54 protein-coding genes and 1 other RNA gene (2 of these 55 running past the window's edge) are annotated in these 56,772 nt (G+C 71.4%); 39 read left to right on the top strand and 16 right to left on the bottom strand.

Annotated features, from left to right (window positions below; all coding sequences use genetic code 11):
* The 5 genes from H5965_RS10220 to ffs all read left to right on the top strand — a co-directional run.
* Nucleotides 1–632: the 3' end of a nitrate- and nitrite sensing domain-containing protein gene (locus tag H5965_RS10220; protein ID WP_310969309.1), read on the top strand. 2,191 nt of this gene lie to the left of the window's left edge; 632 of the gene's 2,823 nt are visible here — the last part of the coding sequence; the start codon falls outside the window, past its left edge; the stop codon is at nt 630–632.
* On the top strand, nt 629–1,063 hold the full coding sequence (locus H5965_RS10215; RefSeq protein WP_003061341.1) for a roadblock/LC7 domain-containing protein: 435 nt from the start codon (nt 629–631) through the stop codon (nt 1,061–1,063). Before H5965_RS10220 ends, H5965_RS10215 begins: the two co-directional genes overlap by 4 nt.
* Nucleotides 1,063–1,416: a DUF742 domain-containing protein gene (locus tag H5965_RS10210; RefSeq protein WP_043776019.1), complete on the top strand. Its 354-nt coding sequence runs from the start codon at nt 1,063–1,065 to the stop codon at nt 1,414–1,416. Before H5965_RS10215 ends, H5965_RS10210 begins: the two co-directional genes overlap by 1 nt.
* Nucleotides 1,394–1,987, top strand: coding sequence for an ATP/GTP-binding protein (locus H5965_RS10205; RefSeq protein WP_310969307.1), 594 nt, complete (start codon nt 1,394–1,396; stop codon nt 1,985–1,987). The genes H5965_RS10210 and H5965_RS10205 overlap by 23 nt, the downstream gene beginning before the upstream one ends.
* Nucleotides 1,988–2,008: 21 nt before the next feature.
* An RNA gene (gene ffs / locus H5965_RS10200) (signal recognition particle sRNA small type) lies at nt 2,009–2,103 on the top strand.
* 6 nt (nt 2,104–2,109) lie between these two features.
* Here the strand turns inward: ffs and H5965_RS10195 are convergent.
* Nucleotides 2,110–2,985, bottom strand: coding sequence for a fused MFS/spermidine synthase (locus H5965_RS10195; protein ID WP_310969305.1), 876 nt, complete (start codon nt 2,983–2,985; stop codon nt 2,110–2,112).
* A gap of 54 nt (nt 2,986–3,039) precedes the next feature.
* Here H5965_RS10195 and H5965_RS10190 point away from each other — a divergent pair, with 54 nt between their 5' ends.
* Nucleotides 3,040–4,602 carry an ALF repeat-containing protein gene (locus H5965_RS10190; RefSeq protein WP_310969303.1) on the top strand — a complete coding sequence of 521 codons (1,563 nt, stop codon included), beginning with the start codon at nt 3,040–3,042 and terminating at the stop codon, nt 4,600–4,602.
* Between the two features lie 43 nt (nt 4,603–4,645).
* Nucleotides 4,646–6,733, top strand: coding sequence for a DNA polymerase III subunit gamma and tau (locus H5965_RS10185; RefSeq protein ID WP_310969302.1), 2,088 nt, complete (start codon nt 4,646–4,648; stop codon nt 6,731–6,733).
* Nucleotides 6,734–6,944: 211 nt separating this feature from the next.
* Here the strand turns inward: H5965_RS10185 and H5965_RS10180 are convergent, their stop codons facing one another.
* Nucleotides 6,945–7,799 (bottom strand): N-acetylmuramoyl-L-alanine amidase, encoded by an 855-nt coding sequence (locus H5965_RS10180; protein WP_310969301.1) that lies wholly within the window; start codon nt 7,797–7,799, stop codon nt 6,945–6,947.
* Between the two features lie 78 nt (nt 7,800–7,877).
* Here H5965_RS10180 and H5965_RS10175 point away from each other — a divergent pair, with 78 nt between their 5' ends.
* Together H5965_RS10175 and recR are read left to right on the top strand one after the other, a co-directional pair.
* Nucleotides 7,878–8,237 (top strand): YbaB/EbfC family nucleoid-associated protein, encoded by a 360-nt coding sequence (locus tag H5965_RS10175; RefSeq protein ID WP_013230627.1) that lies wholly within the window; start codon nt 7,878–7,880, stop codon nt 8,235–8,237.
* Between the two features lie 5 nt (nt 8,238–8,242).
* Nucleotides 8,243–8,839 (top strand): recombination mediator RecR, encoded by a 597-nt coding sequence (recR, locus tag H5965_RS10170; protein WP_310969294.1) that lies wholly within the window; start codon nt 8,243–8,245, stop codon nt 8,837–8,839.
* 49 nt (nt 8,840–8,888) lie between these two features.
* Here recR and H5965_RS10165 read toward each other — a convergent pair whose 3' ends face one another.
* The gene (locus H5965_RS10165) at nt 8,889–10,493 is read right to left on the bottom strand and encodes a glucosaminidase domain-containing protein (RefSeq protein WP_310969292.1); all 1,605 of its coding nucleotides are present in this window, start codon (nt 10,491–10,493) and stop codon (nt 8,889–8,891) included.
* 171 nt (nt 10,494–10,664) lie between these two features.
* On the opposite strand from H5965_RS10165, the gene H5965_RS10160 reads away from it, so the two are divergent.
* Together H5965_RS10160 and H5965_RS10155 are read left to right on the top strand one after the other, a co-directional pair.
* A complete protein-coding gene (locus H5965_RS10160; protein WP_310969290.1) occupies nt 10,665–12,188 on the top strand; it encodes a hypothetical protein in 1,524 nt (507 codons plus the stop codon).
* A 2-nt stretch (nt 12,189–12,190) separates the two neighbouring features.
* Nucleotides 12,191–13,093, top strand: a complete 903-nt coding sequence (locus H5965_RS10155) for a PIG-L family deacetylase (protein ID WP_310969288.1) — start codon at nt 12,191–12,193, stop codon at nt 13,091–13,093.
* Between the two features lie 19 nt (nt 13,094–13,112).
* Here the strand turns inward: H5965_RS10155 and H5965_RS10150 are convergent, their stop codons facing one another.
* Together H5965_RS10150 and H5965_RS10145 are read right to left on the bottom strand one after the other, a co-directional pair.
* On the bottom strand, nt 13,113–16,136 hold the full coding sequence (locus H5965_RS10150) for a BTAD domain-containing putative transcriptional regulator (protein WP_310969287.1): 3,024 nt from the start codon (nt 16,134–16,136) through the stop codon (nt 13,113–13,115).
* A gap of 108 nt (nt 16,137–16,244) precedes the next feature.
* Nucleotides 16,245–17,342, bottom strand: a complete 1,098-nt coding sequence (locus H5965_RS10145) for a UDP-N-acetylglucosamine 2-epimerase (RefSeq protein ID WP_310969285.1) — start codon at nt 17,340–17,342, stop codon at nt 16,245–16,247.
* An 84-nt stretch (nt 17,343–17,426) separates the two neighbouring features.
* On the opposite strand from H5965_RS10145, the gene H5965_RS10140 reads away from it, so the two are divergent.
* The gene (locus tag H5965_RS10140) at nt 17,427–18,446 is read left to right on the top strand and encodes a glycosyltransferase family A protein (protein WP_310969284.1); all 1,020 of its coding nucleotides are present in this window, start codon (nt 17,427–17,429) and stop codon (nt 18,444–18,446) included.
* A complete protein-coding gene (locus H5965_RS10135) occupies nt 18,443–19,726 on the top strand; it encodes a hypothetical protein (protein ID WP_310969282.1) in 1,284 nt (427 codons plus the stop codon). Before H5965_RS10140 ends, H5965_RS10135 begins: the two co-directional genes overlap by 4 nt.
* 558 nt (nt 19,727–20,284) lie before the next feature.
* On the opposite strand, the gene H5965_RS10130 is transcribed toward H5965_RS10135, so the two are convergent.
* The gene (locus H5965_RS10130; RefSeq protein WP_310969280.1) at nt 20,285–22,345 is read right to left on the bottom strand and encodes a DUF6541 family protein; all 2,061 of its coding nucleotides are present in this window, start codon (nt 22,343–22,345) and stop codon (nt 20,285–20,287) included.
* Between the two features lie 170 nt (nt 22,346–22,515).
* Between H5965_RS10130 and H5965_RS10125 the strand changes: the two genes are divergently transcribed.
* From H5965_RS10125 to H5965_RS10085, 9 genes are all read left to right on the top strand, one after another.
* Entirely contained in the window at nt 22,516–24,480 is a 1,965-nt protein-coding gene (locus tag H5965_RS10125; RefSeq protein WP_310969278.1) for a DUF6541 family protein, read from the top strand.
* Between the two features lie 68 nt (nt 24,481–24,548).
* On the top strand, nt 24,549–25,250 hold the full coding sequence (locus tag H5965_RS10120) for a glycosyltransferase family 2 protein (protein WP_396136891.1): 702 nt from the start codon (nt 24,549–24,551) through the stop codon (nt 25,248–25,250).
* A gap of 11 nt (nt 25,251–25,261) precedes the next feature.
* Complete coding sequence (locus H5965_RS10115; RefSeq protein WP_310969276.1) at nt 25,262–25,696, top strand: DUF2304 domain-containing protein; 435 nt, start codon at nt 25,262–25,264, stop codon at nt 25,694–25,696.
* A 52-nt stretch (nt 25,697–25,748) separates the two neighbouring features.
* On the top strand, nt 25,749–26,237 hold the full coding sequence (locus H5965_RS10110; RefSeq protein ID WP_396136890.1) for a uridine kinase: 489 nt from the start codon (nt 25,749–25,751) through the stop codon (nt 26,235–26,237).
* A gap of 327 nt (nt 26,238–26,564) precedes the next feature.
* The gene (locus H5965_RS10105; RefSeq protein ID WP_310969274.1) at nt 26,565–28,244 is read left to right on the top strand and encodes an ABC transporter substrate-binding protein; all 1,680 of its coding nucleotides are present in this window, start codon (nt 26,565–26,567) and stop codon (nt 28,242–28,244) included.
* Between the two features lie 86 nt (nt 28,245–28,330).
* Nucleotides 28,331–29,332, top strand: coding sequence for an ABC transporter permease (locus tag H5965_RS10100; RefSeq protein WP_310969273.1), 1,002 nt, complete (start codon nt 28,331–28,333; stop codon nt 29,330–29,332).
* Entirely contained in the window at nt 29,329–30,258 is a 930-nt protein-coding gene (locus tag H5965_RS10095; protein ID WP_004559728.1) for an ABC transporter permease, read from the top strand. Before H5965_RS10100 ends, H5965_RS10095 begins: the two co-directional genes overlap by 4 nt.
* Before the next feature lie 6 nt (nt 30,259–30,264).
* Nucleotides 30,265–31,260, top strand: a complete 996-nt coding sequence (locus H5965_RS10090) for an ABC transporter ATP-binding protein (protein WP_310969272.1) — start codon at nt 30,265–30,267, stop codon at nt 31,258–31,260.
* Nucleotides 31,257–32,369 carry an oligopeptide/dipeptide ABC transporter ATP-binding protein gene (locus H5965_RS10085; protein ID WP_310969270.1) on the top strand — a complete coding sequence of 371 codons (1,113 nt, stop codon included), beginning with the start codon at nt 31,257–31,259 and terminating at the stop codon, nt 32,367–32,369. Before H5965_RS10090 ends, H5965_RS10085 begins: the two co-directional genes overlap by 4 nt.
* Nucleotides 32,370–32,411: 42 nt before the next feature.
* On the opposite strand, the gene H5965_RS10080 is transcribed toward H5965_RS10085, so the two are convergent.
* Nucleotides 32,412–33,602 (bottom strand): DUF6596 domain-containing protein, encoded by a 1,191-nt coding sequence (locus H5965_RS10080; RefSeq protein ID WP_310969269.1) that lies wholly within the window; start codon nt 33,600–33,602, stop codon nt 32,412–32,414.
* A complete protein-coding gene (locus H5965_RS10075) occupies nt 33,599–33,949 on the bottom strand; it encodes a YciI family protein (RefSeq protein WP_310969267.1) in 351 nt (116 codons plus the stop codon). Before H5965_RS10075 ends, H5965_RS10080 begins: the two co-directional genes overlap by 4 nt.
* 556 nt (nt 33,950–34,505) lie before the next feature.
* Between H5965_RS10075 and H5965_RS10070 the strand changes: the two genes are divergently transcribed.
* Nucleotides 34,506–35,144 carry a DedA family protein gene (locus tag H5965_RS10070; protein WP_310969266.1) on the top strand — a complete coding sequence of 213 codons (639 nt, stop codon included), beginning with the start codon at nt 34,506–34,508 and terminating at the stop codon, nt 35,142–35,144.
* Here H5965_RS10070 and H5965_RS10065 read toward each other — a convergent pair.
* Nucleotides 35,141–36,031, bottom strand: a complete 891-nt coding sequence (locus H5965_RS10065; RefSeq protein WP_310969264.1) for an EamA family transporter — start codon at nt 36,029–36,031, stop codon at nt 35,141–35,143. The genes H5965_RS10070 and H5965_RS10065 overlap by 4 nt on opposite strands.
* A gap of 86 nt (nt 36,032–36,117) precedes the next feature.
* Between H5965_RS10065 and H5965_RS10060 the strand changes: the two genes are divergently transcribed.
* Complete coding sequence (locus H5965_RS10060; protein ID WP_310969263.1) at nt 36,118–37,023, top strand: LysR family transcriptional regulator; 906 nt, start codon at nt 36,118–36,120, stop codon at nt 37,021–37,023.
* Here H5965_RS10060 and H5965_RS10055 read toward each other — a convergent pair.
* Nucleotides 37,013–37,615, bottom strand: a complete 603-nt coding sequence (locus H5965_RS10055; RefSeq protein ID WP_310969261.1) for a TetR/AcrR family transcriptional regulator — start codon at nt 37,613–37,615, stop codon at nt 37,013–37,015. The genes H5965_RS10060 and H5965_RS10055 overlap by 11 nt on opposite strands.
* 59 nt (nt 37,616–37,674) lie before the next feature.
* Here H5965_RS10055 and H5965_RS10050 point away from each other — a divergent pair, with 59 nt between their 5' ends.
* The gene (locus tag H5965_RS10050; protein WP_310969259.1) at nt 37,675–38,277 is read left to right on the top strand and encodes a peroxiredoxin-like family protein; all 603 of its coding nucleotides are present in this window, start codon (nt 37,675–37,677) and stop codon (nt 38,275–38,277) included.
* Here H5965_RS10050 and H5965_RS10045 read toward each other — a convergent pair.
* Nucleotides 38,264–38,815, bottom strand: a complete 552-nt coding sequence (locus tag H5965_RS10045) for a DedA family protein (RefSeq protein WP_310969257.1) — start codon at nt 38,813–38,815, stop codon at nt 38,264–38,266. The two genes, H5965_RS10050 and H5965_RS10045, sit on opposite strands and share 14 nt — an antisense overlap.
* Before the next feature lie 130 nt (nt 38,816–38,945).
* On the opposite strand from H5965_RS10045, the gene H5965_RS10040 reads away from it, so the two are divergent.
* Complete coding sequence (locus H5965_RS10040) at nt 38,946–39,848, top strand: SDR family oxidoreductase (protein ID WP_310969255.1); 903 nt, start codon at nt 38,946–38,948, stop codon at nt 39,846–39,848.
* On the opposite strand, the gene H5965_RS10035 is transcribed toward H5965_RS10040, so the two are convergent.
* A complete protein-coding gene (locus H5965_RS10035) occupies nt 39,839–40,816 on the bottom strand; it encodes a WYL domain-containing protein (RefSeq protein WP_310969254.1) in 978 nt (325 codons plus the stop codon). The two genes, H5965_RS10040 and H5965_RS10035, sit on opposite strands and share 10 nt — an antisense overlap.
* A complete protein-coding gene (leuA, locus tag H5965_RS10030; protein WP_310969252.1) occupies nt 40,813–42,573 on the bottom strand; it encodes a 2-isopropylmalate synthase in 1,761 nt (586 codons plus the stop codon). Before leuA ends, H5965_RS10035 begins: the two co-directional genes overlap by 4 nt.
* A gap of 228 nt (nt 42,574–42,801) precedes the next feature.
* Here leuA and H5965_RS10025 point away from each other — a divergent pair, with 228 nt between their 5' ends.
* Nucleotides 42,802–43,170 (top strand): hypothetical protein, encoded by a 369-nt coding sequence (locus tag H5965_RS10025; RefSeq protein WP_310969250.1) that lies wholly within the window; start codon nt 42,802–42,804, stop codon nt 43,168–43,170.
* Here the strand turns inward: H5965_RS10025 and H5965_RS10020 are convergent.
* Complete coding sequence (locus tag H5965_RS10020) at nt 43,165–43,755, bottom strand: nitroreductase family protein (protein ID WP_310969249.1); 591 nt, start codon at nt 43,753–43,755, stop codon at nt 43,165–43,167. The genes H5965_RS10025 and H5965_RS10020 overlap by 6 nt on opposite strands.
* 228 nt (nt 43,756–43,983) lie before the next feature.
* On the opposite strand from H5965_RS10020, the gene H5965_RS10015 reads away from it, so the two are divergent.
* The 4 genes from H5965_RS10015 (at nt 43,984) to H5965_RS10000 (ending at nt 47,953) form a co-directional block, all read left to right on the top strand.
* Nucleotides 43,984–45,249 (top strand): aspartate kinase, encoded by a 1,266-nt coding sequence (locus H5965_RS10015; protein ID WP_310969248.1) that lies wholly within the window; start codon nt 43,984–43,986, stop codon nt 45,247–45,249.
* On the top strand, nt 45,249–46,289 hold the full coding sequence (locus tag H5965_RS10010; protein ID WP_310969247.1) for an aspartate-semialdehyde dehydrogenase: 1,041 nt from the start codon (nt 45,249–45,251) through the stop codon (nt 46,287–46,289). Before H5965_RS10015 ends, H5965_RS10010 begins: the two co-directional genes overlap by 1 nt.
* 89 nt (nt 46,290–46,378) lie before the next feature.
* The gene (locus tag H5965_RS10005) at nt 46,379–47,557 is read left to right on the top strand and encodes an RtcB family protein (protein ID WP_310969245.1); all 1,179 of its coding nucleotides are present in this window, start codon (nt 46,379–46,381) and stop codon (nt 47,555–47,557) included.
* Nucleotides 47,558–47,572: 15 nt separating this feature from the next.
* Nucleotides 47,573–47,953, top strand: a complete 381-nt coding sequence (locus H5965_RS10000) for a hypothetical protein (RefSeq protein ID WP_310969243.1) — start codon at nt 47,573–47,575, stop codon at nt 47,951–47,953.
* A 14-nt stretch (nt 47,954–47,967) separates the two neighbouring features.
* Here the strand turns inward: H5965_RS10000 and H5965_RS09995 are convergent, their stop codons facing one another.
* Nucleotides 47,968–49,107, bottom strand: coding sequence for an MFS transporter (locus tag H5965_RS09995; protein ID WP_310969681.1), 1,140 nt, complete (start codon nt 49,105–49,107; stop codon nt 47,968–47,970).
* A gap of 184 nt (nt 49,108–49,291) precedes the next feature.
* Here H5965_RS09995 and H5965_RS09990 point away from each other — a divergent pair, with 184 nt between their 5' ends.
* The 4 genes from H5965_RS09990 (at nt 49,292) to H5965_RS09975 (ending at nt 52,317) form a co-directional block, all read left to right on the top strand.
* Nucleotides 49,292–50,818 (top strand): DHA2 family efflux MFS transporter permease subunit, encoded by a 1,527-nt coding sequence (locus H5965_RS09990; RefSeq protein WP_310969241.1) that lies wholly within the window; start codon nt 49,292–49,294, stop codon nt 50,816–50,818.
* Nucleotides 50,799–51,398 carry a TetR family transcriptional regulator gene (locus H5965_RS09985; RefSeq protein ID WP_310969239.1) on the top strand — a complete coding sequence of 200 codons (600 nt, stop codon included), beginning with the start codon at nt 50,799–50,801 and terminating at the stop codon, nt 51,396–51,398. The genes H5965_RS09990 and H5965_RS09985 overlap by 20 nt, the downstream gene beginning before the upstream one ends.
* Nucleotides 51,399–51,589: 191 nt before the next feature.
* Complete coding sequence (locus H5965_RS09980) at nt 51,590–51,790, top strand: hypothetical protein (RefSeq protein WP_310969237.1); 201 nt, start codon at nt 51,590–51,592, stop codon at nt 51,788–51,790.
* A complete protein-coding gene (locus H5965_RS09975; protein WP_310969235.1) occupies nt 51,787–52,317 on the top strand; it encodes a hypothetical protein in 531 nt (176 codons plus the stop codon). The genes H5965_RS09980 and H5965_RS09975 overlap by 4 nt, the downstream gene beginning before the upstream one ends.
* A 736-nt stretch (nt 52,318–53,053) precedes the next feature.
* Here H5965_RS09975 and H5965_RS09970 read toward each other — a convergent pair.
* Nucleotides 53,054–54,160 carry an alpha/beta hydrolase gene (locus tag H5965_RS09970; RefSeq protein ID WP_310969233.1) on the bottom strand — a complete coding sequence of 369 codons (1,107 nt, stop codon included), beginning with the start codon at nt 54,158–54,160 and terminating at the stop codon, nt 53,054–53,056.
* A gap of 151 nt (nt 54,161–54,311) precedes the next feature.
* Here H5965_RS09970 and H5965_RS09965 point away from each other — a divergent pair, with 151 nt between their 5' ends.
* The 4 genes from H5965_RS09965 to H5965_RS09950 all read left to right on the top strand — a co-directional run.
* Nucleotides 54,312–54,860, top strand: coding sequence for an NADPH-dependent FMN reductase (locus H5965_RS09965; protein ID WP_396136889.1), 549 nt, complete (start codon nt 54,312–54,314; stop codon nt 54,858–54,860).
* 134 nt (nt 54,861–54,994) lie between these two features.
* Entirely contained in the window at nt 54,995–55,417 is a 423-nt protein-coding gene (locus tag H5965_RS09960) for an organic hydroperoxide resistance protein (protein WP_310969230.1), read from the top strand.
* 41 nt (nt 55,418–55,458) lie between these two features.
* Entirely contained in the window at nt 55,459–55,935 is a 477-nt protein-coding gene (locus tag H5965_RS09955) for a Dps family protein (protein WP_176174268.1), read from the top strand.
* Nucleotides 55,936–56,008: 73 nt separating this feature from the next.
* Nucleotides 56,009–56,772 carry the 5' portion of a glutamate decarboxylase gene (locus tag H5965_RS09950; RefSeq protein ID WP_310969227.1) on the top strand. Its footprint extends 625 nt past the window's final position, so only the first 764 of its 1,389 coding nucleotides appear in the window; the start codon lies at nt 56,009–56,011; the stop codon falls past the right edge of the window.

Below are 56,772 nucleotides of genomic sequence, written 5' to 3'. Positions count from 1 at the left end.
CCGAGGTGGCGGTCGCGGCGTCGGTGTCTTCTGCGTCGTCGGTGTCTTCTTCGGAGTCGCGGGGCGGTCTGCGCCGCCGGGTCCGCGGCGCCCAGCTGCCCAGCCCGGGCACGTCCGCCCCGGCGGCCGACACGAAGCCGCGGCACGACCCGGAAGCGACCAAGGCCGCGATGGACGGCTTCGCGAGTGCCTTCGCGAAGGCCGCCGAAGCCGCTCCGCCGCCCACCGCCGCCTTCACGAAGGCGGCCGAGGTCAGCGCGCTGACGACCGACCCGCCGGCCGCGCCGCCCACCGTCGTGACCGCGCCCGTGTCACCCCTCCCGGTCCGCGCCCCCGTGGACGCACCACTGGTGGCCACCGCCCCGTTCACGGCCGCCGAGCGGTCGCGCGACGGCCTGATCCGCCGGGTCCCCGGTGCCCAGCTCGCCCCCGGGCTGCGTCAGCAGCCCGCGGGGCGGCCGCTCGCCCGCGCCGTCGTCAACCGCAGCAAGCGGGACCCGGCGGCCGAACGAGCGGCGTTCGACGCGTTCGCCGCCGGCCTCGCCAAGGCGGAGGACGTTACGGCAGACAGCCCGCCCCAAGGCGTGGTCGCCGGTCGTGTGATGGAACGAGGAGAAGAGAGCAGGAAATGAGCATCCCCGCACCTGGCGTCAGTGTCGAAGCCCAGAACTTCAACTGGCTGGTGAGCCGCTTCGCGCAGCACACCGCGGGCGCGATAGCCGCCATCGCGGTCTCGGCCGACGGCCTGCTGATCGCGATGTCGACGGAGCTCGAGCGCTCCAACGCCGACCGCCTCGCCGCGATCTCCTCCGCCATGCTCGGCCTCGCCCACGGCGTCTCCGAAAGCCACCCGCTCGGCTCGCCGGACAAGGTGATCATCGAACTCGAGCACGGGTACCTGCTCGTCTGCACGATCAGCATCGGCTGCTCGCTGGGCGTGCTGGCCAACAAGCAGGCCAGCCTCGGCACGATCGCCTACGAGATGGCGATGTTCGCCAACCGCGCCACCGAGGTGCTGACACCCGGCTTGATCGAGGAGCTCAAGAACACCGTGGGGTCGTGATGTCCGAAGAGCCGGACATCTCGCTGCTGCGGCCGTACCTGATGACCTCGGGACGGGCCCAGCCGGTCGACCAGAGCCTCGAGATCGAGGCGCAGGTCATGACGTCCCGCCTGGGCGCGGCGTCGCACCCGAAGCTCACGTTCGAACGCCAGGAAATCGTTTCCCTCTGCCGGAACACGATGTCGGTCGCCGAGGTGGCCGCCATGCTCGGCCTGCACATCGGCGTGGCCAGGGTGCTGGTGGCCGACCTCGCCGAGCTGGGCTACGTCGTCGTCCGGCGGCCGGGCAACCACAACTCGCACGACCTCGGCATGATCGAAAGGGTCATTCGTGGACTCGAAGCCATTCACTGAGCCGGGCACCCGGCCGCCGGCCCCGGTCAAGATCGTCATCGCGGGCGGCTTCGGCGTCGGCAAGACGACGGCGGTGTCGTCCATCTCGGAGATCAAGCCGCTGACCACCGAGGCGGCGATCACCTCGATGTCCGTGGACAACACCGGTCACGTCCCCTCCAAGACCACGACGACGGTGGCCCTGGACTTCGGCTGCATCACGATCGACGAAGAGGTCAAGCTGTACCTGTTCGGCACCCCGGGCCAGGACCGCTTCGGCTTCATGTGGCAGGACCTGGTCCACGGCGCGCTCGGCGCCCTGGTGATCGTCGACACCCGCCGCATGGACGACTGCTACCCGGCGGTCGACTACTTCGAGAACGCGGGCCTCCCGTTCGTGGTGGCGGTCAACATGTTCGACGGCTCCCTCGGCCACAACCTCGAGGACGTGCGCTGGGCGCTCGCGGTGAGCGACGACGTCCCGCTGATCACGTTCGACGCCCGGCAGAAGCTGTCGGTCCGGGACGCCCTGCTGGCGGTGCTGCACAACACGTTCAAGCGAGCCCGAGCCCAGGCGGGCGCGGGGGCCTGAGCGGACTTCGCTACACTGATCCACGGACCCCGCGCGGCGTCCACCCTGTGAACCTCCCCAGGGCCGGAAGGCAGCAAGGATAAGCAGGCTCTGGCGGGTGCGCGGGGTCCCCTTTTTTTTGCTTAAAACAGGCCCAGGACGTCGTCCGGGGGGCTTGGGGGCGGTGGGGCGTCCGCGTCCGTGATCGGGGCCGCCCTCCCCGCCAGCTTTCGCAGTTCCGCGCCGTGCACGCACCTCGCCGGGAACGCCGCCGACGCCGTCCGCTGTGCTATCTCCGCCGTCGGGAGCTCGGTCGCCGAGGCCGCCAGCACCAGATTGCCGAACCGGCGGCCGCGCAGGACGGCCGGGTCCGCCAGGAGCAGGACCTCCGAGAACACCTCCAGCAGCGTCGCCAGGAAGCGGCGGGCGAACGGCAGGCCCGAGCCGTCCGTGATGTTCGCCAGGTAGATGCCCGGCGATCGCAAGAGGCCCGCGATCGCCGCCGTCGCCTCCAGCGTGGCCAGGCCGCCCGCCAGCGTCGCCCGTTGGAACGCGTCGACCACCACCAGGTCCGCCGAGTCCTCCCGGCGCGTCGCCAAGCCCTCCCGGCCGTCCGTCACCCGGACGCGCAAGCCCGGCACCCGCAGCCCCAGCTGGGTGCGGACCACCTCCACCAGCTCGCCGTCGGCGTCGAACACCAGCTGCCGGGAGCCCGGCCGCGCCGTCGCGACGTACCGGGGCAGCGTGCACGCCGCCCCACCGATGTGGAGCGCGTCCAGGGGGCCGGGCGGCAGGCGGTCCAGCACGTCCGCGAACCGGCGGACGTAGTCGAACTCCAGGTGGGCGGGGTCGTCGAGGTCGACGTACGACTGCGCGACGCCGTCCACCGACACCAGCCAGGCGTTGCCGCGGTCGGCGTCGCGGACGAGCTCCGCCGTGCCGAACCGCACCGGGTAGCGCCCGGGCACCGGCTCGGGTTTCCGCGTGCGGCTCACGGGATCCGAGGTTATCGGAAACATTCCGACCGCCCCCGCGATAAGCCACCGGACGATCATCGATCGAGGGGGTTTCACTTGCGGGCAAACGCAGTAATCGTCGCCGCCGCGCTGGCGGCCGGGGTGTTCGCGACGCCGGCGGCCGCGGACGTGCTGCCCGACCGGGCGCAGGCCGTCGCGTACCTGGAAACCGGCGGGACCGGCGTGGCGCGGGCCGCCGAAGCGGCGTTGCTCGGCTCGCCCGCCGACCTGCAGGCCTTCCTGGCCACCGGCCGCCAGCAGGCGCAGAACGACGACGAGCGGGTCCTCGTCACCCAGGCGCTCACCAATGGCGGCCCGGTCACCAAGCGCACCGCTCAGAAGGCGCTCAGCGGCACCCAGGACGACGTCCGGGAGTACCTGGCGCACGGCCTGGCGCAGGCCCGGATCGCCGACGACCGGATCGCCGTCGGCCAGGCCATGAGCGCCGGCGGCCCGACCGTCAACGCCCGGGCCCAGCAGGCGCTCGACGGCACACCCGCCGACGTGCGGGCCTTCCTGGAGACCGGCCTGCAGCGGGCGAAGGACGTCGACGACCGCCTCACGGTCGACCAGGCCATGGCCGAAGGCGGCCCGGAGGTCAAGGCCGCCGGGCAGGCGGCGCTCGACGGCACGCCGGAGGACGTCCGGTACTTCCTGTCGCTGTGGTGGCAGGTCAGCGTGAACTACGACGCCGAAGCCACCTCGGTCCGGCAGCGGCTCGACGAGGCCAAGGCGGCCAAGGCCGCCCACCGCACCCTGGAAGTGAAGATCGCCGCGGGCACCGCCCGCCGGATCGCCGCGGACGCGCGGACGGCGAACGCCGACCGGCTCAAGGCCCAGCAGGCCGAGAACCAGCGCAACGGCCAGGCCGCCGCACAGGCCGACGCGGCCGCGCAGCACCAGGCCAGCGAAGCCGCGGCGCGCGCGGCGAAGGCCAAGACCGACAACGACAAGCTGCTCGCCGACGCGGCCGACCCGGCGCTGACCGTGCCGAACGGCCGCAAGGCGTCGGTCTACCTGCTGCGCAACGGCGGTGCCGCCGTCAAGAACGCCGCCCGGGCCGCGCTGAGCGGCTCGGACGACGACGTCGTCACGTTCGTGCGCAGCGGTCTCGCCGTCGCGCAGGAGGCCGACGACCGCGCCGCCGTCTCGGCGATCGCGGCGGACCCGAACGCCGGCCCGGGCCTGCGCCAGGCGGCTCGTGACGCCCTCGCCGGCCCGTACGCCGGTGTCGCCGCGCTGCTGCGCACCGGTGACTACCCGGGCCGGGACACCGACGACCGCATCGAGGTCAACCAGCTCCTGGCGGCCGGCGGCCCGTCGACGAAGTCGGCGGCGCAGAAGGCGCTCGACGGCACCGTCGCGGACGTCCGCGAGTTCCTGGCGCACGGCCGGTACGTCGCGCACCTGATCGACCTGGACGTCTACGCCACCCGGACGCTGGGGGAAGGCCCCGAGGTCGTCGCGGTCGCCCAGGGCGTTCTCGACGGGCCGGACTCGGGCCTGCAGCACTACCTCGACGTCGAGCTGCCGAAGGCGCGGGCGCGTGACGCGTTCACGGCGGCGCACGTCACCAAGGTGAACGCCATGGTCGCCGAAGCGACGGCCCTGGTCTCCTGACCGCACGGCGAAGGTTGTCGGACCCTGGCGGTAGTCTCGCGGCGTGGCTCTCGCGCTGTACCGCAAGTACCGTCCGGCGACCTTCGCCGAGGTCGTCGGTCAGGAGCATGTGACCGAACCCCTCCGCACGGCGCTGTCCGCCGGGCGGATCAACCACGCCTACCTCTTCTCCGGCCCGCGCGGCTGCGGCAAGACGTCGAGCGCGCGCATCATGGCGCGCTCGCTGAACTGCGCCAAGGGCCCGACGCCGGACCCGTGCGGCGAGTGCAACTCGTGTCGCGCGCTGGCGCCCGAGGGGCCGGGCAGCGTCGACGTCACGGAGCTCGACGCGGCGAGCCACGGTGGTGTCGACGACGCCCGCGAGCTGCGGGACAAGGCGTTCTACGCGCCGGCCGAGTCGCGCTACCGGGTGTTCATCATCGACGAGGCGCACATGGTCACGACGCAGGGCTTCAACGCCTTGCTGAAGATCGTGGAAGAGCCGCCGGAACACGTCATCTTCATCTTCGCGACCACCGAGCCGGACAAGGTGCTGACCACCATCCGCTCGCGCACGCACCACTACCCGTTCCGGCTGATCCCGCCGAGCTCGATGCGGAACCTGCTGGAGCGCAACATCGCGGCCGAGGGCGTCGAGGTCGAGCCGGCGGTGTACCCGCTGGTCATCCGCGCGGGCGGCGGCTCGGCGCGTGACACGCAATCGGTGCTCGACCAGCTGCTGGCGGGTGCCGGGCCGGAGGGTGTTTCGTACTCGCGGGCGGTCGCGCTGCTGGGCGTCACGGACGTCGCGCTGATCGACGACATGGTCGACGCGCTGTCGACCGAGGACGCGGCCACGGTGTTCGGCACGGTCGAGAAGCTGACCGAGGCGGGCCACGACCCGCGCCGGTTCGCGACCGACCTGCTCGACCGGCTGCGCGACCTGGTGCTGCTGCGCGCGGTGCCGGAGTCCGCGGGCGGGCTGGTGTCCGCGCCGGAGGAGGAGCTGACGCGGATGGTCGCGCAGGCCGAGCGGATCGGCCTGGCCACGCTGTCGCGCTACGCCGACATCGTCCACAATGGACTTCTGGAGATGCGGGGTGCGACGTCGCCCCGGCTCGTGCTCGAGCTGTTGTGCGCGCGGATGTTGCTGCCGTCGGTGACCGAGGCGGAGAAGGCGCTGCTGGCGCGGATCGAGCGGTTGGAGCGCCGGGCGACGCTGGCGGGCGGCGGAGGCGCGCCGGCGGAGGGTGGCGTGGAGCCGCCGGTGCGCGCGGCGCCCGAGCGTGAGTTTTCGAGGCCTTCGCAGCGTGCGGCGTCGGCGGGACCGGCGCCGGTGCCGGAGCCGGTCAAACGGCCGGTGGAAGCGCCGGCCGCGCCTGCTGCGGCCCCTGCTCCGGCGGCCGTCCCTGCGCCGGTGGCCCCGCCGGCCGTCGCTGCGGCGACCCAAGCCCCGGCTCCGCCGGGCGATGGTGGCTGGGGTGCGGTGCGCACGCCCGGTGGCGGCACCCCCGCCCCGGTGAGTGCCCCGGAGCCGGAAGCCGCGCCCGCGGCGGCGTCGGCGTCGGGCGGGATGGACGCCGCCGGGATCCGGAACGTCTGGCCGCAGCTGATGACCGCCCTGCGCAAGTTCACCGGCGGCCGCAGTCTCGAAGCCATGCTGACGCAGGCGACGGTCGCGAGCGTCGAGGGCAACTCCGTGACCCTGACCCACAAGTCCGAGCCCCTGGCCCGCCGCCTTTCCGACCAGGACAACGCCCGCAAGATCGCCGGCGCCCTGACCGACGTCCTGGGCGGCGACTGGCAGGTCCGCTGCGTCCACGGCAACGCCCCGGCCGCGCCCGTCGCGCGTCCGCAGCAGGCGGCCCCGGCGCCGGAGCGGTCGTTCACGCGCCAGTCGGCGGCCGCGGCCCCCGCCGCCGAACCGGCGGCCCGCCCCGCGGCCCCGCCACCCCCGGCGCGCCCCAAGGTCACGACGACCGAGCCGGACATCCCGCTCCCCCCGGAACCCTCCGACGAGGACGACGAGGACCTCTACAACGAGGACGCCAGCCCAGCGCCCCCACCACCCCCGCCCCCGCCGGACAAGGACCCGGACGAGGTGGCCCGCAAACTCCTCTCCGAGCACCTCGGCGCCCGCCCCCTCGACTGACCCGGGATCGTGTCGTCCCCCCAGTCACGCGTGTCGTCCCCCCAGTCACGCGTGTCGACCCTTCAGTCACGCGTGTCGACCCTTCAGTCACGCGTGTCGACGCCCGGATCACAGGTGTCGATTCTCCGCGCACGCAGGCGCCGTGCGGGAAAGGTCGACACGCGTGATCAGAAGGTCGACACGCGTGATTAGGAGGTCGACACGGTGGGGGTCAGGAGGCCAGGTAGGTCTCGATCGCTGTCGCGATGGCTGTGGCGTATCGCTGGCGACCGTCCGCGCTCGTCATGCGGGCCGCTTCCGTGGCGTTTCGCATGTTGCCGCACTCCACCAGCGCCGCCGGGCGGGTCGAGAGGTTGAGGCCGGCCAGGTCGGCCCGGGCCGAGAGGCCGTTCGAGCCGATGTAGTTCGCCGCGGTGAAGCCGCTTGTCCGGAGCGTGTCGCGCAGCGTCTGGGCCAGGCGCGTCGACGGCGCTCCCTGTGCCGCGTTCAGCGCGGGTGACGAGTACGCCACGTGGAAGCCGTTCGCGCCGGCCGCTTCGGAACCGTCGGCGTGGATGGAGACGACCGCGTCCGCGTCCGCGTCGTTGCCGATCGCCGCGCGGCGGTCGACGCAGGGGCCGACCCCGGTGTCGTCCTGTCGCGTGTAGACGACCCGGATTCCCTTGTCCGCCAACGCTTTCCCGACCCGCTGGGCGACGTCGAAGGTGAACGCGTGCTCCGGGTAACCCGCGTTGGTCGCGGTGCCGGTCGTGTTGCACGGCTTGGTCTGCCCACGCCCCGCCGGCACCTGGCGGTTGATCTCCGCCGGGTGGGCGGCGTTCCCGCCGTTGTGCCCCGGATCCAGCACGACGACCTTCCCGGCCGCCACCGGCGACGGCGAAGGCGAAGGCGAAGACGAAGCCGATGACGGCGGCGCAACCGACGAAGACGACGAAGGAGGCGAAGCAGTGGTCACCACCGGAGCAGGCGCGGGCGAACCGGCCGCCGGAGCGTCGTCGGAGCAGCCGGTGAGCAGGAGGGCACCGGCCAGCAGCAGGGGAGCAGTCGCGCGTCGCACGGCGACCACGGTGCCACAGCCCGGCACCTCGCGTGGCGCGACTACCCTGGTGGGGACACAGGCGTGCAGAGAGGACCGAGTGCGATCATGGCCCAACCCGGCGGCGGCTTCGACCTTTCCCAGCTGATGCAGCAGGCGCAGCAGATGCAGCAGAAGCTCGTCGAAGCCCAGGAAGAGCTGGCCAACACCGAGGTCACCGGCACCGCCGGCGGCGGACTGGTCACCGCGACCGTCTCCGGTGACAGCCAGCTGAAGAGCTTGCAGATCGACCCGAAGGTGGTCGACCCGGACGACGTCGAGACGCTGTCCGACCTGATCGTCGCGGCGGTCCGCGACGCGTCGGCGAGCGCGCAGAAGCTCACCGAGCAGAAGCTCGGCCCGCTGGCCGGCGGGCTCGGCGGCGGTGGCGGCATGCCGGACCTCGGCAGCCTCGGCTTCGGCGGCTGACGAACTTGTACGAAGGTGTCGTCCAGGACCTGATCGACGAGCTCGGGCGCCTGCCCGGGGTCGGGCCGAAGAGTGCCCAGCGGATCGCGTTCCACCTGCTGGCCACCGACCCGGCCGACATCGCGCGGCTGCAGGACGTGCTCGGCAAGGTCAAGGAGGGCGTGCAGTTCTGCGAGATCTGCGGCAACGTCTCCGAGCACCCGACCTGCCGCATCTGCCGCGACGAGCGCCGCGACCTCACGGTCATCTGCGTGGTCGAGGAGCCGAAGGACGTCCTGGCGGTCGAGCGCACGCGCGAGTTCAAGGGCCGCTACCACGTCCTGGGCGGCGCGCTCGACCCGCTGTCGGGCATCGGCCCGGAGCAGCTGCGGATGCGCGAGCTGCTCAAGCGCATCGGCGAGGCGGACATCAAGGAGATCATCATCGCCACCGACCCCAACACCGAGGGGGAGGCGACGGCGACGTACCTGGTGCGCATGCTGCGCGACTTCCCGGGCCTGAGCGTGACGCGGCTGGCGTCGGGCCTCCCGATGGGCGGTGACCTGGAGTTCGCGGACGAGCTGACGCTGGGCCGCGCGCTGTCGGGCCGCCGGGTGCTCTGACGGCACCGGCGGGCTGGAGAGGGCGGCCCTCTCCAGCCCACCCGAGGCGTTACTGCCCCCAGGTTTCGACGTCGGGGGCGGCCATTTCGGTGTTCCAGTACCAGTGCGTCAGCGTGCCGTCGCCGGAGCGGCCGTAGACGTTCTCCTGGGTCGGGGTGGCGAAGCCGGCCGGGTCGGAGCCGAGGTTCCCGCCCCAGTCGTCGTGGCGCGGCTCGTTGTCGACCGGCGTCCAGTACCAGTGGCCCAGCGTGTTCTCCGGCGTGCGGGCGAAGACGTGCTGCTGGTCGTTCCAGACGTAGGCGACAGGGTCGCCCTGCAGCGGCGCGCCGAGCGGTTCCTCGACGACCCCGCTGTCGAACGTCCAGTAGAAGTGCTTCAGCGTCCCGTCGGTGCCGCGGGCGAAGACGTGCTGCTGGTCTTCGAAGGCGTAGCCGGCCGGGTCGCCGGCGAGGGTCGTGCCGCCCCACACGGTGTAGTTCGGCTCGTTGTCGGTGGTCTGCCACCACCAGTGCCCGAGGCGCCCGTCCGGGGTGCGGCCGAAGACGTGCTGCTGGTCGCCCCACACGTAGGCCACCGGGTCACCCGCCACGGACTGGGCCAGGTTCTCCTCGATGAGGTCGGGTTCCCCGGGCGCCCAGTAGAGGTGCTTCAGCTTGCCGTCGGTTCCTCGCGCGAAGGCGTGCAGCTGGCCGCCGAAGGCGTACCCGGTCGGGTTGCCGGCGATGTCGGACGCGGCCACCTCGAACGTCGGGTCGGCGTCGGTCGGGTTCCAGAACCAGTGCCCCAGCCGGTTCCCGGTCAGCAGGGCGAAGACGTGCTGCTGGTCCCCGGCCACGTACGCGACCGGCTCACCCGCGAGCTCTGCCGGGTAGGACTCGGACTCGATGGCTTCGCCGGTGTTGTACGAGTGCAGCAGCGCCCCGTCCGCTCCCTTCGAGAACATGTGCTCCTGGTTGCCGTAGCGGTAGGACGCCGAAGCCGCGATGCCCTCGTCACCGGGCATCGCGCCCGGCTGGGTGCCCGAGTCGAACCGGTACAGGTCGTAGCTGTCCATCAGGCCGATGACCTTGGCGGCGTAGTCCGGGTCGGTCGCGTAGGGGTGGGCCACCGCGGTGATGAACGCCCGCGGGTCGTGGCGGTAGGGCAGGGCGTGGTCGTACAGCCCGCTCGTGGTGAGCAGCCGCGCGTAGTCGCGGAACGAGTCCTCCATCGACGCGTACACCCGGAACCAGGCGGTCACGGTGTGGCAGCCCGGCGTGCACTCGGTGGTGTCGTAGGCGTGGCAGCCGACGGCGATCGGGCCGGGGCTGCCCGCGTCCACGCACTTGAAGCCGAAGTAGTTCCGGTCGTTCGCGGACAACCCGCTGCGGCCCCAGTTCGACTCCAGGATCGCCTGCCCGACCGTGGTCGAGGCGGGGATGTCGTAGTCGTCGCGGACGCGCTGGGCGGCGGGACCGGCTACGGCGACGAAGTCCTCCTGGTAGCTGCCCGGTGCCGCGGACTCGGCCGCGGATCTCTGCTGCTCCTGCAGGGGCGCGCTGGCACCGGGCTCGGGCTTGGGCGGTGGTGCGGCGAGCGCGGGCGAGATCGTCGTCAGCGTGCCCAGCAGCACGCCGACGCCGACGGTGGTGAGCCGCAGTTTGCCGGTCTTCATCAGTCCTCCCGAGGTCGGTGCTGGTCACAGCCTCGGGGTCGCGCCTGTAGATCGGCACCAAACGATCTGTAAACCCGCCGATCGGGTTCTGGAGGCGATTTGGGGCGGACTTGGAGGGCGGCGCCGCAAGCTGTCCTCGGCTCCACCGCGGAGCCCTTCGAGGGAGGGCAGATGAACATCAAGAGGACCGGAGCCCTGGTGGCGCTTCTGGTCGCGCTCACCAGTGCCGGGACCACCCCGGCCGGCGCGTCCGGTGCGGTCGTCACCGGCGGTGCCGACGCACCCCAGGGAGCGCCGGAGAAGTCCCTGCGGGCGGCTTCCAACGAGGCGATCACGCGGTCGGAGGTGCTGACCAGAGCCCAGTCCTGGCTGCGCGACCGGGTGCCCTACAACCAGGGCCGGAGCTGGACGAACGAGTACGGCACGTACCGCCAGGACTGCTCCGGCTACGTGTCGATGGCCTGGCACCTCGACAGCAGCTACGTCACCTGGACGCTGCCGCCGCTGATGGACGTCATCGGCTGGGGCGACCTCAAGCCGGGTGACGCGCTGTGGAAGGACACCAACCACGTCGACGGGCACATCGCCCTGTTCATCCGCTGGGCGGACGACGCGCACACGATGCCGGTCGTGTGGGAGGAGTACAGCGAGCCCTTCACCGCCGAGGAACGGACCTGGTCGTCGAGCTGGGCCCGGAACTTCACGCCCATGCGGTACCGCAACATCGTCGACGACGCCGGCCCCGCGCTCGGCGACGAGGGCATCGCGGCCTCCGCGTCCTACCGCTACGGCCACCAGGAGCACATGTTCTCCAAGGGAGCCGACGGGGCGTTGCTGCACTCGTACAACACCGGCGAGGCCATCGAGTCCGAGTCGTTCCCCGCGGAGCTGGCCGGCGAGCCGGTGGCGTACGTGGCCGGGGACCAGCAGCACGTGTTCGGCAGGCTGGCCGACAACACGATCGGGCACTGGTACTGGTACCCGACCGACGACCAGCCGCACTTCGAGCAGTGGGGCGCCGACGACATCGCGGGCAACCCGACCGGGTACGCCTTCGGCGACCAGCAGCACGTCTACGCCCGGGGCACCGACGGCAAGCTGAAGCACCTCTACTGGACGCCGGACACCGGCGTGGTCGAGGAGACGCAGAGCCAGGACGTCGTGGGTGACCCGGTGGCCTACGTGTGGGGCGACCAGCAGCACGTGTTCGGCCGCACCCCGGCGGGCGAGCTCGGGCACTGGTACTGGACGCCGTCGGACAACGACCCCAACTACGTCTCGTGGGGCGGCCGGCTGGCCGGTGACCCAGCCGGGTACGCCTTCGGCGACCAGCAGCACGTCTTCGCGCGCGACACCGGCGGCAAGCTCGTGCACTTCTACTGGGCGGTCGGCGAGGACGTGACCGTGGAACCGCTCGGTGCCGACATCGCGGGCGACCCGATCGCCTACGTCTGGAACGACCAGCAGCACGTCTTCGCCCGCACACCGGGCAACGAGCTCGGCCACTGGTGGTGGACCCCGGCGGACAACGCGCCGCAGTACGTGAGCTGGGGCGGCGACCTGGCCACCGATCCGACCGGGTTCGCCACGGCGACGCAGCAGAACGTCTACGGCCGGGCCGCCGACGGCACCCTCGCACACTGGTACTGGAACACCGAGATGGCCGCGCCCGACCACGAAACCTGGGGGCAGTGATGATGGAGAAGTTGCGCCGCGCGGTCGTTCTGCCTGCCGTCGCACTCGTCCTCGGCGCGACAGTCCTGAGTGGACAGGCGGCCGCCGAACCCGGCACCACCACCCTGAGCTTCGTCGCGCACCAGGACGACGACCTGCTGTTCATGAACCCGGACATCGCTTCGGACATCCAGGCCGGCTACGCCGTGTGGGTCGCCTACCTGACCGCCGGTGAACTGCCCTGCCGGGGCGATGGCCCGTGCGGCATCGACTACGCCGAGCAGCGGGTCCAGGGGGAGCACGCCGCCTACGCGCGGGCGGCCGGGGTCGCGAACTCCTGGACCTACGAGGAGATGTGGTTCGACGGGCACCCCCTCGCCGTCGACCACCTCGACGGTACCGACGTGCACCTCGTGTTCACCTACATCCACGAAGCCGCCGGTCCCGAGGACGACTGCGGTGACCTCTACCGGATGCTGCACGACGACGCGTACGAGGCCGAACCGATCGACGGGCGCCCGGCGTACACGAAGGACTCCTTCGTCGGCATGCTCAGCGCGGTGATCGGCCAGGTCCGGCCCGACTACATCCGGACGGAGAGCACCATCGGCCACCGCGAGGGCGACCACATCGACCACACGTCGGCGGCGATCCTCGCGGCGGACGCGGACGTCGACGGCGCCGGGAACACCTGGATCCGCCGCGACGAGTACACCGGGTACGCCATCTCCGGCATGCCCGACAACGTCTTCGGGTACTGGCGGGACGAAAAGCAGGCGATCTGGAACGCGTACAAGCCGTTCGACTACAAGATCGAGCCATGGACGTGGGACGACGTCATGGGCAAGCAGTACCGGCCCGACGGCCGGATCTTCTGGCCCGGCACCGCCTGGGTGCCGCCGGGCGACTTCGAAGACCGCTGCTGAGGACGTCGCCGGCCGAGGCTCACGAGCCGGGTAGGTCCTCGGCCGGCTGGCGGCGTGGTGCCGGGAGGCGCGGTTCCCGCGCTTCCCGGCTGCCGCACGTCACGAACAGCGCCTGCGCCTCCGCGTGCGTGCGGCCGGCTTCCTCGGGCAGGCCCAAGCAATCCAGGACGACCGCGAGGTCCCGCAGCGTGCGGGCGCGCCACAACGGGACAGCCAGCGCGTCGCACCAGGTCAGTGCGTGTTCCAGCCGCCGCCGCGCCGCGTCGGGCCGGTGGCGGGCGAGCTCCAGTTCGCCGAGCGTGCGCAGCATCAGCGCCTGGCCGAACCCGTCCTGCATGCCGTGGCACGTCTCCAGCGCCTCGGTCAGCACCGCGTGCACCTGGTCCCACGGCCGGTTCCCGCGTCTGATGTGGACCTTCGCCAGCGACTGCGCCGCATACGCGGACATCAGCCGGTCGCCCTTGTCCCGCAACATCTCCAGTGCCTCCGCGCACCGCCGTTCCGCAGCGGCCAGCCGCCCGGCCGCGCGGTGGGTGATCCCGATCGACCGCACCACCAGCGCGACCCCGTGCTCGTCCGGCAGCGAGCGGTAGCCCGCGAGCGCGGCGTCGTAGTCGACGAGCGACTCGTCCAGCCTGCCGAGCTCGGTGAGCACCATGCCCCGCCAGTGCCGGGCCTGCGCCGAGGTCGTCACGTCGTCCGCCGCGGCGAGCGCGGGAAGGACGCCGTCGAGCAGGTCGAGGGCTTCGGCGAGCTTCCCCTGCTCCCGGTGGACCCCGGACAACAGCACGCGCACGGTCGACTCGCCCACCGGGTCGGCGATTCCGGCGTAGGCGTCCAGCGCTTCCCGGTAGTAGTCGGCGGCTTCGTCGTAGCGGTCCTGCTCCGCGCGCAGCAGGCCGAGCCCGGACAGCAGGAGCCCCTGTCCGCAGAGGTCGTTCGCCCGCCGGGCGGCGGCCAGCGCCGCGGTGTGCGTGCGCCACCAGTGGTGGAAGTGGTTCTCCACGGCGAACGACGACGCGCACAGCGTGGTCGCCAGCCGGACCGCGGCGTCGGCGAGGCCGAGCTCGCCCGCCCGCTCGACCACGTGCACCAGCGCCGTCTGCTCGGCGTCGAACCAGGCCCGCGGGTCGCCCAGCGCGGCCGTGGGCACCCGGCCGGGCACCCGGCCGGCGGCGCGCTTGTGGAGCGCGCGCATGGGCGACCCGCCGGACGCCCACTCGACCAGCCGCTGCCACTCCGCGGTGGCCCGTTCCACCGCGGCCCGGAGGACGTCGTGGTCCTCCTCGGCTTCCGCGCGCTCCCACGCGAAGACCCGGGTGAGGTCGTGCAGCCGGTACCGGGTGGGTGCGGTGTCCTCCGTGCTCACGACGTCCAGCAGCTGGGCCCGCACCAGCGCCTCGACGACGTCCTCGGCGTCGTCCGGCGAGACCTCCAGCAGCGGGGACACCAGCCAGGCCGCGAAGTCGGGCACGCCGAGCCAGCCGAGCCGGCGCAGCGCGGTGCGCTGGGGCTCGTCGAGGCTGTGGTAGCTCAGCGCCAGGCTGCCGCGGACCTCGAGGTCGCCGATCGCCAGCTCGTTGAGCGACTTCCGCTGCTCCTGCAGCCGGGACACCAGGCGGGACGGCGGCCAGTCCGGGCGCGCGGCCAGCCGGGCACCGGCGATCCGCACGGCGAGGGGCAGGTTCCCGCACAGGTGCACCAGCAGCCGGGCCTGCTCGGGTTCGCGCGCCAGCCGTTCGGGGCCCACGATCCGGGCCAGCAGCGCGAGGCAGTCGTCGTCGCCTAGCACGCCGAGGCCGAGGTGCTCCGCGGCTTCGAGGGCGGCGGGCCGGACGCGGCTGGTGATGACGCACAGGCAGTCCGGCCCGCTCGGCAGCAGCGGCCGCACCTGGCGCTCGCCCGCCGCGTCGTCGAGCACGACCAGCAGCCGGCGCCGGGCGGTCACCATCCGGTACAGCTCGACCCGCTCGTCCAGCTCCGGCGGGAGTTCGGCGTCCGGGACGCCGAGCGCGCGCAGGAACCGGCCGAGCACCGCGACCGGCTCGACCGGCGTCTCCCGCGCGCCACGCAGGTCGACGTACAGCTGGCCGTCCGGGAACCGGGGCCGCAGCCGGTGGGCCGCGTGCACGGCCAGTGAGCTCTTGCCCGACCCGGGTTTCCCCGAGACGGCGACGATCCGGGCTGCCGTCCCGGTGAGCTTCCCCGCCTCGGTGCCGCGGCCGGTGAAGTCGGTGATGTCGGGCGGGAGCAGGCACGGGCCGGCGACGGGTTCGGGCTCCGGTTCCGCCGCGGCGACGGCCGCCGGGTTCCCGTCCCCGCGCAGCATCCGCTCGTGCCGGGCCCGCAGCTCCGGGCCCGGTTCGACGCCGAGCTCCTCGACCAGCAGCCGGCGTCCGTCCCGGTAGACGCCGAGGGCGTCGGCCTGCCGGCCGGCCGACCACAGTGCGGTCATCAGCTGGCCGCGCAGCCGCTCGCGCAACGGGTGCTCGGCCACCAGGGTGCGCAGATCGTCGACCAGGGCTGCCCCGAGGCCCAACGCGATCTCCGCCTCGAAGACGTCTTCGGTGACCGCGAGCCGGAGGTCCGTCAGCCGCGCCGACTCGGCGTCGGCGAAGGCCGTCTTCAGGCCGCTCAAGGCCGGTCCCTGCCAGTGGGCGAGCGCGGCCCGGCCCGTGCGTGCGGCGGTTTCGTGGTCACCGGCCGCCGCCGCGGCCGCGGACTGCTTCGCCAGCCGGGTGAACTCCTGGTAGTCGAGCGTGCAGCCGGTCAGGTCGATCCGGTACCCCGGCGGCTCGGTGACGATCGAGCCGGCGCCGGGCCCACAGGCCCGCCGGAGCGCGGAGACGTAGGTGTGCAGCAGGGCCGGCGCGCTCTCCGGCGGGTGGTCGTCCCAGATGACGGCGATCAGCCGGGACACCGGGAGCACCCGGCCCTCGGCGAGCAGGAGCGCGGCCAGCAGCGCGCGCGGCTTCGGACCGCCCAGCGCGACGGCGTCCGCACCGCGCTGAGCCCCGACAGCACCAAGTACCCGAAACAGCACAAGCCCCCCATACCGCCGTGCCGACCTCGTCGAGAGGCTAACCAGCGGTCCGGTGGGCGCGCAAGAATCCGGCTGCTCGCAACCGAGCAGCCGGGCCCGGGTGGTGCGTCAGCAGTAGCCGAGCTGCGCCAGCGTGTCGACGACGATCTCGGACGGGTGGTACTTGTCCATCCAGGACTCGCCGCGCCGGTTCTGGTACGTGTCGAGGAAGTTCTGCAGCTTGTCGCCGCGCATCTCGGTCAGCACGACCGTCTCGCCGAGGTGCTGCGGCGTCTCGGTGCGCTCGCGGTGCACCGCGCACGGCAGGCCGAGGTAGTAGCACTCCGCCGAAAGACCACCCGAATCGGTGACCACGTACTCGGCGCGCGCCACCAGCGGCAGGAACTTCAGGTACCGCATCTTCGGCTGGACGATGAACTGGTCGTCGAAGATGTTCCCGATGCCCAGCGCGCGGATCTTCTCGCGCTCCGGCGCGCCTGCCATGTACAGGATCGGCATCTTGCGGCTCTGCTCGCGCAGGATTTCGAGGGCCTCGCGGTACTTGTCCGGGCGCGAAACCAGCTCGAAGCGGTGCAGCGTGGCCAGGCCGAACTTCTCCGGCAGGTCCGGCACGTCCAGCGGGCCGTTGATGGCGAGGCGCATCGCGTCGATCGCGGTGTTCGCCTCGGTGTCGACGACCACCCCGCGGGCGTGGCGCAGGTTGTTGACCTCGCGGATGCTCGGCGCGAAGTGGATGTCGACGATCTTCGCCGCGATCTTGCGGTTCAGCTCCTCCGGCAGCGGCGAGAGGATGCTGCCCGACCGCGCGCCGGCCTCGACGTGCCCGACGCGGGACTTGAGGATCCGCTTGCCGATCAGCGAGCCGTACGGCGTGGTGAACGTGTCGCCGTGCACCAGCACCAGCGGGGGACGGCCGTCCTCGGTCAGCGCGGCGCGCAGCTCGTGGCGGCGGCTCCACGCCGTCCGCAGCACCTGCGCGGCCCAGCCGGGCACCTGCGCCGGCGACTCGAGGTTGTGCGCCTTGTCCTCCGGCACCAGCCAGACGTCCGGCGCCGGCATGTTCAGGTCCGCCAGGACGTCCGCGACCTCGTCGACGTGCTGGGCGGTGAACCAGATCTTCGGCCGCATCCCGCGCTCGCGGATCCCGTGGTAGACGGGCGCGATCTTGATCAGTTCCGCGGTGGTGCCGAGAATGAAGGAAATCACCAGAGGAGCCCATTTCAGGTCGGGTGCGGTGGCGTAAGGATACTGGCCGACCCGGCGCGCGGGCCGCCGGGTAGCCTCGGCACGGTGAGTGCGAACCCGCTCCTCCCCTCGCTCAGCGTCGTGATCCCGGTCTACAACGAGCAGGACTGGATCGAACGCAGTGTCGGCGCGCTGCTCGCTTCCGCGTCGGCCGCGAGCTGGCCGATCGAGGTCGTCGTGGTCGACGACGGCAGCACCGACGCCACGCCGTCCCGGCTCGACGACCTGCGCGAACGCCACGGCATCACCGTCCTGAGCCAGGCCAACTCCGGCCGGTTCGAGGCGCGCCGGGCCGGCATCGCCAAGTCGTCCGGCGAGTGGGTCGCGCTGCTCGACAGCCGCGTCATCGTCGACGAGCACACCCTGACGTTCCTGCGCGACCAGCTCGTGGAGCACCCCGAGCGCGCGGTCTGGAACGGCCACATCAACGTCGCGTCCGAGCACAACCCGTACGCCGGCTTCATGGCCGGCCTGGTCAAGGTGCCCTGGCGCAAGTACTGCGCGAACCCGCGGCTGATGTCGTACGGCATCGAGGAGTTCGACGTCTACCCGAAGGGCACGACGTTCTTCTGCGCCCGCCGCGGCCTGCTCGAGGGCTCGGTGACGGCGTTCGCGTCGCTGTTCGACGACCTCCGCTTCGCCAGCGACGACACCCGCATGCTGCGCTGGATCGCCGAGCGCGAGCGGATCTGGCTGGCCCCGGAGCTGTCGGCGACCTACAACGGGCGTGATTCGTTCAAGAAGTTCACGCAGCAGGCCTACTTCCGCGGCACGACCTACGTGGACTCCTACATCGCCTCGCCGGGCCCGGCGCGCAACGCCCTGTTCGGCGCGCTCGCGGCCGGCGTCATCGGCCTGGTCTTCGCGGCGAAGAAGCCGAAGACGACGCTGGCCGCGGGGGTGCTCGGCGCGGTCGCGGCGGGCGAGGTCGTCAAGAAGTGCGGGGCGACCGGCCCCGAGGCCCGCGCGGTCACGAAGCTGCTGCCGGTGTTCGCCGGTGGCTTCGGCGCCGGTGTCCTGCGTGGACTGGCGATGGCCGTGCGCGCCCGGCTCCGCCGCCGATGAGCACCGAAGTGGACACGCCGGCCGCCGCGCGCAGCGGGCGCACGACCGCGGGCAGCCTCGGCGGTTCGCTGATCGTGTCCATCGGCCTCGGCTACCTGCTGACGGTCGCCTGCCAGCGGCTGCTGCCGCCGCAGGAGTACGCGGTCTTCGTGACGTTCTGGGGCCTGGTGATGGGCCTCGGCAGCACGCTGTCGCCGCTGGAGCAGGAGCTCTCGCGCCAGTCGGCGGTCGCCGCGCTGGCGGGGGGCAAGGCGGGGCGTCCGGCGCTGCGGGCGGTCGCGGTCGGAGTGGTCGTCGCGGCCGCGTTCTCGCTCGCGCTGCTGATCCCGCCGATCAACGACAAGCTGTTCCACGGCGAGTGGTCCCTGGCGGTGATCGTGCTGGCCGGAGGGGTCGCGTTCGCCTGCCAGTTCGGTACGCGCGGGTTGCTCATCGGGCAGCACAAGGTGAAGGCGTTTTCCCTGCTGGTGGTCGCCGAACCGGCCGTGCGGGCGCTGATCCTGGGTGTTCTGTTCGTCTCGGTGGCGTACAACGTCGTCTCGCTGGCGATCGCGGTGGCGGCGGGCTCGTTCGCCTGGCTGCTCTTCGCGCGTCCGGCCCGCCGGTTGCTGGACTTCCAGGTCGAGGGCGACGGCTGGGGCGTGACCTCCCGCCGGATGGGCATGCTCCTGGTCGGAGCGGCCCTGACGGCGGCGGTGATCACGGGCTACCCGGCCTTGGTCGGCCTCCTGGCCCCGGGCGGCGACGGCGACCGGGTGGGTTCGCTGTTCGCGGCCCTGGTCATCGCCCGGTTGCCGCTGACGCTGATCGGGCCGGTCCAGTCCCTGGCGGTCCCGTTCGTGGTCCGATTGTCGGTGACGCCGGAGGGCCGCCACCGCTTGCGCCGGGTACTGGCCCTCGGCGCGGCGGCCTCCCTGGTCTTGGCGGCACTGGGTGCCCTGGTGGGGCTGTGGCTGGGCCCCTGGGCGGTCCGGTTCGTGAGCGGCCCGGAGTACGACATCGACGGCTGGTCGGTGGCGGGGCTGGTGTGGTCATCGGTGCTGCTGGTGCCGATGCAGCTGCTCACGGCGGTGCTGGTGGCGCGCACGCAGGCGAAGCTGGTGCTGGCGACGTGGGCGGTGGTGACCGGCACGGCCTCGCTGGTGCTGCTGTTCCTGCCGGGTGACACGGTGTTCCGCGCGGTGGTGGCGCTGGCGGTGGCCCCGACGCTGGGGCTGGCGGTGGTCCTGGCGTTCGTGCTGCGGCGGGCACCGGAGCCGGTCGAGTCCGACGCCGGCTGAGGTTTCTTCGGCCTGATCACCTCGGACCTTGGCGAGTCGTTCGGCGAACGGCTCGGTGCCCACCACCCCGAAGCCGGGATTGTCACTACGGCCGGTGGTGCCGCGTCAAGGCGGGAAAGCGTGCCTTGACCCGGCACCACCGGCCGTGTTCTGGCTTCGGATCGGGGTGGCGGGGGAGGTCTGGGTGGGGGTGCCGGTTGGGTGTCCGCGTGCCGTTCGAGCCGGTGAGGCAGCTGCGTAAGTCGCTCCGGCTCTGCCGCAGGACGCCGCCGCAGGGCCCCGCCGTAGGACGCCGCCGCCGCAGGGCCCCGCCGCCGCAGGACGCCGCCGCAGGACGCCGCCGCCGCAGGGCCCGCCCTCCCTGGGGGACCATCCCCGCTTCAGCCTATCGGCCGCACCCGACTGAAACCTGCGGCGAAAAGCTGCCCGAGCCGCCTTGTCCACACCCCGGCCTTGTTGTGGAAAGGCGCCTTGCGCCCGGCGGCCGCCCAGGGCGAGCTGCGGCCGGAGCTCAGCCGCGCGGCGGCCGCGGCACGGGTGTGAAAGCCGTCCGGGGCCTCAGCCGCGCGGCGGGGTCTGGGGCAGATCCAGCCGGTACACGCTCACGGTCCCCGAGCTGAACTCCTTCGTCAGCCCCGGCAACCCGGCCAGCCGGCTCAGCCCCGGCGCCAGGCTGTACGTCAGCTTGCCCGTCCAGTGGTGCCCATCCGTCCCGACCGTGGGCGCCGACGTATCCACATACACCCAGCGGACGTTCTTCGCCCGCAGGATGCTCTGGACCTCCGGGTCCTCCGGGTAGTAGTTGAACATCGCCAGCAGGGTGATGTTGTCCTGGATCGGGCTGTGGCCGTCCGGGACGATGTTGAGGATCGGCAGGTCGTAGTCCACGTACAACAGCGTCGAGCCGTCGTTCGCGTTGTTGAGGATCGTCTCTCCCGGGGCCGCGTGCTCGTGCAGCCACTTCGCCGCCGCGTCGTCCGCCGCGTCGTAGCGGACGAACTGCGGGGCCGCGTAGCGCTGGCTCAGCGACAGCGCGCCCGTGTTCATGTAGCCGCGGAACGACGTCACCGTCAGCGCACCCAGCAGGACCACGATCAGCCCGTACGCCACCGCCGGGCGGAAGCGCGGCGGGATCGGGTTGCGCTTCTGCACCGCGACGACGAACAGCCCCAGCGCCACGAACAGGACGCCCGCCAACACCGGGATCAGCAGGTAGACGTGCGTGTCCAGGCGGTTGGCCACCCGGTAGTAGTAGCGGCCGATCATCGCGCCGAAGCCCGAATTGGGCGAGTAGTGGAAGCTCACCATGACCGCCGCCCAGAACAGCCAGGCCGTCAGCAGGGGCCACGCGCGCCGGGACAGCACCGCCGCGGCGACGCCGGCCAGGCCCAGCAGGCCGAGCACCAGCTGGCCCATCGTGCCGCTCGGGTCGAAGTACCCGCCGTACGGCAGCCGGGCGACCAGCTCGAACGACGCGCCCAGCTGCGTTCCGCGGATGTTGGCCGGGGCGTCGACCACCGAGCCGTTGCCGAGCCGCAGCAGCGCCAGGACGTCCGGGATGATCAGGACCACCGCGACCACGCCCGCCAGCACCAGCGGCAGCAGCGCGCGGACGAAGGCGAGCCGGGCCGCCTTGGTGAACAGCAGGCCGATCATGGCCGCCACCGTCGTCAGCGCGATCGAGGTCAGCGCGCTCGGGTGCAGGTTGAACGCCCCGGCGGCGGCGACCCCCACCAGCACCGCGCGGCCCCAGTTGCGCTTGCCGATCACCAGCATCACGGCGACGAGCCCGGGCATCAGCGTCATCGCGGCCGCGTTCGGCAGGACGCCGCCGTCGTGGGCGAAGGCGATGCCGGGGCGGTACAGCTGCACGGACACCAGCGCGGCGACGCCCGCCGCGAGCTCGACCCAGCCGCGGCCGAGCCGGCCGTGCCGGAGCACCGCCGCGGTCAGCGCCGCCACCGACAGCGGCAGCACGACCACCGAGAACACGACCGTCGCCAGGTTCAGGGACAGCATCGTGTCCCCGAAGACGTCGGTGAGCAGCGCGCTGATGTCGGTGAAGCCGGGCGGGTAGAACTGGACGTTCGTGTCGTGCACCACGTCGATCGGCAGGATCTGCCACGGCGCCGCCTTGCCGGTGAAGTGCGTGAAGGCGGTCAGCACGGCGTGCGTGACGGTGTCGTGCTCCTGGGTCGGCGTCTGCCACGACCCCAGGCCCTTGTGCCACATCCGGACGCCGAGGCCGACCCCGGCGACGGCGATGAGCGCGCCCAGCACCTGGGCCACCAGCCCGGCCCGGCCGGTCAGCGTGCGCAGCCGCGGGTCTTCGGCGGGCTCGACCGGCTCGGCGGCCGCGCGACGGCGGCGGACCAGCCAGCGCACCCCGCCGAGCACGAGCAGGACGGCCACGAGCGCGACGACGGTCGTCAGCAGGCCGAAGCGCAGCCCGGTGACGCCCGTGAAGAGCGACACGAGCAGCACGAACCCGGTGGTCAACGGAGCCGAAAGGCCCGCGAGCCACAACCGTTCGCGTACGCCGGTGACCAGGAGGATCGAAAATCCCGGGAGCAACACCACCAGGATTCCCGCAGCCAGCCGGACAGCTTCGGACAGCATGCTTTCTCCGATCAACAAAGCCGCCAACGCCCGGAGTCTATGGGTGGCCGCGGTCCGCCCAGGATGCGGGTGACCAGCCAGCTGACGTGCACGGTAGCGTGGCCGCGCCGTCGGAGAACGGCGTTCACCGCGGGTGCGGCCCGGATCACGGCGGAAAATGGGGTGCGAGAATGGGTTTTCTGCTCGTTCTGGCCGCATTCTGGCTTCCGGGTGCCGTATTCGGGGCCGCGATCGGCCTGCGCGGCTGGACGCTGGGCGCCGCCGCGCCGGTCCTCACGTTCGGGGTCGTGGCCCTCGGCATCCCGCTGCTGGGCGGCGCCGGCATCCGGTGGACCGCGCTCTCCGTGACACTGTGGACGCTCCTGGTGTCGGCCGCCGGCTTCGCGATCACCTGGGCCGTGGCCCGGTTCACCCGGCGCCGCCGCCCGGACGCCGAGCCGCCCGAGCGCCCGCGGTGGTCGTGGCGCGGGCACGCCTTCACGGCCCTCGGCGTCGCCGCCGGGATGGCGGTCGGCCTGCGCACCGTGCTGCGCGGCATCCCCACGCCGGGCACCGTCAACCAGGACTGGGACGCCGCGTTCCACGCGAACCTCGTGCGCTGGATCGCCGAGCGTGGGGACGCGCGCCCGTCGACCATCGGCACCATCGCGAACCTGCCGGACGAGACCCACTACTTCTACCCGGACACCTACCACGCGCTGCTCGCCCTGCTCTTCGGCAAGGGCGGGCTGACCGTGATGCCGCTGCTGAACTTCGCGTCCATCGCCGTCACCTTCGCGGTGCCGCTCGGCGTGGCCGCGATGTGCCGCGCGTGGCGGATGCCGGCGGTCACGGCCGCGGCGGCCGCTGCCGCTTCGGCCTGCTTCACCTCGTTCCCCTACGACCTGTTCTGGCACGGCCCGGTCTGGCCGTACGCGGCCGGCGTCGCCCTGGTCCCGGCCATGCTCGCCGTGGTCCGCCTGCTGCTCGAGCCGGGCGGGGGCACCGGGCCGCTGGCCGTCGGGGTCGGCGTCGCGGGCCTCGCCGCGCTGCACACGAGCGTCGTGTTCGTCCTCGCTGTCTACTGTGTCCTGATCCTGGCCGTCGTGCTCTTCCGGTTCGAGCCGCTCGACTGGCGGCGGGCCTGGCCGTCGCTGGTGGCGGCCGCGCTGCTCGCCATCGGGCTCGGCCTGCCCCAGGTGCTGCCCTCGCTCTACAACGCCGGTGGCGTCACGTCCGCGGTCTGGGCCAACGCGGCGACCATGACCGGCGCGGTCGGGCAGACGGTCACCTTCTCGCCGATGGCGAGCTTCCCCCAGTGGTGGATCGGCCTGCCCGCCATCGCGGGCATCTTCCTGCTGGTCCGGCACCGGCGGATGCTCTGGCTGGTCGCGGCGTACGTCGTCCTCGGCGGCCTGTACGCGGCGACGGTCTCCATGGAGAACGGCCTGGTCCACCTGCTCAGCGGGCCGTTCTACAACGACAACTACCGGCTCGCCGCGCTGCTGCCGATGATCGGCGCGGTCGGGTTCGGCGAGTTCGTCCACACCGCGTCGGCGTGGTTCGCCGCGAAGGTCCGGCCCCGGCTGCCGAAGCTGCACCCGGCCGCGCCCGTCCTGGCCGGCGTGGTGCTGCTCGCGGCGGTGATCGGCGGGTTCAGCCGCGGGTACGTGCACCTCAACTCCGTGCACGTGAACATCGCCTACCGCGGCTTCCCCGCGGTGAGCGCGGACGAGGAGACGGCGTTCGCCTGGCTGGCCCAGCACACGGTGCCCGGCGAGCGCGTCCTGAACGACCGCCTCGACGGGTCGGTCTGGATGTACGCGCTGCAGGGGGTGCACCCGACGCAGTGGAACTACTACGGCGCCCCGCCCGCCAGCGACGTCGGCTACGTCAGCGCGTACGCGAACCGGCTGGAGAACGACCCGAAAGCCCGGCAGATCCTGCGCGCGCTGAAGGTCCGTTACGCCTTCGTCGGGCAGGGCAACGCCGTCCCCGACCAACGGAACGACCCGGGCCTGCAGCACCTGGACACCACGCCGGGGTTCAAGCTGGTCTACCGCAACGCCGGGGCCTCCGTCTACGAGATCGCCGGGCAAGAGGACGTCGTCGCGGCCGGTGCCGCACCAGGGTCCGCGCCCGGTGACGGGCAGTGAAGGGATAAAGTGATCGCGTGTCAACGACCCCGGCGACCACGGTGACCAGCCGCCGCGTGCTCATCGTGATGCCCGCCCTCAACGAGTCGGCGAGCGTCGCGTCGGTCATCGAGCAGGTGAAGCGGGCCCTCCCGAACGGTGACCTGCTCGTCGTCGACGACGGCTCGGTGGACGACACCGCCAAGCTCGCCCGCGCCGCGGGCGCCGAGGTGGCCCGCCTCGCCGTCAACCTCGGGGTCGGCGGCGCCATGCGCACCGGTTTCCGCTACGCCGCCGCCCGCGGGTACGACGTCGTCGTGCAGGTGGACGCGGACGGCCAGCACGACCCGGACGAGCTCGACGCGCTGCTGCGCGGCCTCGACGACGCGGACATCGTGATCGGCTCGCGGTTCGCCGGCAAGGGCGCGTACAAGGCCAGCGGGCCGCGCAAGTACGCCATGGTCGCGCTGTCGATCGTGTTCTCGCGGCTGGCGAAGACCCGGCTCACCGACGTCACGTCGGGCTTCAAGGCGATGGGGCCGCGCGCGATCCGGCTGTTCGCCGGCTACTACCCGGCCGAGTACCTCGGCGACACGGTCGAATCGCTGGTCATGGCCATCCGGGCCGAGCTGACCATCAAGGAGATCCCGGTCATCATGCGCGAGCGCGCGGGCGGCACGCCCAGCCACTCGCCCGTCAAGTCGGCCGTCTACCTGGGCCGCGCCGGGCTCGCGCTGCTGCTCGCGCTGGTCCGCCGCCGCCCCGCGGTCGACTCCTCGGACTCGGCTTAAGGAGCTTGGGAATGCAGGGTTGGCGCATCCTCAGCATCGTCATCGCGTGCTTGGTGCTGTTCGTCGTCATCGAGATGATGCGGCGGCGCAAGCTGCGGGAGAAGTACGCGGGCGTGTGGCTGGTCGTCGCCGTCGGCGTCGTGGTGCTCGCCGCCATCCCGGCGGCCGCGCAGTTCCTGGCCCGGCTGACCGGCGTGGAAACGCCGTCGAACTTCGTCTTCCTCCTCGCCGGCGTCGTCCTGGCGCTGGTGTCGCTGCACCTGTCCACCGAGACCGGGCACCTCGAGGAAGAGGTGCGCACGTCGGTCGAGGAGATCGCGCTGCTGCGCTGCGAGCTCGAGGACACCCGGCGCGCGCTGGAGAGCCGGATCGCCGAGCTGGAGGCGAAGACGGCGGCTCCCGACGACGTCAAAGGGCTTCCGGAGGTCGAGCGCGTCAGCAAGTGACGCGCTGATCGAGGCCCTGCTCGCCGCCCCCGCTCGGCTGGGCCGGGTGCGGGTGCTGGCCATCGACGGCCCGTCGGGCGCCGGCAAGTCCACGCTGGCCGCCCAGGTCGTCGAGGAGCTGACCGCCCGCGGCTGCCGGACGGCCCTGGTGAGCACCGACGCCTTCGCGACCTGGGACGACCCGGTCGCCTGGTGGCCCCGGCTGGTCGACGGCGTCCTGCGTCCCCTGGCGGCCGGCAGGCCCGGCGCCTACCGCCGCATGGACTGGACCACCGGGGTGCCCCGGCCGGGTGAGCTCGTCCGGGTGGCCGTGCCGGAAGTCCTCGTGCTGGAGGGCGTTTCCTGCGGCCGCACTTCGGCAAGACCCCTGCTTTCGCACCTCTGCTGGCTCTCTGGCGGCCCGGAGGCCGCCCGGCTGGCCGGAACCGTCGCCAGGGACGGCGCGGCCGCACGGGCCGAATTGGCGCGGTGGCAACGGTTCGAGCGCGGCTGGTTCGCCGTCGACGGCACCCCCGGGGCCGCCGGCACCCGACTTTTGTAGGGGACGGACCGGTCACCCTCCGTGCGCGCGGCACTCCGGATCGATCAAGTCGACCAGCGGTCGCAGCACGACCGGACTAATCTCGGTACCGCCATCTGAGTTAGTGATCGGGCACCGCGTGCAGCCAGAGCACACAAACGGTCACATTCTGTCGCTATTTATGGACACATTGCGGTCAAATCGGCGCCCACGTAGCGCGATCGTAACCTCACGTACTTAAGCCTGGGCCGAGTTCCCGCTAGTGTCGCGGGGCACACCGATCGTCCGTCGAGTTCCTGACCGACCGGACGGTGACTTTGAACCCGAACATCTCCCAAGGGGTGCCAGATGCAGCAATTGCGGCTGACCCGAACACGCCGCGTGGCCCTGATCGGGCTGAGCGGCGCGCTCGCGGTTTCGCTGTCCGCCTGTGCGGAATCCAAGCGTGACGAGGGCGCAGGGGGTGGTTCCGGGGGCACCATGATCTTCGGCGCGGCCGGTAACCCGAAGTTGTTCGACCCGATCTTCAACGACGAGGGCGAGACCTTCCGGATCACGCGCCAGATCTTCGACACGCTGATCCAGAACAAGCCGGGCACCGCCGACCTCGAGCCCTCGCTGGCCGAGAAGTGGGAGCCCAGCAACGACGGCAAGACCTGGACCTTCTCCCTCAAGCAGGGCGTGAAGTTCTCGGACGGCACCGCCTTCGACGCGACCGCGGTCTGCTTCAACTTCGACCGCTGGTACAACATGAAGGGCGCCGCCGCCCAGAGCCAGATGATCTACTACGCCGACGTCTTCGGCGGGTTCGCCAAGAACGAGAGCACCGACTACAGCGACCCGGTCTACAAGAGCTGCGAAGCCAAGGACCCGGCGACCGCGGTCGTGAACCTGAACAAGGCGAAGGGTGCCTTCCCGGCGGCCTTCACCCTGCCGTCGTTCTCGATGCAGAGCCCGACCGCGCTGAAGCAGTACAAGGCCGACGAGGTCACCCAGTCCGGCGACTCGTTCACCTACAGCGAGTACGCCAACAAGCACCCGGTCGGCACCGGCCCGTTCAAGTTCGACGGCTGGGACCAGGGCAAGGGTGAGATCACCCTGTCCAAGAACGACACCAGCCCGACCCAGACGGCCAAGCTCGACAAGCTCATCTTCAAGGTGATCCCGGACGAGAACGCCCGCAAGCAGGCGCTCAAGGCCGGCGACATCCAGGGCTACGACTACCCGGCGCCGGCCGACTACGGCCTGCTGCGCAACGAGGGCGAGCAGGTGCTGGTGCGCCCGCCGTTCAACGTCCTCTACCTGGGCATCAACCAGTCCGGCCCGGCCGGTGAGAAGCTGAAGGACGTCCGCGTCCGCAAGGCGCTGGCCTACGGCATCAACCGCGAGCAGTTCGTCAAGAGCAAGCTGCCCGAGGGCGCCGAGGTGGCCACCGAGTTCGTCCCCAAGACGATCTCCGGCTACACCGACGAGGTCACCAAGTACCCGTTCAACCAGCAGCAGGCCAAGGATCTCCTGCAGCAGGCGGGTGCGACGAACCTGACGCTGAAGTTCTACTACCCGACCGAGGTCACCCGGCCGTACATGCCGAACCCGGCGGACGTCTTCACCTCGATCTCCGAGGACCTGAAGGCCATCGGCATCAAGATCGAGCCGGTCGCCAAGCCGTGGAACGGCGGCTACAAGGACGACGTCCAGAAGTTCGGCAAGCAGGACCTCCACCTGCTCGGCTGGACCGGTGACTACAACGACGCCGGGAACTTCGTCGGCACGTTCTTCGGCCGCAAGAAGCCGGAGTTCGGGTTCGAGAACCAGCAGCTGTTCGACGCGCTGGCCGCCGCGGACGCTTCGCCCGCCGGTGACGCGCACGCCAAGGCGTACCAGGAAGTCAACAAGCAGATCATGGACTACCTGCCGGCCATCCCGATTTCCTACGGCCCGCCCGCCATCGTGGTCGGCCCGAAGGTCAAGGGTCTGGTCGCCAGTCCGCTGACCGACGAGCGGTTCAACACCGTCACCGTGAACTGACGGCTCAACGCCGCGAGGCATGGGGTGGGTGCTACCGCGCCCACCCCATGTTCCGTACTCAGCGGGCTGCCACCTAAGGACTGCAAGTGCTCCGTTTTCTCGTGCGTCGGCTGCTACAAGCGATCCCGACGCTGCTCATCCTGTCCATCCTGGTCTTCGCCTGGCTGCGGTCGCTGCCCGGAGGGCCCGCGGCCGCCCTCCTCGGCGACAAGGCAACGCCGGAGAAGATCGCCAACCTCAACCACGTGCTGGGGCTCGACCAGCCGGTCATCATCCAGTACTTCAAGTTCCTCGGCCGCGCCATCACCGGCGACTTCGGCGCCTCGCTGGTCTCCACCCAGCCGGTGATGTCGGAGATCGGCACGTTCCTGCCGGCCACCATCGAGCTGGGCCTGTCCGCGATGATCGTCGCGGTGGTCATCGGCATCCCGGCCGGCTACCTCTCGGCCCGCTACCGCGGTGGCGTCGCTGACAACGTGATCATCGTGCTGACGCTGGTCGGCGTCGCGGTGCCGGTGTTCTTCCTCGGCTACATGATGCAGGACCTGCTGGCCGGGCCGCTGGGCCTGCCGTCGCAGGGCCGGCAGACCGCGGGGCTCGACGCCACCGCCGTCACCAACTTCGCCGTCCTCGACGGCATCATGACGAGCGAATGGGACGCCGTCTGGGACGCGATCAGGCACCTGATCCTCCCGGCGTTCGCGCTCGCCACCATCCCGCTCGCGGTGGTCACCCGGATCACCCGCGCGTCGGTGCTCGAAGTGCTCAACGAGGACTTCATCCGCACGGCCAACTCCAAGGGCCTCACGCAGCCCGTCGTCCGGCGGCGGCACGTGCTGCGCAACGGCCTGCTCCCGGTGGTCACCACCATCGGCCTGCAGACCGGCGCGCTGCTCGGCGGCGCGGTGCTGACCGAGCGGGTGTTCAACTTCCGCGGCCTCGGATTCCTGCTGGCCGAAGGCATCGAACGGCGTGACTACCCGCGGCTCCAGGCGCTGCTGCTCTTCGGCGCGCTGGTGTACGTCCTGGTGAACATGCTGGTCGACGTCTCGTACGGGATCATCGACCCGAGGGTGCGTGTGCGATGAACACTCTGCTGAACAAGAAGAAAGAGCCGATCGACAAGCTCGCCGCGGCGAGCGGGAACAGCCTCGGCCGCGAAGCACTGCGGCGGATGCTGCGCAGCCCGGTCGCCATCACCGGTGGCGTGATCACCGGCCTGTTCGTGCTGCTGGCGGTGTTCGCGCCGCTCATCGCGCCCAAGGACCCGTTCGAGCGCTACCTGCAGGACAAGGTCGCCCTCGGCCAGGGGATCATCCCCGGCTCCCAGCCGGGCTTCCCGCTCGGCGTGGACGACTTCGGCCGCGACGAGCTGTCGCGGCTGATCGTCGGCGCGCAGAACACCCTCCTCGTCGGGGTGCTGGCCACGGTGATCGGCGTGCTCCTCGGCATCATCATCGGCGGGCTCGCCGGCGCGTTCGGCGGCTGGGTCGACACCGTCCTCATGCGACTGGTCGACGTCATGCTGTCGGTGCCGTCGCTGCTGCTGGCGATTTCGGTCGCGGCGCTGTTCGCCAAGCCGAGCCAGTGGACGGTGATCCTCGCGGTCTCGCTGATCGGGGTGCCGATCTTCGCGCGGCTGCTGCGCGGCTCGATGCTGGTGCAGCGCGGCAGCGACCACGTCCTCGCGGCGACGTCGCTGGGCGTCAAGCGCGGCACCATCGTGTTCCGGCACATGCTGCCGAACTCGCTGGGCCCGGTCATCGTGCAGGCCACGCTGACCCTCGCGACCGCCATCCTGGAGGCCGCGGCGCTGTCGTTCCTCGGTCTGGGCGACCCGGACCCGAACCGGGCGGAGTGGGGCATCATGCTGAGCAAGGGTGCCCGGCAGTTCCTCGACGTCCGGCCCGAGCTCGCGTATTACCCGGCGATCGCGATCATCATCGTCGCGCTCGGGTTCACGCTGCTCGGCGAGTCCCTCCGCGAAGCCCTCGACCCGAAGAACAGGCGGTGAGATCCCATGGCACTCCTTGAAGTCCGCGACCTTTCGGTCGTGTTCCAGCGGCGCGGCGAACAGCCGTTCACCGCGGTGGAAGGCGTCAGCTTCGACGTCGAGCCGGGCCAGACGGTCGGCCTGGTCGGCGAGTCCGGCTGCGGCAAGTCCGTGACGTCGCTGGCGATCATGCGGCTGCTGGCCAAGCGCGGCAACAAGGTCACCGGCTCGGTGCGCTTCGAAGGCACCGACCTGCTTTCCCTTTCCGACCGGGAAATGCGCGACCGCCGCGGCCGCGACCTCGGCATGGTCTTCCAGGACCCGCTGTCCTCGCTGAACCCGGTCATCCCGATCGGGCTGCAGATCACCGAGGTGCTGGAGCGCCACCGCGGGATGTCGCGCAAGGCGGCGTCCGTCGAAGCGGTGGACCTGCTCGACAAGGTCGGCATCCCCGACCCGTCGCGCCGGCTTTCCGAGTACCCGCACCAGCTTTCCGGCGGGATGCGGCAGCGCGCGCTGATCGCGATCGCGCTGGCGTGCCGGCCGCGGCTGCTCATCGCCGACGAGCCGACCACCGCGCTCGACGTCACCATCCAGGCGCAGATCCTGGCGCTGCTGCGGGAACTGGTGCAGGACACCGGCACCGCGCTGATCATGATCACGCACGACCTCGGTGTCGTCGCCGGGCTGTGCGACGAGGTCAACGTGCTCTACGGCGGCAAGATCGTCGAGCGGGCGCAGCGGCACCAGCTCTTCGCCGAGCCGCGGCACCCGTACACGCACGGCCTGCTCGCCTCGATCCCGCGGCTCGACGCGGGCCGCGGCGAGAAGCTGATCCCCATCCGGGGTTCGGTGGCCGACAACATCCCGTGGGACCACGGGTGCGCGTTCGCGCCGCGGTGCCCCAACGCGCTGCCGGTCTGCCGCGAGGTCCAGCCGCAGCTGGTGCCCGACCAGGGCGGGCTGCTGCGCTGTCACAACCCCGTGCGGCCCGCGGTCGCCGCGGGAGGAGGAACCCGATGACCCGTCCTGCTGGTGACGTGCTGCTCGAGGTCACCGACCTCAAGGTGCACTTCCCGATCAAGCGCGGCATCGTGATCGACCGGACGGTCGGGCACGTGTACGCGGTCGACGGTGTCGACCTGGCCATCCGCCGCGGCGAAACCTACGGCCTGGTGGGCGAATCCGGCTGCGGCAAGTCCACTTTGGGCCGGGCGATCCTGCGGCTCAACGAGCCCACCGCCGGTTCCGTGAAGTTCGACGGCACCGACGTCGCGGCCTTGAAGGGGGAGGAACTGCGGAAGGCCCGGCGCCGGATGCAGATGATCTTCCAGGACCCGATGTCCAGTTTGGACCCGCGCCAGTCGGTCGAGTCCATCCTGCTCGAGGGCATGCACGCGCACGGCCTCGACAAGGACAAGGAAGCCACCCAGCGGCGGCTGCGGCAGCTGCTGGCCGCGGTCGGCCTCCCGGAGACGTCGCTGCGGAAGTACCCGCACGAGTTCTCCGGCGGGCAGCGCCAGCGCATCGGCATCGCCCGGGCGCTGGCGGTGGAGCCGGACCTGATCGTCGCCGACGAGCCGGTGTCCGCATTGGACGTTTCGGTGCAGGCCCAGGTGGTGAACCTGCTGGAGGACCTGCAGCAGCAGCTCGGCCTGACCTACGTGGTGATCGCGCACGACCTCGCGGTGGTGCGGCACATCTCCGACCGCATCGGCGTGATGTACCTGGGTGCGCTGGTCGAGGAGACCGACGCGGACTCGCTGTACCGGGACCCGCTGCACCCGTACACGCGGGCGCTGCTGTCGGCCATCCCGGTGCCGGACCCGCAGGTCGAGGACACCCGTGAGCAGATCCTGCTCGCCGGTGACCTGCCGTCGCCGGCCAACCCGCCGTCGGGCTGCCGGTTCCACACCCGCTGCCCGTGGCGGCAGGAGCGCCTGTGCAACACCGACCGCCCGCAGCTGCGCGAAATCGGCGGCGGGCACCGGGTGGCGTGCCACTACGCGGAGGACATCCGCGACGGGCGCATCCAGCCGCACGAGGTGGAGCCGGAGCTGGTGGAGCTCACCGGGGCGCTCAACCCCGACCTGGGTCCGCCGGACGTCGGCACCGCGGCCGAGATCCTCTGATGTGCCGAACGGCCGGCCGGGCCTTGTCCCGGCCGGCCGTTCTCACGTCTCCAGCCGGTTGGCCCGCGACTGCAGGTACGCCTGTTCCGGCAGGCTCAGCGTCCGCCGGGCGGCGGCCAGGTACGCCTCGCGGGCCCCGGCCGGGTCACCGGCGGTTTCGAGCAGGTGGGCGCGGATGGCGTCGACCCGGTGGTGCCGCGTGAGGTGCTTCGCGGCTTCACCCAGCTCGGCCAGCCCCTTCGCGGGGCCGTGGACTTGCGCGAACGCGACCACCCGGTTCAGCGTCACCATCGGACCGGGCGCGACGACCCGCAGCAGGTCGTACAGCGTGAGGATCTCGGTCCAATCGGTGTCTTCGCTGGTCGCGGCCTCGTCGTGGACCGCGGCGATCGCGGCCTGCAGCTGGTAGGGGCCGACCGGTGCGGTGGCCAGCGCTTGGGTGATCAGCGCGACGCCTTCGTCGATGAACGCCCGGTTCCAGCGCGACCGATCCTGCTCGGCCAGCGGGACGAGCGCGCCGGTGGCGTCGACCCGCGCGGGCCGGCGGGCTTCGGTGAGCAGCATCAGGGCCAGCAGCCCGGTGACTTCGCCGTCGTCCGGCAGTTCCGCGTGCAGCTGCCGAACCAGCCGGATCGCCTCGGTGGTCAGCTCGACGCGGCTCAGCGTGTCCCCCGAGCTGGCGGTGTGGCCCTCGGTGAAGATCAGGTAGAGCACCTGCAGCACGGCGGCCAGCCGCTCGGGGCGCTGGTCGTGGGTGAGCCGTTCGCCTTTCAGCTTCTGTTTCGCGCGGCTGATCCGCTGGCCGATGGTGGCCTCGGGAACGAGGAAGGCCCGCGCGATCTCGGCGGTGGTGAGCCCGCCGACGGCCCGCAGGGTGAGCGCGACCTGCGACGGCGGTTTCAGCGACGGGTGGCAGCAGAGCAGCAGCAAGGTCAGCGTGTCGTCGACCCCGCCGGCGGGTTCCTGACCGGGCGGCTCGGCCTGGGCGACGGCCTCCTCACGCCGTCGCCGCGCGGTGTCGCTGCGCCACTGCTCGATCCGCCGCCGGGACGCGGCGGTGATCAGCCACCCCTTCGGGTGATCCGGAATCCCCTCGACCGGCCATTGCTGCGACGCGGCGAGCAGGGCTTCCTGGACGGCGTCCTCACAGGTGTCGAACCCGCCGTACCGCCGGACCAGCGCGGCGAGGACCTGCGGCGCGAGCTCGCGGAGCAGGAGTTCGACGTCGGTCACAGCTCCGGTCCGTGGAGTCCCATCACCGGCCGCACCTCGACCTTGCCGAAGGACGCTTCCGGGACCTTCGCGGCGATCTCGAGGGCGCGCTCTTCGCTCTCGCAGTCGAGCAGGTAGAAGCCGGCGAGGAACTCCTTGGCCTCGGCGAAGGGCCCGTCGGTGACGCCCACCTGCTTGGTCAGCTCCGGGTAGGCGAGCCGTTCGGAGACGATCCGCTCGCCGGAGGCATCGAGGTCGTCGTTGAGCTGCTGGTAGTAGGCCAGCCCGGCGGCCCGCTGCTCGTCGGTCATCCCTTCCCACGCTTGGCGCGACGCGGGGTTGCCGTAGATGAGGACCACGTATTTCACTGGAGTCTCCTGTGCCTGCACGGGGTTGTCCACCGGAGTTGTCCACATGGGGGTGGAGCCTGTGGACAACTCCGGCTGCGTGAGATGCCCCGTTGTGCCCCCTCCACCGACCCGGACGCCGGATTGTTCAACGGCCGTCACGCCGCGTCAAGGCGGGAAAGCGTGCCTTGACCCGGCGTGACGGCCGCTGAGGCGGCTGCGTATCGGGTCGGCAGGGGGGTGTGGCCGGTGGGGCTTGGCGGGACGGGGGCCGAGCCCTCGGTCGAAGCCGGGCCTGCGGCCCAAGCCGGGCCTGCGGCCCAAGCGGCCCCGGCCAAAACCAGCCCCGGCCGAAGCCAGCCCCGGCCGAAGCCGGGCCTGCGGCCCAAGCGGACCCCGATCGAAGCCAGCCCGACCGAAGCCAACCCCGGCCAAAGCCGCCCCTCGTTCGCAAGCAGGACCCGACCAAAGTCGTACCCGCGGCCATACCTGAGGATGCCGCGCTCTGCGGAACGCCCCCGGTACCCTTCGGAAAGCGAACACCGAAATCCGGACGTGGGTACCAGGGGGTACAGCTGTGCACATCGACCAATGGCTGGAGGCGATCCCGCCGCTCTCGGTGTACCTGATCGTCGGTGCGGTGATCATGATCGAGAGCCTCGGGATTCCGCTGCCCGGCGAGATCGTGCTGGTCAGCGCGGCCCTGCTCGCGTCGCAGCACAGCAACCTGAGCCCGCTCTGGATCGGGATTCTGGCCAGTGCCGGCGCCATCATCGGCGACAGCATCGGGTACTTCATCGGGAAAACCGGTGGGCAACGGCTGTTCGCCTGGGCCGGCCGGAAATTCCCGAAGCATTTCGGTCCCGCGCACTTGGCCAACGCCGAACGGATCTTCAACAAACGCGGTGTGTGGGCCGTCTTCCTGGGGCGGTTCATCGCGTTCCTGCGGATCCTCGCCGGGCCGCTCGCCGGGTCGCTGCGGATGCACTACCCGAAATTCCTGCTGGCGAACGCCGCCGGGGGCATCGTCTGGGCCGGGGGCACCACCGCCGCCGTCTACTACCTCGGTGTGGTGGCCGAAGAGTGGCTCGGCCGGTTCTCCAAGTTCGGCCTGGTGGCCGCCGTTCTCATCGGCGTGGTCGTCTTCTTCGTCATGAAGAAGCGTCTCGGCCGGAACCACCCGGAAGAGGAAAAGCAGGAAGAGACCGCCGCCTAGACCGCGACGAGTTCTCGCTTTGGCGCGAACCGCAACGAGCCCAGCAGCACCCCGGCGATCACGACGGCCGCCGCGCCGACCTCCAGCCAGGTCGGGCGCTCGCCCAGGATCAGGAACGACGCCGTCAGCCCGACCACCGGCACCAGCAGCGAGAACGGCGACACCACGCCCGCCGGGTTGCGGCGCATCAGCGTCGTCCACAGGCCCGAGCCGACGACCGTGCCGATCAGCACCACGTACGTCAGCCCGGCGAGCGCGGTCAGGCCGGTCGGGGTGCCGAGCGTCGTCAGTGAACGCCACTGCGCGGCCGGGCCCTCCATGACCAGCGACAGCGCGAACATCGGCAGCGGCGGCACCACCGACATCCACAGCGTGAAGTGCAGCGGGTTGTCCGGCTCGGCCTTGCGCGTGCTCAGGTTGCCGAATGCCCAGCTCAGCGCGGCCAGCAGAGTCAGGACCATCGGCAGCAGCGCCGCGTGCCCGGACTGCTGCCACGCGATCGCGGCCATCCCCGCCACCGCCAGCGCGATGCCCGCCAGCTGGTGCGGGGTGACGCGTTCGCGCAGGAAGACCGCGCCGAGCAGCACCGTGAACGGCGCCGACGCCTGCAGCACCAGCGACGCCAGCCCGGTCGGCATCCCGGTGTCCATCGCGATGAACAGGAACGCGAACTGGCCGGTGCCGAACCCGAGGCCGTAGCCGAGCAGGTGCCGCACCTTCACCTTCGGCCACGGCACGAACAGGATGGTCGGCACGGCGATCACGGCGAACCGCAGCGCGCCCGCGAACACCGGCGGGAACTGCCCGAGCGTGGCGTGGATGGCCAGGAAGTTCAGGCCCCACAGGACGGCGACGAGCACGGCGAGCAGACGGTCACGAGCGGGCATGCCTCCACTGTGTCAACGCCGACCGTGAAGGACCAGCGAGAATATCTGCAGGAACCTTGTAGCGGAGCTTCAAGTACAGTGACGGCGTGGATCTGGGCCGGTTGCGCACGCTGCGGGAGTTCGCCGACCGCGGGAGCGTGACGGCGGCCGCGCGTGCCTTGCACTGCACGCCGTCCGCGGTTTCGCAGCAGCTGCGCGCGTTGCAGGGCGAAGTCGGCCTGCCGCTCACCGAGCCCGCGGGCCGGGGCCTGCGGCTGACCGACGCCGGCCGCGCGCTGGTCGCCCGCGCCGATGAGGTGCTCGCCGCGCTCGAACGGGCCGAGTCCGAACTGGACACCTACCGCAGCGCGCCGCGCGGGCGGGTGCGGATCGCGATTTTCCAGTCGGCCGGCCTGATGCTGCTGCCGGGGCTGCTGTCGCGCGTCGCCGGGTACGACGGCCTGGAGGTCGACGTCCGGGACGTCGACATGACGCCGCCGGAGGTGCCCGGCCTGGTCGCGGACTACGACATCGTCGTGGCGCACCGCGACGAGCACGCGCCGGAGTTCGACTCGAGCCGCCTCGAGGTGGTGCCGTTGCTGCGCGAACCGCTCGACGTCGCGCTGCCGACCGGGCACCGGCTGGCGAACCGGCGCCGCGTCGAACTGGCCGAGCTGGCGGACGAACGCTGGATCGGCGTCGACCACGGCTTCCCGGTGGACGACGTGCTGCGCTCGCTGACCGTCCGCACCGGCGTGCGGCCGGTCGTCGTCCAGCGGATCAACGACTTCCGGATCACCGAGCGGCTGGTCGCGGCCGGGCACGGCATCGCGCTGGTGCCGCGGTACACGATCGACACCCGCCGGGGCAGCGGCCTGGTCAGCCGGCCGCTGGCCGGGATCCGCGCGGCCCGGCTGGTGGAGGCGGTGTGCCGGACGGGCGCGCTGCAGCGTCCGGCGGTGGCCAAGGTGATCGACGAACTCCGCGCGGAGATCGCCCAGCTCACCGCTTGAAGCCCCGCAGGTAGGCGAGCGCGATGCCGAGCGCGTCCTGCAGCGCCGTGAGGTCGTGGCGGATGTGGGCCAGCAGCAGTCCACCTTGGACGGACGTCATCGCCGCCTGCGCCAGCCGCGCCGGGTCGGCGTCCGCGGCCAGTTCTCCGTTGTCCTGCAAGGCTTTCAGCCCGCGCGCCAGATGGGACTCCCAGGTCCGGTAGGCCTGGTCGACCAGCGGGGCCAGCTTCGGGTTGTCGCCCACCTCGCCCGCGAGGTTGCCCAGCGGGCAGGCGATCGGCCCGCCCGCGCGGCGGTGGACGTCGAGCAGCTGCTCGGTCCACGTCTCGAGGTCGGCCCAGGACGCCAGCGTGAAGATGACCGGCTGGTTGCCGAGGATCTGCTCGAGGTACCGGTCGATCACGGCCGCGACCAGCTGTTCCTTGTTCTTGAAGTAGTGGTACATCTGCGATTTCCCGGCGCCGCTCGCGGCCAGCACCTTGTCGACGCTCGTGCCCGCGACGCCGTCGACGTACATCAGGCCCGCCGCCGCGTCGACGATCGCGTCACGCGTGCGCTTGCCGCGCGGGGTCGAAGCCGCTTGCGCCTCCATGTACCGAATAGTACAGTTCGGCTCACTGTACCGATCAGTACAACTAATTAGGGGGATCCATGACGCTCGACCAGGCCCTGACCGGGCTCAACGACCAGCTCCGGAGTGCCCTGCCGCCGGAGCTCGCCGAGGTCCTCGATGCGGACCGCCGCCGTGTGGCGACGGACTTCGCCGAGGTGGGCGCCAAGATCGAGGACTTCACCCTGCCGGGAGCCGACGGCGCGCCGATCGGCTTGGCGGGGCTCGTGGCCGAGGGGCCGGCGGTGCTCGTGTTCTACCGCGGCCAGTGGTGCCCGTACTGCAACCTGACGCTGCGCACCTACCAGGAGGAACTGCTGCCCGAGCTGGAGAAGCGTGGTGCGGCCCTGGCGGCGATCAGCCCGCAGAGGCCGGACGGCCCGGTGCCCGGGTTGGGGTTCCCGGTGCTTTCCGACGTCGGGAGCACCGTCGCGCGCGGGCTCGGGCTGAGCTACCCGGTTTCCGATGTCGTCCGCGAAGCGATGAAGACGCTGGGGACGGACCTCGAGCAGGTCAACGGCAGCTGGGAGCTGGTCCACCCCGCGGTCGTCGTGGTCGGCCGCGACCGGGTGATCCGGTACATCGACGTCCACCCGGACTTCGTCACGCGGACCGAACCGGCGGACATCCTCAAAGCGCTCTAGCCGACCGTTTCACGCCGTAGGTGATCACCGAACCCAGGATCAGGGCCACGGCCAGGGAGAGCAGCAGGCTGATCCCGGGTTCGGTGACGATCCGGCCGCCGGCGTAGCCGAGGAAGGCCACGTAAGACGTCCAGAGTGTGACGCCGATGGCCGATGCGGCGAAGAACTCCGCCGGCGGCCACCGGAGTGATCCGGCGAGGAGGGCGCCCAGCGTCCCGCCCGACGGCAGCCAGCGGGCGACCACCAGCACCGGCCGGGGATGGCGCTGCAGCCGCCCGTCGAGCCGGCCGAGGCCGGCGGCGATCTTCTTCCGCCTGCTCAGCCGGTCCAGCGCCGCCCGGCCACCGAACCGGCCGAGGGCGTAGAGCGCCTGGTCGGACGCCAGGCACCCGGCACTCGCCACGGCGATCACCAGCGCCAGCGACGTCCCGCCCTGCGCCGCCGAGATGCCCATGCCGAGGATGGTCACCTCGGTGGGCAGCAGCGGCACGAGCGCGACGACGAACAGCACCAGCAGTCCCGCCGTCGATCCGTCCACACCTCCATTAACCGCCGGCCCGCCCCCGGGCACTCCCGATCAACGGGGACTCACAGCAACCCGACAGCTCTTCCACAGACTCGGGGAAACCATGCCAGAAGTTGTCATGGTTCGCCGTGAGGCTGGGCGCATGAACACACTTTCCGGAAAAGTCGCCCTGGTGGCGGGCGGGACGCGCGGTGCGAGCCGGGCGATCGCCGTCGAACTCGGCCGCGCGGGCGCCTTCGTGTACGTGACCGGCCGGACGACCCGCGCCGGACGGTCCGAAGTGGACCGCCCGGAGACGATCGAGGAGACGGCCGAGCTGGTCGAGCGGGCGGGTGGCGAGGCGGAAGCGATCCGCGTCGACCACCTGGTTCCGGACGAGGTCGAGGCGCTGGCCAAGCGGATCGAGCGCCTCGACATCCTGGTCGACGGCCTCTGGGGCGGCGACCAGCACCTCGGCTGGGGCAAGCCGGTGTGGGAGCACGACCTGACGGCGGGCCTGCGCATGATCCGCCTCGGCATCGACGCGCACCTGATCACCAGCCACTTCCTGCTCCCGCTGCTGATCGGCCGCCCGGGCGGGCTGGTCGTCGAGCTGACCGACGGGACGGCGGAGTACAACGCGAAGTACCGCGAGGGGACGTCGCTGCCGTTCTACCTGGCGAAGGCGTCGGCGCACCTGCTGGCAATCGGCGAGGCGGCCGAGCTGGCGTCCTTCGGGGCGACCGCGGTCGGCTTCACGCCGGGCTACCTGCGGTCGGAGGCGATGCTGGAGCACTACGGGGTGACGGAGGAGAACTGGCGCGACGCCTGCTCGCGGGTGCCGCACTTCGCGATCTCGGAGACACCGACGTTCTGCGGCCGAACGGTGGCGGCCCTGGCGGCGGACCCGGCGCGGGACCGGTGGAGCGGCCAGACGGTGAACAGCGGCCAGCTGGCGAAGGAGTACGGCGTCGACGACATCGACGGCAGCCGCCCGGACGCGTGGCGGTACATGACGGAGGTGGCGGACGCCGGAAAGCCCGCGGACACCACCGGCTATCGCTGACCGTTGCGGGTGGCCAGTTCCGCACCGATCGCCGCCAGGGCCGCCCGCACCTCCGCCGGCTCGAGGACCTCGACACCCGGGCTGAGCGCGACCAGCTGGCCGACGCCGATCTCGGCCCCCTCCAGGGCGAGCTCGGCGTCGGCCCAGCCGTCGGCGTCCGGCGTGCCCAGGGAAACCACCGTGTCCGCGAGGTGCTCGCCGCCGAACACGCGGCGCAGCTCGCGCACCGCCGTCCGGTTCAGCCGGGCGCGCACCCGCAACGGCCGTGCGACCTGCTCGAACGTGGCCGACGACGCCCGCCACCAGGCCGCCAGGTCGAAGTCCGGTGGCCGGTCGAACGTGGTTCCCTCCGCGGCCGCGCGAAGGATCCGGGAGACCCGGTACGTCCGCAGCGCGTCGTCCGGGACCACCCGTGCGACCAGGTACCAAACGCCCGCCTTCAGCACGAGCCCCAGCGGCTCGAGCTCCCGGGCGGCCACCTTGTCGCTACGCCGGTAGGTGATCGAGAGCCGGCGCTGCGCCCAGACCGCCTCGACGACCGAGGCCAGGGCGGGCGGCTCGTCGGCGGCACCGAACCAGCCCGGCGCGTCCAGGTGGAACCGCCCCGCCACCAACGCCGCGTGTTCCTGTAGCTCGGCCGGCATGCCCGCGGACACCTTCGCCCGCGCCGCGCTGCTCGCCGTGTCCAGGCCGAGGCCCGCGAGCGCGGAAGGCACCCCCAGCGCGAAGAGCGCGACGGCCTCGCGCGCGGTGAGGCCGTCGAGCCCGGAGCGCCAGCCGTCGACCAGGCGGAAGCCGCCGTGCCGCCCTTGCTCCGTCCACAGCGGAACGCCCGCTTCGCGCAGCGCCGCCAGGTCGCGGTGCATCGTCCGCTCTGAAACGCCCAGCTCCGAAGCGAGCTCGGCGGCGGTCGCGCTGCGTCGCCGTTGCAGCGTGAACAGCAGCGCGACCAGCCGCTCGGCTTTCACCGGTTGGCGCGGTTCACCGCCGAGACGACCGCGCGCAGCGACGCCGTGACGATCGACGGGTCGATGCCGATGCCCCAGAACACGCGGTCGGAGATCGCGCACTCGATGTACGACGCCGCACGCGCGTCGTCGCCCGGAGAGAGCGTGTGCTCGCTGTAGTCCAGCAGGCGCAGGTCGTACCCGACCGTCGACAGCGCGTCGAAGAACGCCGCGATCGGGCCGTTGCCGCGGCCGGTGACCTCGTGCTCGTCACCTTCCACGCGGACCGTCGCGGTGATGTCGTACTCACCGTCGCCGTTGTCGCGGACGTGCTGGCGGACCAGCTCCAGCGGCGTCTTCAGCTCCAGGTACTCGGCCGAGAAGGCGTTGTACATCGTGGTCGGGTCGACCTCGCCGCCTTCGGAGTCGGTGTAGCGCTGGATGACCTTCGAGAACTCGATCTGCAGCCGGCGCGGCAGGTCGAGCTGGTGCTCGGCCTTCATGATGTAAGCGACGCCGCCCTTGCCGGACTGCGAGTTCACCCGGATCACGGCCTCGTACGTGCGGCCGACGTCCTTCGGGTCGATCGGCAGGTACGGGACCTCCCACGGGTGCTCGTCGACCGGTACGCCCGCCTTGTCCGCGGCGTCCTTCAGCGCGTCGAGGCCCTTGTTGATCGCGTCCTGGTGGCTGCCGGAGAACGCGGTGAACACCAGGTCGCCGCCCCACGGCGAGCGCTCGGGCACCGGCAGCTGGTTGCAGTACTCGACCGTCCGCTTGATCTCGTCCATGTCGGAGAAGTCGATCTGCGGGTCGATGCCCTGGCTGTAGAGGTTCATGCCCAGCGCGACCAGGTCGACGTTGCCGGTGCGCTCGCCGTTGCCGAAGAGGCAGCCTTCGATCCGGTCCGCGCCGGCCTGGTAGCCCAGCTCGGCGGCGGCGATGCCGGTGCCGCGGTCGTTGTGCGGGTGCAGCGACAGGATCACCGAGTCGCGGCGGGCCAGGTTCCGGCTCATCCACTCGATCGAGTCGGCGTAGACGTTCGGGGTGGCCATCTCGACGGTGGCCGGCAGGTTCAGGATCACCGGCTTCTCCGGCGTCGGCTGCCAGATCTCGGTGACGGCGTTGCAGACCTCGAGCGCGTAGGACAGCTCGGTGCCGGTGTAGGACTCCGGCGAGTACTGGAACCGGAAGTCGGTGTCCGGCTGCTTCGCGGCCAGCTCGACGACCAGTTCGGCGGCCTGCGTGGCGATCTTCTTGATGCCTTCGCGCTCTTCGCGGAAGACCACGCGGCGCTGCAGGATCGACGTCGAGTTGTAGATGTGGACGATCGCGCGCGGCGCGCCTTCGAGGGCCTGGAAGGTCCGCTCGATCAGCTCGTGGCGGCACTGGGTCAGCACCTGGATGCTGACGTCGTCCGGGATGGCGTGGTCTTCGATGATTTCGCGGACGAAGTCGAAGTCCGTCTGGGACGCGGCCGGGAAGCCGACCTCGATCTCCTTGTAGCCCATGCGGACCAGCAGGTCGAAGAACTTGCGCTTCCGCGCGGGCGACATCGGGTCGATCAGGGCCTGGTTGCCGTCACGCAGGTCGACCGCGCACCACAGCGGCGCGCGGTCGATGCGCTTTTCGGGCCAGGTGCGGTCGGGCAGGTCGATGTTCTCGACCAGGTCGTACCAGGGGCGGTAGCGGTGCACCGGCATGGACGTGCCGCGCTGGGTGTTCCAGGCGGGCTGGCCGGCGGGCGCGGGACGAGAAGGTTTGCGGATCTTGCTCATGGGATTTGGGGTGTCTCCAGCTCGACGGGTGCGACCGGCACCACGAAGCCCCGCGACGGGGAGCCGGTCCGGTCAGGCCCCGTCGCGGCAGCGAAGCAGGAGAGCACGCGCCACGGCCCCACCATAACCAGCGAACGTGCGCGGAGGGAAGCCGGGCCGTGGTGGAACTGTTACCCACACGGTTACTTGTGGGTAGCAATCGGCCGGGTGCCGTGCGAAACTGCGGGCATGGGTGAGCACGCAGAGTCGTCGTCGGAGGAGACCCGCGTCTCCCGCCGCGCGGCCGTCGACTGGCGCCAGACCCGGGGCAAGGTCGCCTCGCTGGTGGCGTCGATCGTCCGCTGGGTCGGGCTGGTCTTCGCCGCGTTCCTGGTGATCCACGTGATCTTCACGGTCGGCTCGGCCAACCCGGACAACGGCATCGTGTCGTTCGTGAAGTCCTGGGCGGACAGCCTCGCGCTGGGCTTCAGCGACCTGTTCACGCCGAGTGACGAGAAGCTGCGCGTACTGGTGAACTACGGCATCGCGGCGATCTTCTGGATGGTCGTGTCGGGGATCCTGGCCAAGGTCATCCGCCGCGTGGGCGGTGCGTCATAGCGCCGGCTCGCCCCACTGGCCGGTGAACGCGAACTCCTCCAGCGGCAGCCGCACGCGGTCCGCCTTCTCGCGCTCGATCCGCCAGTCCTCCTCCAGGACGTCCGGTGCCGCCGGCGACCCCACCGCGATCGCCACCTTCGGCACCGCGTCCTCCGGCAGGCCGAACGAAGACCGCACCGCGTCCGGCGAGAAGCCCGCCATCTGGTGCGCGATCAACCCCAGCTCCACCGCCTGCAGCACCAGGTTCTCCGACGCCAGCCCCAGCCCGTACTCGGCGTACGGCACCGCGCCCTTCTCGTTCGTCGTCACCATCACGCCGATCAGCAGCAGGCCGGCCCGGTGGGCCCACGCCTGGTTGCCCGAGTTCAACGTCCCCAAGATCGCGTCGAACGAGGGGGCGCCGCGGACGCCCACCAGGTAGCGGGCCGGCTGGGTGTTGCCGAACGACGGCGCCCAGCGGGCCGCCTCCAGCAGCGCCCGCACCTGCTCGTCGGTGACCGACGCGGAGGAGTCGTAGGCCCGCGGGCTCCACCGTTCCGCCATCAGGGTTGCGATCGGGACGCTCGTCACAGCTGGTTTCCGCACGCCGAAGACACTACCCACGAGTGCTGTGCGTCACTCGGGCGGAAGGGCTCCGCACATTTCGTTGGTGTTGCGGAAGATTTACTTCCCGGACCGCCGCCGGACGGGTGCGCCCCACGTCAAGAGGGTGGCGGGCCGCCCGAGCCCCGGTAGGCTCCTGGTCAAATCATGGGACGCGGGGGCTCTCCGGTGCCCACCAGGGAGCCGCCCGGCCCGCGAGGAGGTTCGGGCGTGGCCCTCGTGGTCCAGAAGTACGGCGGATCGTCGCTGGAAAGTGCCGACCGGATCAAGCGCGTGGCGGAGCGGATCGTCGCGACGAAGAAGGCGGGCAACGACGTCGTCGTCGTCTGCTCGGCGATGGGTGACACCACCGACGAGCTGTTCGACCTGGCGCAGCAGGTGAACCCGGCGCCGCCGGAGCGGGAGATGGACATGCTGCTCACCGCCGGTGAGCGCATCTCGAACTCGCTGGTCGCGATGGCGATCGCGGCCCAGGGTGCCGAGGCGTGGTCGTTCACCGGTTCGCAGGCCGGCGTCGTCACGACGTCGGTGCACGGCAACGCGCGCATCATCGACGTCACCCCGAGCCGCGTCACCGAAGCCCTGGACCAGGGCTACATCGCGCTGGTCGCCGGCTTCCAGGGCGTCGCGCAGGACACCAAGGACATCACCACACTGGGCCGCGGCGGCTCGGACACCACCGCCGTCGCGCTGGCCGCCGCTCTCAACGCCGACGTCTGCGAGATCTACTCCGATGTGGACGGTGTGTACACCGCCGACCCGCGGGTGGTACCGGACGCGAAGAAGCTCGACACCGTCACCTACGAAGAAATGCTCGAGCTCGCCGCGAGCGGGTCCAAGATCCTGCACCTGCGGTCGGTCGAGTACGCCCGCCGCTACGGCGTCCCCATCCGAGTCCGTTCTTCCTACAGCGACAAGCCGGGCACGACGGTGACCGGTTCTATCGAGGAGATCCCCGTGGAACAAGCCCTGATCACCGGTGTGGCGCACGACCGCTCCGAAGCCAAGATCACGGTCACCGGGGTGCCGGACACCACCGGTGCCGCGGCCCGGATCTTCCGCGTGATCGCCGACGCCGAGATCGACATCGACATGGTGCTGCAGAACGTGTCCAGCACCGTCTCCGGCCGCACCGACATCACCTTCACGCTGTCGAAGGCCAACGGCGCCAAGGCCGTCAAGGAACTCGAGAAGGTCAAGGAGGAGATCGGCTTCGAGTCGGTCCTCTACGACGACCACGTCGGCAAGGTGTCGCTGGTCGGCGCCGGGATGCGCTCGCACCCGGGTGTCACGGCGACGTTCTGCGAGGCGCTGGCCGAGGCCGGCGTCAACATCGAAATCATCAACACCTCGGAGATCCGCATCTCGGTGCTGATCCGGGACGCGCAGCTCGACGACGCCGTGCGCGCGATCCACGAGGCGTTCGAACTCGGCGGCGACGAAGAAGCCGTCGTCTACGCGGGGAGTGGTCGCTGATGGCGGACGGGCTGCGGGTCGGGGTGGTCGGCGCGACCGGCCAGGTCGGCGCGGTGATGCGCAAGCTGCTGGCGGAGCGGGAGTTCCCGATCGCCGAGCTGCGCTACTTCGCTTCGGCGCGCTCGGCGGGTTCGAAGCTTCCCTGGCGCGACACCGAAATCACGGTCGAGGACGCCGAGGCGGCCGATCCGTCCGGTTTGGACATCGCGCTGTTCTCGGCGGGCGGCTCGACGTCGAAGGCGCAGGCCCCGCGGTTCGCCGCGGCGGGTGTCACGGTGATCGACAACTCCTCGGCGTTCCGGATGGACCCGGACGTACCGCTGGTCGTCAGCGAGGTCAACCCGCAAGCCATCAAGGAGGCGCGGAAGGGGATCATCGCGAACCCCAACTGCACCACGATGGCCGCGATGCCGGTGCTGAAGCCGCTGCACGACGAGGCCGGGCTGGTCCGGCTGGTCGCGTCGACGTACCAGGCGGTGTCCGGCAGCGGGCTGGCCGGCGTCGACGAGCTCGCCGGGCAGGTGAAGGCGGCGGCCGAGCACGCTTCGCTGCTGACCCACGACGGCGCGGCGATCGAGTTCCCGCAGCCGGAGAAGTACGTCCGCCCGATCGCATTCAACGTCCTCCCGATGGCCGGGTCCATTGTGGACGATGGCGAGCTGGAAACAGACGAGGAGAAGAAGTTCCGCAACGAGAGCCGCAAGATCCTGAGCATCCCGGGCCTCGGTGTCTCGTGCACCTGCGTGCGCGTGCCGGTGTTCTCGGGGCACTCGATCTCGGTGAACGCGGAATTCGAGCGGCCGCTGTCGGTCGAGCGCGCGACGGAGCTGCTGACGCACGCGGCCGGGGTCGAGCTGTCGGAGATCCCGACCCCCCTGCAGGCGGCGGGCAACGACCCGAGCTACGTCGGCCGCATCCGGGTGGACCAGGGCGTCGAGGGCGGCCGCGGGCTGGCGCTGTTCATCTCGAACGACAACCTGCGCAAGGGTGCGGCGCTCAACGCCGTGCAGATCGCGGAGCTGGTGGCCCAGCAGATCTGACCACAGTGGACAGCTGAATAATCGCTTGGCCGTTTCGCGGCGCTCGGGGGATCCTGAGCGCCGCGAAACGCTTTTCAAGGGGAGGAACCATGTACACCGCGGTCGTTGGGTCCCGCGTCCCGATCCGGATGTGGGCGGACCCCGCGTCGGTCGAAGACCAGGCCATGCGGCAGCTGCACAACGTCGCGAACCTGCCGTGGGTGCACGGCGTCGCCGTGATGCCCGATGTCCACTACGGCAAGGGCGCCACCGTCGGCAGCGTCATCGCCATGCGCGACGCCGTCTCGCCCGCCGCCGTCGGCGTCGACATCGGGTGCGGGATGAGCGCCGTCCGGACGTCGCTCACCGCCGCCGACCTGCCCGACGACCTCGGGAAGCTGCGCCGGCGCATCGAGTCCGCCGTGCCGGTCGGGTTCGGGCTGCACAAGACGCCGGTGAACCCGGCGAAGGTGCACGGCGTCGGTGGCTGGGACGCGTTCTGGAAGCAGTTCGGCGAGCTGCACACCGGCGTCCAGGACCTGCACGACCGGGCCGCGCGGCAGATCGGCAGCCTCGGCGGTGGCAACCACTTCATCGAGGTCTGCCTCGACGACGACGGCCGCGTCTGGCTGATGCTGCACTCGGGTTCGCGCAACATCGGCAAAGAGCTGGCCGAGCGGCACATGGCCGTCGCGCGGAAGCTCCCGCACAACGCCGACCTGCCCGACCCCGACCTCGCGGTCTTCGTCGCCGGCACGCCGGAGATGCAGGCCTACCGGCGTGACCTGTTCTGGGCGCAGGACTACGCGGCGCGCAACCGCGCCACGATGGTCGCGCTGGTGAAGCAGGCGGTGCGCGACGAGCTCCCGCAGGTGACCTTCGACGACGCGATTTCGTGCCACCACAACTACGTCGCCGAGGAAACCTACGACGGCGTCGAGCTGCTCGTCACCCGGAAGGGCGCGATCCGCGCCGGATCGGGTGACCTCGGGATCATCCCGGGCAGCATGGGGACCGGTTCGTACATCGTCCGCGGGCTGGGCAACGACTCGTCGTTCCAGTCGGCTTCGCACGGCGCCGGGCGGCGGATGTCGCGCAACAAGGCCAAGAAGCTGTTCACCGCGGACGACCTGGCGGCGCAGACGGCCGGCGTCGAGTGCCGCAAGGACTCCGGCGTGGTCGACGAGATCCCGGCGGCGTACAAGGACATCGAAACGGTGATCCGCGCGCAGACGGACCTGGTCGAGGTCGTGGCGCACCTCAAGCAGGTGGTCTGCGTCAAGGGCTGACGGTACCTTGGCGCCATGACGAGGGGTGGAACGACGGCCGCGTTGCTGGCCGCGAGCGCACTGCTGTTGAGCGGGTGCGCCGAGGTCGGCAACGCGGTCGACCAGGGGTCGAAGACCGTCGGCAAGGTGGGCGTCTGCACCGAGGCACTCGGCCTCGCGGACCTGAACCCGCTGGTCGACCCGGACAAGCTCAAGGCGCGGGCCGCGGACAAGGAGAGGCGGCTGCGCGAGCTCGCTGCGGACGTTCAGGACCAGAACGTCAAGAACGCGCTGCTCGGCATGGCCGGGTCCTACGTCGAGGTGCAGAAGGAACGCATCGAGGACGCCGGCGTCGTGGCCAACTGGGTGCAACGCAACGTCAAGAAGCTCGACGCCCTCCGCGCCGCCTGCAGCTGACCGCGGCAGGCTCGCTAGCGGCGGCTTTCGGCCAGTTCCGGTTCCGCGGCCGGGGCCGGGACGCGGCGGCGCAGCAGGCCGCCCGAGGCGATCACCAGGCCGCCGACGCCCGCCGCCACGAAGCCCCACTCCGCGCTCGAGTGGTCGATCGCGAAGCCGACCACCGGGCCGCCCACCGCCAGGCCGAGCCGGGTGAACGCGTCCTGCAGGCCCATCGCCTCGCCGCGGACCTGGGCCGGGGCGAGGCGGGAGACCGTCTCGGTCGTGGCCGCCAGCGTCGGCGCGCACAGCAGGTTCGTCGGGATCAGCGCCAGCATCAGCAGCCACCACGGGTGGTCCGCCAGGCCGACCGGCACCACCAGCAGCGCGAGCAGGAGCATCAGCACGCCCTGCGAGAGCGACCGCTTCACGACGCCGTGCACGATGCCGCCGGCGATCGATGCCACGCACATCACCGCGATGACCAGCCCGGTGACGCCGAGTTCGCCGTTCGCGCGCAGGGCCGCCAGCGTCGCCAATTCGGTGCCGACCAGCACGAACAGCGCGCCGCCCGCGATCAGGAGCGTCCCCACCAGCCGGCCGGTGAGCCAGCTCCGGAGCGGCGGCCGCGGGCCGAGCTCCTCCGCCTGGCCGGCGCCCTCGCGGATCGGCGGGTTGACCAGCCAGATCAGGAACGCCGTGCCGCCGAACAGGAGGCCGAGCGCGGTCAGCGTCCAGGTCGGGGAGAACGCCGTGATGGCCGCGATGCCGGCCGCCGGGCCGATCATGAACGTCGCTTCGATCGAGATCGTGTCCAGCGAGTAGGCCGCGCGGCGCTCCTCGAGCGGTACGAGCGTGGCCAGCACCTGCCGGGCCAGTGAGCCGGCGGGCACCGAAAGCATCCCGGCCGCGACCGCGACCACGGCGAGCGCCTCGAACGGCAGGTGCGGCGCGGCGACCCAGAACACCGTGGTGCCGATCCCGCACACCGCGACGACCGGACGCAGCCCGTACCGGTCGAAGCAGCGGCCGAGCAGCGGCGCGCCGAGGGCCATCCCCAGGGTGACGCAGCCGCCGACCAGCCCGGCGGCGCCGTAGCCGCGGCCGAGCCCGGTGACGATGTACAGCGTCATCAGCACGCCGTTCATGGTCATCGGGAGGCGCGCCAGGAACATCAGGGCCATCGTCGAGGGGACGCGGGGGACGGAGAGCACCCGGCGGTAGGGCTGCAGAGGCACGTCCTCGATGAGAACCCAAGGTGGTACGCGCGTGCAACATATTTCCGCCGCCGCGCCCCCTGGCGCCGGAAAATTATGAGAGCTACTCTCACTTGGTAGCAACTGTCAATTGGGGGTCACTATGACTCACGTACATCCCCGCAGGTGGTGGGCGCTCGGCGCGCTCGCGGTGAGCCTGCTGACCATCGGACTCGACCTGACCGTGCTCAACGTGGCCGTGCCCACGCTGGCCGTCGACCTCGGCGCCACGACCACGCAGCTGCAGTGGTTCGGCAACGCCTACACGCTGGCGCTGGCCGCGTTGCTGCTGCCGGCCGGCCTGCTCGGCGACCGGTTCGGGCCGAAGAAACTGCTGCTCGGCGCGCTCGCGGTGTTCGGGCTGGCCTCGCTGTGGTGCGCTTACGCGGGTTCGCCGGGCGAGCTGATCGCCGCCCGCGTCGGGCTCGGCGTCGGTGCCGCCTTCCTCATCCCGCTCTCGCTCTCGCTGCTGAACATCCTGTTCGCGCCGGAGGAGCGGGCGAAGGCGCTGACGACGTGGGTGCTGGCGATGTTCGCCGGCATCCCGCTCGGGCCGTTGCTCGGCGGCTGGCTGCTCGACCACTTCGCGTGGGGCTCGGTGTTCCTCATCAACGTCCCGCTGACCGCGGTCGGCGTCGCCGCGGTGCTGTTCCTCGTGCCGCTCACGCCGGGCGACGGCGGCGGCCGGATCGACTTCACCGGCATCGCGCTCTCGACGGCCGGGCTGGTCGCGCTCACCTACGGCTTCGTCCACGCCGGCGAGCACGGCTGGGCGAACCCGGTGACGTACGGTCTGATCGCGCTGGGCGCCGCGCTGCTGGCGGTGTTCTGCCGGGTGCAGACGCGGGTGGCCGCGCCGCTCACCGACCTCGCGTTGTTCCGCGAGCCGCGGTTCGTCTGGGGTGCGATGCTGGCCACCGTGGCGTCCTTCGCGCTGATGGGCCTGTTGTTCGTGCTGCCGCAGCTGTTCCAGGCGGTGCAGGGGGCCGACGCGCTGCAGACCGGCGTCCGGCTGCTGCCGCTGATCGGCGGGATGCTGGTGGCGGCGAAGATCGCCGAGCGGCTGGTCGCCGTCCTGGGCGTGCGCGCGGTCGTCGCGGGCGGGTTCGCGCTGCTCGCGGGTGGGCTGGCCTGGGGTTCGACGACGACGCCGTCGGGTGGCTACGGCGCCACCGCGGGCTGGGAGGTCGTCATCGGGCTGGGCACCGGCGCCACGCTGCCGCCGCTGATGACGATGGCGATGGGCGCGCTCACCGAAGGCCGCTCGGGCGCCGGTTCGGCGCTGATCCAGGCGTTGCGTCAGGTCGGCGGCACCATCGGGGTCGCGGTGCTGGGCACGGTGCTCAACGGCGGTTACCGCGACGGCGTCGACGTCACGGGCCTGCCGGCGCCGGTCGCCGACGCGGTGCGCGGCAGTGCCTCGGGCGCGGTCGCCGTGGCGGAGCAGCTGCACCAGCCCGGCCTGGCCGCGTCCGCCCGCGCCGCGTTCGCCGACGGGATGGCCGCGACGCTGTGGGTGTGTGCCGGCCTGACGCTCGCCGGGGCGCTGCTCGCGCTGGTGTTCCTGCCCGGGCGGGCGGCGACCGGAGTGCAGCCGCGAGAATCGGAGCATGACGTCGTCGCCGGCTGAGCCCGTAGGACTGCGCGAGCGGAAGAAGGCCAAGACGCGTGCCGCGATCCAACGGCACGCGTTGCGGCTGTTCGAGGAGCAGGGGTACAGCGCCACGACGGTGGACCAGATCGCGGCCGCGGCGGAGATCTCGCCCAGCACCTTCTTCCGGTACTTCCCGACGAAGGAGGCGACCGTGCTCTACGACCCGTTCGACCCGGTGCTCATCGAGGCCGCGGTCGCGCAGGCGCCGGAGCTGAGCCCGATCGGCGCGCTGCGGGCGACGATGAGCTTCATCCGCGAGCAGCTGCCGGCCGGGGAGTGGGAGCGGGAACGCCAGCGGCAGCGGCTCGTGTTCCGCGAGCCGGAGCTGCGCAGCGCGGTGATGGACAAGTTCGCCGAGGGCATCGACCTGCTGGCCGGGCTGGCCGCGCGGCGCACCGGCCGGGCCGTGGACGACTTCGAGGTCCGCAACTGGGCCGGCGCGGTGGTCGGCGTGGTGCTGGCCGCGTTCCTCGGCGCCGCGGCGGACCCGGAGGCCGACACCCTCGTGGTCATCGATCGGGCCGTCGCCCACCTGGACGCCAGCCTGCCGCTCTGAATTCCGGAATTGATTTCGCATTTCCGCGTCCACCTCGGAGGGAAACCGTGTGGGTGGCGATGCGAGCGTGGGGGACGCCCCGTCTGGAGCAGTCGAGACACGCGGTCCGACGGAGTGATGAAGCTAAATGATCACTGTTTACACTCGGGTGGGTTACCGGGCCGTTACATAGTGGGCGGACGCTACCAGCGGTGATCATCGGAATCGGTCATGATGATCTTCAGGGGGAAAAGCAAGATTTCGCGGTTAATCCAATGCGGGCCAGTTCGCACCATTCAGATCCGGCACGTAAGGGTGTTAAACCTTCCGAACCGGTGATCGGGTGGCTTATCTCCGACACGGGGGGTATCGATTTACCCCGTCAGGTCTCGACGCCAGGAGGTAAGGAATGAAAGCCAAGTTCGGGCGATCCATCGCCCTGGTAGCCGCCGGCAGTCTGCTGGCGGTCGCGACGGCGGGGATCGCGTCGGCGAGCCCGGAAGGGGGCAAGGGTTCCTCCAGCACCCAGGCCCTCGCCGCGCAGGTGCTCCAGATGCGTGACGACCTCACCAAGGTGGCCTACGCGGGCGACGTCGGCGCCACGCGGGCGGACCTGGGCCGGCTGAGCCCGGTCCTCGCGGACATCGCGGCCGGCAAGCGCTACACGGTCCAGACTGAGACGGGGCAGCTCGCGGGCCTCGCCAAGGGCCGCGCCGACGAGTCCACCAGGCTCCTGGCCGACCCGACGGCGAAGGCGCGCCAGCTCCCGCCGTTGCCGCTGCCGATCCCCTCGCTGCCGGACCTGCCCGGGCCGCTGAAGATCGTCAGCGACCTGGTCAAGGCCCTGCTGGCGGCCGTCACCGGGATCTTGGGCGGACTGCTCGGAGGTCTGCCGGTGCCGCCGCTGCCGTTGCCACCGCTGCCGGTACCGGGTTCGTAGCCACCGCAGGAAACAGGGGGGCCCGGAGCCCGGCCGCGGACATTCCTCCGCGCCGGGCTCCGGGTCGTTTCCACCGCCGCGGCTCGCTCGCTGTGGTTGCCCGCCGCGCCCCGCCCGCTCGCCGCTCGCGCGGAACCCTCGCCGCCGGTGCCGCGAATGACTCATTCGGGGCGTGCGATGTCCCCAATGACTCATTCGCGACGTTCGCCCGCCCGCCGCTGAGCTCGGTGCGGTTGCCCGCCGCGCCCCGCCCGCTCGCCGCTCGCGCAAAGCCCTTGCCGCCGGTGCCGCGAATGACTCATTTGGGGCGTGCGGTGTCGCCAATGAGTCATTCGCGACGTTCGCCCGCCCGCCGCTGAGCTCGCTGTGGTTGCCCGCCGCGCCCCGCCCGCTCGCCGCCCGCGCGGAACCCTCGCCGCCGGTGCTGCGAATGACTCATTTGGGGCGTGCGGTGTCCCCAATGACTCATTCGCGACGCCCGCCCGCCCGCCGCTGAGCTCGGTGCGGTTGCCCGCCGCGCCCGGCCTGCCTGCCGCCTGCGCGGAACCCCCGCCGCCGGTGCCGCGAATGACTCATTCGGGGCGTGCGATGTCCCCAATGAGTCATTCGCGACGTTCGCCCGCCGCTCGCTGCGCCCCGGCGCCTGCGGCTCGCTCGCTGTGGTTGCCCGCCGCGCCCAGCCCGCCTGCGCGAAATCCCGCCCGCGCAAAGCCCCCTCGCCGCCGGCGTCCCCGGGTCAGTGCATTTTGGACAGTCCCTGCCGCAGCGCGCCGGCCGTCTCCGCGAGCGCCTCCCGGAACCGCGTGCCCACCCCGGTGAAGTTGATGAACCCGTGGATCAGGTCCTCGTGCCGCCGCAACGCCACCTCGACCCCGGCCTCGCGCAGCTTCTCCGCGTACGCCTCACCCTCGTCGCGCAGCGGATCGAACCCCGCCGTCACCACCAGAGCCGGCGGCAGGCCGCTCAAATCCTCCGCGCGCAGCGGCGACAACCGCGGGTCCGTCAAATCCGTGCCCGACGGCACGTAGTGCCCCTCGAACCACTTCATGTGCACGTCGGTCAGGAACAGGTCCTCGGCGAACAAGTCCTGCGAGCGGTACCGCTGCGCGAAGTCCGTCGCCGGGTAGATCAGCAGCTGGAACGCCGGGACCGGGCCGCCGCGGCGCACCGCCTGCTGGGCCGTCACCGCCGCGAGGTTGCCGCCCGCGCTGTCGCCGCCCACCGCGACGCGGGCCGGGTCCGCGCCCAGGTCGCTCGCCTTCGCCACCGCGTACTCGAACGCCGCCAGCGCGTCCTCCGTCGCCGCCGGGAACGGGAACTCCGGGGCCAGGCGGTACTCGATCGACAGCACCCTGACCCCGGCGTGCTTGGCCAGGAAGCGGACGGCGTTGTCGTGGCTCGAGCGGGTGCCGATCACCCAGCCGCCGCCGTGGAAGAACACCAGCAGCGGTGACTTCTCGGGCAGTCCGACCGGCGTGTACAACGTCGCCGGCAGTCCGCCCATGCCCCCACCGCCACCCTCAACGGAGGAGCTGCGCTCCGCTGATCGATTCGTATCTGGCGTCGGCACGGCAATCTCACGCACCGAGACCGGCTCGATCGGCTTGCCGCTGACCAGGTGCCGCCCCGCGTCGAGCAGGGCCCGCGACTGCTCGACCGACCCGCGCACCAGCTCGGCCCTGGCGATCTTCTGGAGCCGGAGGAGGAGCCGGGCGTCGAGCGCGAGCTCCTGGCCGTCGATGCGGACGGGCCGGCCCGCGACCGCCCGCCGCACCGGCGCGGGCAGCCAGAACGCGAGCTGGGACGCGGCCGCCTGGGCGCGGACCGGGAGCGGGATCGCCATGGTTCCTCCATCAGCGTCGGGGCTGGAGGTGACGTTACTTGCCAGTAGGTAGCCGGTCCAGTTGTGACCAGCACCTCGGTCCCAGAGTCTGGTCCTCCAGTTAACTGGAGGGGTTAGCCTGGAAAACGTGACTTCAGCCAGGACGATCAACGTGCTCGGGATCGGCGGCTCTCTGCGTGAGGGCTCGCAGTCCGAACGTGCGCTGCAGATCGCGCTCGACGGCGCGGCGGAGGCGGGCGTCCGGACCAGGCTGCTCACCGGCCCGGAACTGGTGCTGCCGTTCTACGACGCCGGCGTCCCCGAACGCGACGAGCGCGCCACCCGGCTGGTCGAGGCCATTCGGGAGGCGGACGGCCTCATCGTCGTCTCGCCGGGCTACCACGGCGCGCTGTCCGGCCTGGTCAAGAACGCCCTGGACTACGTCGAGGACCTGCGCGAGGACCGCCGCCCCTACCTGGACGGCCGCGCGGTCGGCCTCGCCGCCGTCGCCTACGGCTGGCAGGCCGCGGTGACCACGCTCGAGCAGCTCCGCACGATCACGCACGCCCTGCGCGGCTGGGCCACCCCGCTGGGCGGCTCGATCAACTCGGCCGAGACCAAGTTCGACGAGGCCGGCGGCGCGTCGGACGAGAAGAGCGTCCGCACCCTTCGCCTGATCGGGCGGCAGGTCGCCGAGTTCGCCGTGACGCGTACCGCATGACGTTTCGCCCGGTGGCCGCCGGGTAATAAGACGACGTGATGCCTGCCATGTGGGGGCACCGTTCCGCGGATGCGGGATGTTGTGCCCAGTGAGACGCTCGCTGAGGAGCGTCCGCGACAGAAGGCAGGCTGAGCATGGGTCAGGCGATCTACACCGCGGTGGCAACGGCGCGCGGCGACGGCCGCAACGGCGAAGTGACGTCGTCGGACGGCGTCATCGACGAGTCGCTGGCCATCCCGAAGGAGATGGGCGGCCCCGGCGGGGACAAGACCAACCCCGAGCAGCTCTTCGCCGCCGGCTACTCGGCTTGCTTCCACAGCGCCCTGCAGCTGGTCGCGCGCCAGGCCAAGGTCCCGCTGACCGGCTCGACCGTGACCGCGGAGGTCAGCGTGCTCAAGCAGGAGGTCGGGTTCGGCCTCGGCGTCGCACTGAACGTCTCGCTGCCGGGTCTCGACCAGGCCCAGGCCGACCAGCTGGTCGAGCAGGCGCACCAGGTGTGCCCGTACTCGAACGCGACCCGCGGCAACATCGAGGTCGCGCTCTCCGCCACCGTCTGACCACTCAAGCCCGCACGAGTCCGAGGAAGGGATAACCAGAGATGAGCAAGTCTCCGATCAAGAGCCCGCTTTCCGAGGCCGACAAGGAGATCACCGGCAACGCCCTGCAGGCGACGCTGGTCGACCTGGTCGACCTGTCCCTCATCGCCAAGCAGGCGCACTGGAACGTCGTCGGGTCGAACTTCCGCAGTGCGCACCTGCAGCTCGACGAGCTGGTGAACACCGCGCGCCAGTACGTCGACGAGGTCGCCGAGCGCGCCAACGCCATCGGCATCTCGCCGAACGGCAAGGCGAAGACCGTCGTCGAGAGCTCGGGCGTGCCCGAGTACCCGGACAACTGGCAGTCGGTCGAGTCCACGGTCGCCGCGATCGTCGACATCCTCGCGGCGCTGATCGAGCGGCTGCGCCAGCGCATCGACGAGACCGACAAGAGCGACCTCGTCACGCAGGACCTGCTGATCGAGATCACCCGGGCGCTGGAAGAGGCGCACTGGATGTGGCAGGCCCAGCAGGCCTGATTTTCCGCCACGAAAGGGCCGTTCCGGACGGAGCGGCCCTTTTTCGTCGGTGCGGGCCAGTACGTTCGGTGGCATGGTCTTGCATCAGGGGAACGCCGATCGCCCGGACCGCGCGGGCGGGACGAATCCGTTCTACGCCGGGACGAACCCGGCACTGGCGGCGGGTTTCGTCATGCCGCACGACAAGCTGCGCGAAGACCCGCTGCCGCCGGACACCGCGCTGCAGCTGGTGCGCGACGAGCTGATGCTGGACGGCAACGCGCGGCTCAACCTCGCCACGTTCGTCACGACGTGGATGGAGCCGCAGGCGCGCGAGCTGATGGCCGAGTGCGTCGACAAGAACATGATCGACAAGGACGAGTACCCGCAGACGGCCGAGCTCGAGCGGCGCTGCGTGAACATCCTCGCCGACCTGTGGCACGCGCCGGATCCCGCGGTCGTCATGGGCTGCTCGACGACCGGTTCGTCGGAGGCCTGCATGCTCGCCGGGATGGCGCTGAAGCGGCGCTGGGCCCGCCTCGGCCGGAGCGGGAAGCCGAACCTGGTGATGGGGGCGAACGTCCAGGTCTGCTGGGAAAAGTTCTGTGAGTACTGGGAAGTCGAGCCACGACTGGTCCCGATGGAGGGCGACCGGTACCACCTGACGGCCGACGAGGCGGTGGCGCGCTGTGACGAGAACACGATCGGCGTGGTCGCCATCCTCGGCTCGACGTTCGACGGCAGCTACGAGCCGGTCGCGGAGATCGCGGCGGCGCTGGACGCCCTTGCCGACCGCACGGGCTGGGACATCCCGGTGCACGTCGACGGCGCCTCGGGCGCGATGATCGCCCCGTTCCT

Origin of the sequence: Amycolatopsis sp. 505, from assembly GCF_031625235.1 — a bacterium.
Lineage (GTDB): Bacteria > Actinomycetota > Actinomycetes > Mycobacteriales > Pseudonocardiaceae > Amycolatopsis.
This window is presented reverse-complemented; position numbering and strand designations above follow the sequence as displayed.

Coding starts and splice junctions, on each gene's coding strand:
- H5965_RS10050 (WP_310969259.1), top strand. CDS start 37,675: ATGACGCTCGACCAGGCCCTGACCGGGCTCAACGACCAGCTCCGGAGT.
- H5965_RS10105 (WP_310969274.1), top strand. CDS start 26,565: ATGCAGCAATTGCGGCTGACCCGAACACGCCGCGTGGCCCTGATCGGG.
- H5965_RS10085 (WP_310969270.1), top strand. CDS start 31,257: ATGACCCGTCCTGCTGGTGACGTGCTGCTCGAGGTCACCGACCTCAAG.
- H5965_RS10055 (WP_310969261.1), bottom strand. CDS start 37,615: ATGGAGGCGCAAGCGGCTTCGACCCCGCGCGGCAAGCGCACGCGTGAC.
- H5965_RS10135 (WP_310969282.1), top strand. CDS start 18,443: ATGAGCACCGAAGTGGACACGCCGGCCGCCGCGCGCAGCGGGCGCACG.
- H5965_RS10005 (WP_310969245.1), top strand. CDS start 46,379: ATGTACACCGCGGTCGTTGGGTCCCGCGTCCCGATCCGGATGTGGGCG.
- H5965_RS10065 (WP_310969264.1), bottom strand. CDS start 36,031: ATGCCCGCTCGTGACCGTCTGCTCGCCGTGCTCGTCGCCGTCCTGTGG.
- H5965_RS10040 (WP_310969255.1), top strand. CDS start 38,946: ATGAACACACTTTCCGGAAAAGTCGCCCTGGTGGCGGGCGGGACGCGC.
- H5965_RS10165 (WP_310969292.1), bottom strand. CDS start 10,493: ATGAAGACCGGCAAACTGCGGCTCACCACCGTCGGCGTCGGCGTGCTG.
- H5965_RS10115 (WP_310969276.1), top strand. CDS start 25,262: ATGCAGGGTTGGCGCATCCTCAGCATCGTCATCGCGTGCTTGGTGCTG.
- H5965_RS10025 (WP_310969250.1), top strand. CDS start 42,802: ATGGGTGAGCACGCAGAGTCGTCGTCGGAGGAGACCCGCGTCTCCCGC.
- H5965_RS10125 (WP_310969278.1), top strand. CDS start 22,516: ATGGGTTTTCTGCTCGTTCTGGCCGCATTCTGGCTTCCGGGTGCCGTA.
- H5965_RS10130 (WP_310969280.1), bottom strand. CDS start 22,345: ATGCTGTCCGAAGCTGTCCGGCTGGCTGCGGGAATCCTGGTGGTGTTG.
- H5965_RS09995 (WP_310969681.1), bottom strand. CDS start 49,107: ATGTTCCTGGCGCGCCTCCCGATGACCATGAACGGCGTGCTGATGACG.
- H5965_RS10210 (WP_043776019.1), top strand. CDS start 1,063: ATGTCCGAAGAGCCGGACATCTCGCTGCTGCGGCCGTACCTGATGACC.
- H5965_RS09990 (WP_310969241.1), top strand. CDS start 49,292: ATGACTCACGTACATCCCCGCAGGTGGTGGGCGCTCGGCGCGCTCGCG.
- H5965_RS10195 (WP_310969305.1), bottom strand. CDS start 2,985: ATGTTTCCGATAACCTCGGATCCCGTGAGCCGCACGCGGAAACCCGAG.
- H5965_RS10215 (WP_003061341.1), top strand. CDS start 629: ATGAGCATCCCCGCACCTGGCGTCAGTGTCGAAGCCCAGAACTTCAAC.
- H5965_RS09955 (WP_176174268.1), top strand. CDS start 55,459: ATGAGCAAGTCTCCGATCAAGAGCCCGCTTTCCGAGGCCGACAAGGAG.
- H5965_RS09985 (WP_310969239.1), top strand. CDS start 50,799: ATGACGTCGTCGCCGGCTGAGCCCGTAGGACTGCGCGAGCGGAAGAAG.
- H5965_RS09975 (WP_310969235.1), top strand. CDS start 51,787: ATGAAAGCCAAGTTCGGGCGATCCATCGCCCTGGTAGCCGCCGGCAGT.
- H5965_RS10155 (WP_310969288.1), top strand. CDS start 12,191: ATGGAGAAGTTGCGCCGCGCGGTCGTTCTGCCTGCCGTCGCACTCGTC.
- H5965_RS10000 (WP_310969243.1), top strand. CDS start 47,573: ATGACGAGGGGTGGAACGACGGCCGCGTTGCTGGCCGCGAGCGCACTG.
- H5965_RS10095 (WP_004559728.1), top strand. CDS start 29,329: ATGAACACTCTGCTGAACAAGAAGAAAGAGCCGATCGACAAGCTCGCC.
- H5965_RS10175 (WP_013230627.1), top strand. CDS start 7,878: ATGGCCCAACCCGGCGGCGGCTTCGACCTTTCCCAGCTGATGCAGCAG.
- H5965_RS10090 (WP_310969272.1), top strand. CDS start 30,265: ATGGCACTCCTTGAAGTCCGCGACCTTTCGGTCGTGTTCCAGCGGCGC.
- H5965_RS09970 (WP_310969233.1), bottom strand. CDS start 54,160: ATGGCGATCCCGCTCCCGGTCCGCGCCCAGGCGGCCGCGTCCCAGCTC.
- leuA (WP_310969252.1), bottom strand. CDS start 42,573: ATGAGCAAGATCCGCAAACCTTCTCGTCCCGCGCCCGCCGGCCAGCCC.
- H5965_RS10010 (WP_310969247.1), top strand. CDS start 45,249: ATGGCGGACGGGCTGCGGGTCGGGGTGGTCGGCGCGACCGGCCAGGTC.
- H5965_RS10120 (WP_396136891.1), top strand. CDS start 24,549: ATGCCCGCCCTCAACGAGTCGGCGAGCGTCGCGTCGGTCATCGAGCAG.
- H5965_RS10160 (WP_310969290.1), top strand. CDS start 10,665: ATGAACATCAAGAGGACCGGAGCCCTGGTGGCGCTTCTGGTCGCGCTC.
- H5965_RS09960 (WP_310969230.1), top strand. CDS start 54,995: ATGGGTCAGGCGATCTACACCGCGGTGGCAACGGCGCGCGGCGACGGC.